Annotated in this window: 58 protein-coding genes, 30 tRNA genes and 1 other RNA gene (1 of these 89 cut by a window edge); 30 read left to right on the forward strand and 59 right to left on the reverse strand. The window is 55.4% G+C overall.

Going from position 1 to position 54,399, the window contains the following annotated elements; genetic code table 11:
• Positions 1-1,395: 1,395 nt before the first annotated feature.
• Entirely contained in the window at positions 1,396-2,718 is a 1,323-nt protein-coding gene (locus TBK1r_RS21130) for a hypothetical protein (protein WP_145215055.1), read from the reverse strand.
• A gap of 4 nt (positions 2,719-2,722) precedes the next feature.
• Here TBK1r_RS21130 and TBK1r_RS21135 point away from each other — a divergent pair, with 4 nt between their 5' ends.
• From TBK1r_RS21135 to TBK1r_RS21145, 3 genes are all read left to right on the forward strand, one after another.
• The gene (locus tag TBK1r_RS21135; RefSeq protein WP_419580235.1) at positions 2,723-3,598 is read left to right on the forward strand and encodes a ParA family protein; all 876 of its coding nucleotides are present in this window, start codon (positions 2,723-2,725) and stop codon (positions 3,596-3,598) included.
• Between the two features lie 98 nt (positions 3,599-3,696).
• Positions 3,697-4,491, forward strand: a complete 795-nt coding sequence (locus TBK1r_RS21140; RefSeq protein WP_419580236.1) for a ParB/RepB/Spo0J family partition protein — start codon at positions 3,697-3,699, stop codon at positions 4,489-4,491.
• 434 nt (positions 4,492-4,925) lie between these two features.
• Positions 4,926-5,912: a serine/threonine protein kinase gene (locus TBK1r_RS21145; protein ID WP_419580237.1), complete on the forward strand. Its 987-nt coding sequence runs from the start codon at positions 4,926-4,928 to the stop codon at positions 5,910-5,912.
• Here the strand turns inward: TBK1r_RS21145 and TBK1r_RS21150 are convergent, their stop codons facing one another.
• Both TBK1r_RS21150 and TBK1r_RS21155 read right to left on the reverse strand, forming a co-directional pair.
• Positions 5,913-6,908 carry a hypothetical protein gene (locus tag TBK1r_RS21150; RefSeq protein WP_145215067.1) on the reverse strand — a complete coding sequence of 332 codons (996 nt, stop codon included), beginning with the start codon at positions 6,906-6,908 and terminating at the stop codon, positions 5,913-5,915.
• 33 nt (positions 6,909-6,941) lie between these two features.
• Positions 6,942-7,982 (reverse strand): protein kinase domain-containing protein, encoded by a 1,041-nt coding sequence (locus TBK1r_RS21155; RefSeq protein WP_145215070.1) that lies wholly within the window; start codon positions 7,980-7,982, stop codon positions 6,942-6,944.
• 129 nt (positions 7,983-8,111) lie between these two features.
• On the opposite strand from TBK1r_RS21155, the gene TBK1r_RS21160 reads away from it, so the two are divergent.
• From TBK1r_RS21160 to TBK1r_RS21210, 11 genes are all read left to right on the forward strand, one after another.
• Positions 8,112-8,522, forward strand: a complete 411-nt coding sequence (locus TBK1r_RS21160) for a hypothetical protein (protein ID WP_145215073.1) — start codon at positions 8,112-8,114, stop codon at positions 8,520-8,522.
• Positions 8,523-8,923: 401 nt separating this feature from the next.
• Positions 8,924-9,160 carry a hypothetical protein gene (locus tag TBK1r_RS21165; protein ID WP_145215076.1) on the forward strand — a complete coding sequence of 79 codons (237 nt, stop codon included), beginning with the start codon at positions 8,924-8,926 and terminating at the stop codon, positions 9,158-9,160.
• A gap of 4 nt (positions 9,161-9,164) precedes the next feature.
• The gene (locus TBK1r_RS21170) at positions 9,165-9,824 is read left to right on the forward strand and encodes a hypothetical protein (RefSeq protein WP_145215079.1); all 660 of its coding nucleotides are present in this window, start codon (positions 9,165-9,167) and stop codon (positions 9,822-9,824) included.
• 145 nt (positions 9,825-9,969) lie between these two features.
• Positions 9,970-12,312 carry a type IV secretory system conjugative DNA transfer family protein gene (locus TBK1r_RS21175; RefSeq protein WP_419580238.1) on the forward strand — a complete coding sequence of 781 codons (2,343 nt, stop codon included), beginning with the start codon at positions 9,970-9,972 and terminating at the stop codon, positions 12,310-12,312.
• A gap of 306 nt (positions 12,313-12,618) precedes the next feature.
• Positions 12,619-12,951 carry a hypothetical protein gene (locus TBK1r_RS21180; protein ID WP_145215085.1) on the forward strand — a complete coding sequence of 111 codons (333 nt, stop codon included), beginning with the start codon at positions 12,619-12,621 and terminating at the stop codon, positions 12,949-12,951.
• A 3-nt stretch (positions 12,952-12,954) separates the two neighbouring features.
• Complete coding sequence (locus TBK1r_RS21185) at positions 12,955-13,581, forward strand: hypothetical protein (protein WP_145215088.1); 627 nt, start codon at positions 12,955-12,957, stop codon at positions 13,579-13,581.
• Between the two features lie 165 nt (positions 13,582-13,746).
• On the forward strand, positions 13,747-14,160 hold the full coding sequence (locus TBK1r_RS21190; RefSeq protein ID WP_145215091.1) for a hypothetical protein: 414 nt from the start codon (positions 13,747-13,749) through the stop codon (positions 14,158-14,160).
• The gene (locus TBK1r_RS21195) at positions 14,153-14,404 is read left to right on the forward strand and encodes a hypothetical protein (protein WP_145215094.1); all 252 of its coding nucleotides are present in this window, start codon (positions 14,153-14,155) and stop codon (positions 14,402-14,404) included. Before TBK1r_RS21190 ends, TBK1r_RS21195 begins: the two co-directional genes overlap by 8 nt.
• A gap of 65 nt (positions 14,405-14,469) precedes the next feature.
• Positions 14,470-14,754 (forward strand): hypothetical protein, encoded by a 285-nt coding sequence (locus TBK1r_RS21200; protein WP_145215098.1) that lies wholly within the window; start codon positions 14,470-14,472, stop codon positions 14,752-14,754.
• A 167-nt stretch (positions 14,755-14,921) separates the two neighbouring features.
• Positions 14,922-15,275 (forward strand): hypothetical protein, encoded by a 354-nt coding sequence (locus TBK1r_RS21205; RefSeq protein WP_145215101.1) that lies wholly within the window; start codon positions 14,922-14,924, stop codon positions 15,273-15,275.
• Positions 15,276-15,742: 467 nt separating this feature from the next.
• On the forward strand, positions 15,743-17,233 hold the full coding sequence (locus TBK1r_RS21210; protein ID WP_145215104.1) for a recombinase family protein: 1,491 nt from the start codon (positions 15,743-15,745) through the stop codon (positions 17,231-17,233).
• A gap of 269 nt (positions 17,234-17,502) precedes the next feature.
• Here the strand turns inward: TBK1r_RS21210 and TBK1r_RS21215 are convergent, their stop codons facing one another.
• From TBK1r_RS21215 to TBK1r_RS21365, 39 genes are all read right to left on the reverse strand, one after another.
• Positions 17,503-17,868, reverse strand: a complete 366-nt coding sequence (locus TBK1r_RS21215; protein ID WP_145215107.1) for a hypothetical protein — start codon at positions 17,866-17,868, stop codon at positions 17,503-17,505.
• Positions 17,869-18,550: 682 nt separating this feature from the next.
• A tRNA-Cys gene (locus tag TBK1r_RS21220) sits at positions 18,551-18,621 on the reverse strand.
• A gap of 85 nt (positions 18,622-18,706) precedes the next feature.
• Positions 18,707-18,874, reverse strand: coding sequence for an SEC-C metal-binding domain-containing protein (locus TBK1r_RS21225; RefSeq protein WP_145215110.1), 168 nt, complete (start codon positions 18,872-18,874; stop codon positions 18,707-18,709).
• A 178-nt stretch (positions 18,875-19,052) separates the two neighbouring features.
• Positions 19,053-19,124: transfer RNA gene (locus TBK1r_RS38875), tRNA-Arg, on the reverse strand.
• Positions 19,125-19,149: 25 nt separating this feature from the next.
• A tRNA-Thr gene (locus tag TBK1r_RS21230) sits at positions 19,150-19,223 on the reverse strand.
• Positions 19,224-19,240: 17 nt separating this feature from the next.
• Positions 19,241-19,312 (reverse strand) — tRNA-Arg (locus TBK1r_RS21235).
• A gap of 14 nt (positions 19,313-19,326) precedes the next feature.
• A tRNA-Ser gene (locus TBK1r_RS38880) sits at positions 19,327-19,412 on the reverse strand.
• A 12-nt stretch (positions 19,413-19,424) separates the two neighbouring features.
• Positions 19,425-19,497, reverse strand: a tRNA-Ala gene (locus tag TBK1r_RS38885).
• Positions 19,498-19,591: 94 nt separating this feature from the next.
• A tRNA-Val gene (locus tag TBK1r_RS21240) sits at positions 19,592-19,664 on the reverse strand.
• Positions 19,665-19,679: 15 nt separating this feature from the next.
• Positions 19,680-19,755, reverse strand: a tRNA-Leu gene (locus TBK1r_RS21245).
• A gap of 175 nt (positions 19,756-19,930) precedes the next feature.
• Positions 19,931-20,014: transfer RNA gene (locus TBK1r_RS21250), tRNA-Leu, on the reverse strand.
• 15 nt (positions 20,015-20,029) lie between these two features.
• Positions 20,030-20,103: transfer RNA gene (locus TBK1r_RS21255), tRNA-Leu, on the reverse strand.
• A gap of 12 nt (positions 20,104-20,115) precedes the next feature.
• Positions 20,116-20,187 (reverse strand) — tRNA-Leu (locus TBK1r_RS21260).
• 12 nt (positions 20,188-20,199) lie between these two features.
• Positions 20,200-20,270: transfer RNA gene (locus TBK1r_RS21265), tRNA-Ala, on the reverse strand.
• 26 nt (positions 20,271-20,296) lie between these two features.
• Positions 20,297-20,370 (reverse strand) — tRNA-Leu (locus tag TBK1r_RS21270).
• Between the two features lie 65 nt (positions 20,371-20,435).
• Positions 20,436-20,705 carry a hypothetical protein gene (locus tag TBK1r_RS21275; RefSeq protein ID WP_419580239.1) on the reverse strand — a complete coding sequence of 90 codons (270 nt, stop codon included), beginning with the start codon at positions 20,703-20,705 and terminating at the stop codon, positions 20,436-20,438.
• A 52-nt stretch (positions 20,706-20,757) separates the two neighbouring features.
• Positions 20,758-20,829 (reverse strand) — tRNA-Val (locus TBK1r_RS21280).
• A 19-nt stretch (positions 20,830-20,848) separates the two neighbouring features.
• Positions 20,849-20,919 (reverse strand) — tRNA-Trp (locus TBK1r_RS21285).
• Positions 20,920-21,038: 119 nt separating this feature from the next.
• Positions 21,039-21,122: transfer RNA gene (locus TBK1r_RS38890), tRNA-Ser, on the reverse strand.
• Between the two features lie 21 nt (positions 21,123-21,143).
• Positions 21,144-21,218 (reverse strand) — tRNA-Glu (locus TBK1r_RS21290).
• Positions 21,219-21,332: 114 nt separating this feature from the next.
• Positions 21,333-21,405: transfer RNA gene (locus tag TBK1r_RS38895), tRNA-Asp, on the reverse strand.
• Positions 21,406-21,419: 14 nt separating this feature from the next.
• Positions 21,420-21,495: transfer RNA gene (locus TBK1r_RS38900), tRNA-His, on the reverse strand.
• 84 nt (positions 21,496-21,579) lie between these two features.
• Positions 21,580-21,654 (reverse strand) — tRNA-Gln (locus TBK1r_RS21295).
• A gap of 109 nt (positions 21,655-21,763) precedes the next feature.
• Positions 21,764-21,835, reverse strand: a tRNA-Gly gene (locus tag TBK1r_RS21300).
• Positions 21,836-21,920: 85 nt separating this feature from the next.
• A tRNA-Asn gene (locus tag TBK1r_RS21305) sits at positions 21,921-21,992 on the reverse strand.
• A gap of 16 nt (positions 21,993-22,008) precedes the next feature.
• A tRNA-Pro gene (locus tag TBK1r_RS38905) sits at positions 22,009-22,082 on the reverse strand.
• Positions 22,083-22,089: 7 nt separating this feature from the next.
• A tRNA-Gly gene (locus TBK1r_RS21310) sits at positions 22,090-22,160 on the reverse strand.
• A gap of 50 nt (positions 22,161-22,210) precedes the next feature.
• Positions 22,211-22,281 (reverse strand) — tRNA-Thr (locus TBK1r_RS21315).
• 14 nt (positions 22,282-22,295) lie between these two features.
• A tRNA-Lys gene (locus TBK1r_RS21320) sits at positions 22,296-22,368 on the reverse strand.
• 18 nt (positions 22,369-22,386) lie between these two features.
• Positions 22,387-22,459 (reverse strand) — tRNA-Ile (locus TBK1r_RS21325).
• Positions 22,460-22,463: 4 nt separating this feature from the next.
• Positions 22,464-22,536: transfer RNA gene (locus tag TBK1r_RS21330), tRNA-Lys, on the reverse strand.
• 166 nt (positions 22,537-22,702) lie between these two features.
• Positions 22,703-22,803: transfer RNA gene (locus TBK1r_RS38910), tRNA-Pro, on the reverse strand.
• 58 nt (positions 22,804-22,861) lie between these two features.
• Positions 22,862-22,933, reverse strand: a tRNA-Phe gene (locus tag TBK1r_RS21335).
• Between the two features lie 433 nt (positions 22,934-23,366).
• The gene (locus tag TBK1r_RS21340; protein WP_145215113.1) at positions 23,367-23,594 is read right to left on the reverse strand and encodes a hypothetical protein; all 228 of its coding nucleotides are present in this window, start codon (positions 23,592-23,594) and stop codon (positions 23,367-23,369) included.
• 82 nt (positions 23,595-23,676) lie between these two features.
• The gene (locus TBK1r_RS21345) at positions 23,677-24,483 is read right to left on the reverse strand and encodes a radical SAM protein (RefSeq protein ID WP_419580240.1); all 807 of its coding nucleotides are present in this window, start codon (positions 24,481-24,483) and stop codon (positions 23,677-23,679) included.
• Positions 24,480-25,193, reverse strand: a complete 714-nt coding sequence (locus TBK1r_RS21350) for a glycosyltransferase (RefSeq protein ID WP_145215118.1) — start codon at positions 25,191-25,193, stop codon at positions 24,480-24,482. Before TBK1r_RS21350 ends, TBK1r_RS21345 begins: the two co-directional genes overlap by 4 nt.
• On the reverse strand, positions 25,186-25,941 hold the full coding sequence (locus TBK1r_RS21355; protein WP_145215121.1) for a glycosyltransferase family 2 protein: 756 nt from the start codon (positions 25,939-25,941) through the stop codon (positions 25,186-25,188). The genes TBK1r_RS21350 and TBK1r_RS21355 overlap by 8 nt, the downstream gene beginning before the upstream one ends.
• A 4-nt stretch (positions 25,942-25,945) precedes the next feature.
• Entirely contained in the window at positions 25,946-27,421 is a 1,476-nt protein-coding gene (locus TBK1r_RS21360; RefSeq protein ID WP_419580241.1) for a glycosyltransferase family 25 protein, read from the reverse strand.
• Positions 27,309-27,863, reverse strand: coding sequence for a hypothetical protein (locus TBK1r_RS21365; RefSeq protein WP_145215124.1), 555 nt, complete (start codon positions 27,861-27,863; stop codon positions 27,309-27,311). Before TBK1r_RS21365 ends, TBK1r_RS21360 begins: the two co-directional genes overlap by 113 nt.
• Between TBK1r_RS21365 and TBK1r_RS21370 the strand changes: the two genes are divergently transcribed.
• The 3 genes from TBK1r_RS21370 (at position 27,855) to TBK1r_RS21385 (ending at position 30,274) form a co-directional block, all read left to right on the forward strand.
• On the forward strand, positions 27,855-28,340 hold the full coding sequence (locus tag TBK1r_RS21370; RefSeq protein WP_145215127.1) for a hypothetical protein: 486 nt from the start codon (positions 27,855-27,857) through the stop codon (positions 28,338-28,340). The genes TBK1r_RS21365 and TBK1r_RS21370 overlap by 9 nt on opposite strands.
• Positions 28,341-28,865: 525 nt before the next feature.
• A complete protein-coding gene (locus tag TBK1r_RS21375; protein ID WP_145215130.1) occupies positions 28,866-29,180 on the forward strand; it encodes a hypothetical protein in 315 nt (104 codons plus the stop codon).
• Between the two features lie 764 nt (positions 29,181-29,944).
• Positions 29,945-30,274, forward strand: a complete 330-nt coding sequence (locus TBK1r_RS21385) for a hypothetical protein (RefSeq protein WP_145215133.1) — start codon at positions 29,945-29,947, stop codon at positions 30,272-30,274.
• Positions 30,275-30,714: 440 nt separating this feature from the next.
• Here the strand turns inward: TBK1r_RS21385 and TBK1r_RS21390 are convergent, their stop codons facing one another.
• The 14 genes from TBK1r_RS21390 to TBK1r_RS21455 form a co-directional block, all read right to left on the reverse strand.
• Entirely contained in the window at positions 30,715-31,506 is a 792-nt protein-coding gene (locus TBK1r_RS21390) for a hypothetical protein (protein ID WP_145215136.1), read from the reverse strand.
• A gap of 9 nt (positions 31,507-31,515) precedes the next feature.
• A complete protein-coding gene (locus TBK1r_RS21395) occupies positions 31,516-33,852 on the reverse strand; it encodes a phage tail tape measure protein (protein WP_145215139.1) in 2,337 nt (778 codons plus the stop codon).
• 541 nt (positions 33,853-34,393) lie between these two features.
• Positions 34,394-34,897: a hypothetical protein gene (locus TBK1r_RS21400; RefSeq protein ID WP_145215142.1), complete on the reverse strand. Its 504-nt coding sequence runs from the start codon at positions 34,895-34,897 to the stop codon at positions 34,394-34,396.
• A gap of 7 nt (positions 34,898-34,904) precedes the next feature.
• Entirely contained in the window at positions 34,905-35,309 is a 405-nt protein-coding gene (locus TBK1r_RS21405) for a hypothetical protein (RefSeq protein ID WP_145215145.1), read from the reverse strand.
• 27 nt (positions 35,310-35,336) lie between these two features.
• On the reverse strand, positions 35,337-35,894 hold the full coding sequence (locus tag TBK1r_RS21410; protein WP_145215148.1) for a hypothetical protein: 558 nt from the start codon (positions 35,892-35,894) through the stop codon (positions 35,337-35,339).
• Complete coding sequence (locus TBK1r_RS21415; RefSeq protein WP_145215151.1) at positions 35,891-36,319, reverse strand: hypothetical protein; 429 nt, start codon at positions 36,317-36,319, stop codon at positions 35,891-35,893. The genes TBK1r_RS21410 and TBK1r_RS21415 overlap by 4 nt, the downstream gene beginning before the upstream one ends.
• Positions 36,316-36,699, reverse strand: a complete 384-nt coding sequence (locus TBK1r_RS21420) for a hypothetical protein (RefSeq protein ID WP_145215154.1) — start codon at positions 36,697-36,699, stop codon at positions 36,316-36,318. Before TBK1r_RS21420 ends, TBK1r_RS21415 begins: the two co-directional genes overlap by 4 nt.
• On the reverse strand, positions 36,696-36,977 hold the full coding sequence (locus tag TBK1r_RS21425) for a hypothetical protein (RefSeq protein WP_145215157.1): 282 nt from the start codon (positions 36,975-36,977) through the stop codon (positions 36,696-36,698). The genes TBK1r_RS21420 and TBK1r_RS21425 overlap by 4 nt, the downstream gene beginning before the upstream one ends.
• Before the next feature lie 4 nt (positions 36,978-36,981).
• Positions 36,982-37,974: a hypothetical protein gene (locus TBK1r_RS21430; RefSeq protein WP_145215160.1), complete on the reverse strand. Its 993-nt coding sequence runs from the start codon at positions 37,972-37,974 to the stop codon at positions 36,982-36,984.
• Positions 37,971-38,576: a hypothetical protein gene (locus tag TBK1r_RS21435; RefSeq protein ID WP_145215163.1), complete on the reverse strand. Its 606-nt coding sequence runs from the start codon at positions 38,574-38,576 to the stop codon at positions 37,971-37,973. The genes TBK1r_RS21430 and TBK1r_RS21435 overlap by 4 nt, the downstream gene beginning before the upstream one ends.
• A 377-nt stretch (positions 38,577-38,953) precedes the next feature.
• A complete protein-coding gene (locus TBK1r_RS21440) occupies positions 38,954-39,283 on the reverse strand; it encodes a DUF2190 family protein (protein ID WP_145215166.1) in 330 nt (109 codons plus the stop codon).
• 52 nt (positions 39,284-39,335) lie between these two features.
• Entirely contained in the window at positions 39,336-41,354 is a 2,019-nt protein-coding gene (locus TBK1r_RS21445; RefSeq protein ID WP_145215169.1) for a phage major capsid protein, read from the reverse strand.
• Complete coding sequence (locus TBK1r_RS21450) at positions 41,326-42,705, reverse strand: phage portal protein (protein ID WP_419580242.1); 1,380 nt, start codon at positions 42,703-42,705, stop codon at positions 41,326-41,328. Before TBK1r_RS21450 ends, TBK1r_RS21445 begins: the two co-directional genes overlap by 29 nt.
• A 183-nt stretch (positions 42,706-42,888) precedes the next feature.
• Entirely contained in the window at positions 42,889-43,086 is a 198-nt protein-coding gene (locus TBK1r_RS21455) for a hypothetical protein (RefSeq protein WP_145215175.1), read from the reverse strand.
• A 273-nt stretch (positions 43,087-43,359) separates the two neighbouring features.
• Between TBK1r_RS21455 and TBK1r_RS21460 the strand changes: the two genes are divergently transcribed.
• The 3 genes from TBK1r_RS21460 to TBK1r_RS21470 all read left to right on the forward strand — a co-directional run bounded on the left by TBK1r_RS21460 (position 43,360) and on the right by TBK1r_RS21470 (position 46,511).
• Positions 43,360-43,773 carry a hypothetical protein gene (locus tag TBK1r_RS21460; RefSeq protein WP_145215179.1) on the forward strand — a complete coding sequence of 138 codons (414 nt, stop codon included), beginning with the start codon at positions 43,360-43,362 and terminating at the stop codon, positions 43,771-43,773.
• A 96-nt stretch (positions 43,774-43,869) separates the two neighbouring features.
• Positions 43,870-45,333, forward strand: coding sequence for an IS701 family transposase (locus TBK1r_RS21465; protein WP_145213181.1), 1,464 nt, complete (start codon positions 43,870-43,872; stop codon positions 45,331-45,333).
• On the forward strand, positions 45,330-46,511 hold the full coding sequence (locus TBK1r_RS21470; protein WP_145215182.1) for a hypothetical protein: 1,182 nt from the start codon (positions 45,330-45,332) through the stop codon (positions 46,509-46,511). The genes TBK1r_RS21465 and TBK1r_RS21470 overlap by 4 nt, the downstream gene beginning before the upstream one ends.
• Before the next feature lie 107 nt (positions 46,512-46,618).
• Here the strand turns inward: TBK1r_RS21470 and TBK1r_RS21475 are convergent, their stop codons facing one another.
• Positions 46,619-48,883 carry a terminase gpA endonuclease subunit gene (locus TBK1r_RS21475; RefSeq protein WP_419580243.1) on the reverse strand — a complete coding sequence of 755 codons (2,265 nt, stop codon included), beginning with the start codon at positions 48,881-48,883 and terminating at the stop codon, positions 46,619-46,621.
• Positions 48,873-49,079, reverse strand: coding sequence for a hypothetical protein (locus TBK1r_RS21480; protein ID WP_145215188.1), 207 nt, complete (start codon positions 49,077-49,079; stop codon positions 48,873-48,875). The genes TBK1r_RS21475 and TBK1r_RS21480 overlap by 11 nt, the downstream gene beginning before the upstream one ends.
• A gap of 274 nt (positions 49,080-49,353) precedes the next feature.
• Here TBK1r_RS21480 and TBK1r_RS21485 point away from each other — a divergent pair, with 274 nt between their 5' ends.
• The 10 genes from TBK1r_RS21485 (at position 49,354) to TBK1r_RS21530 (ending at position 53,337) form a co-directional block, all read left to right on the forward strand.
• On the forward strand, positions 49,354-50,211 hold the full coding sequence (locus tag TBK1r_RS21485; RefSeq protein ID WP_419580244.1) for an amidoligase family protein: 858 nt from the start codon (positions 49,354-49,356) through the stop codon (positions 50,209-50,211).
• 288 nt (positions 50,212-50,499) lie between these two features.
• Positions 50,500-50,775: a hypothetical protein gene (locus tag TBK1r_RS21490; protein WP_145215195.1), complete on the forward strand. Its 276-nt coding sequence runs from the start codon at positions 50,500-50,502 to the stop codon at positions 50,773-50,775.
• A 39-nt stretch (positions 50,776-50,814) separates the two neighbouring features.
• Positions 50,815-51,018 carry a hypothetical protein gene (locus TBK1r_RS21495; protein WP_145215198.1) on the forward strand — a complete coding sequence of 68 codons (204 nt, stop codon included), beginning with the start codon at positions 50,815-50,817 and terminating at the stop codon, positions 51,016-51,018.
• Positions 51,019-51,153: 135 nt separating this feature from the next.
• Positions 51,154-51,399 carry a hypothetical protein gene (locus TBK1r_RS21500; protein WP_145215201.1) on the forward strand — a complete coding sequence of 82 codons (246 nt, stop codon included), beginning with the start codon at positions 51,154-51,156 and terminating at the stop codon, positions 51,397-51,399.
• A 5-nt stretch (positions 51,400-51,404) separates the two neighbouring features.
• An RNA gene (locus TBK1r_RS21505) (hammerhead ribozyme type II) lies at positions 51,405-51,481 on the forward strand.
• A gap of 29 nt (positions 51,482-51,510) precedes the next feature.
• Positions 51,511-52,068, forward strand: a complete 558-nt coding sequence (locus tag TBK1r_RS21510; RefSeq protein ID WP_419580245.1) for a winged helix-turn-helix domain-containing protein — start codon at positions 51,511-51,513, stop codon at positions 52,066-52,068.
• 45 nt (positions 52,069-52,113) lie between these two features.
• A complete protein-coding gene (locus TBK1r_RS21515; protein ID WP_145215207.1) occupies positions 52,114-52,311 on the forward strand; it encodes a hypothetical protein in 198 nt (65 codons plus the stop codon).
• 243 nt (positions 52,312-52,554) lie between these two features.
• Positions 52,555-52,776 carry a hypothetical protein gene (locus tag TBK1r_RS21520; RefSeq protein ID WP_145215210.1) on the forward strand — a complete coding sequence of 74 codons (222 nt, stop codon included), beginning with the start codon at positions 52,555-52,557 and terminating at the stop codon, positions 52,774-52,776.
• 12 nt (positions 52,777-52,788) lie between these two features.
• On the forward strand, positions 52,789-53,007 hold the full coding sequence (locus TBK1r_RS21525; protein WP_145215213.1) for a DUF4314 domain-containing protein: 219 nt from the start codon (positions 52,789-52,791) through the stop codon (positions 53,005-53,007).
• Between the two features lie 12 nt (positions 53,008-53,019).
• Positions 53,020-53,337, forward strand: coding sequence for a hypothetical protein (locus tag TBK1r_RS21530; RefSeq protein WP_145215218.1), 318 nt, complete (start codon positions 53,020-53,022; stop codon positions 53,335-53,337).
• Here TBK1r_RS21530 and TBK1r_RS21535 read toward each other — a convergent pair whose 3' ends face one another.
• Positions 53,338-54,399: the 3' portion of a DNA modification methylase gene (locus tag TBK1r_RS21535; RefSeq protein WP_145215221.1), read on the reverse strand. 246 nt of this gene lie beyond the right edge of the window; only the last 1,062 of its 1,308 coding nucleotides appear in the window; its start codon lies off the right edge, out of view; it ends in the stop codon at positions 53,338-53,340.

Consider the following 54,399-nt stretch of genomic DNA (forward strand, 5'->3'; position numbering starts at 1 on the left):
GACATCACTCCCAAACACGGACGGGATGCGACTGCCTTGCCACACACGAAACCATCACCTTGGACGGGTGCGATTCGTGACCAGTCCTTCGACTGATTCACCGCACGTGCTTCCGCACGTTTCCTACTCAGACCACTCTCCCTCACTACGGCACACACGATACTGGCAAACAAAGCCAGACCGATGTCCAGTGACCAAACTGGACCGCCGAAGAGCCAAGCCTTCGGACGCCGCAGCGATTCCTGCGTTAGTATCGACCTTCGACTTCGAGTTCACGTTGCTAGGGCGTATTACCGCCCGGTCCGTTCAGGTGTTAGCCGCCTTCCGGCAGACCACACTTTCTCGGTGAATTGCCAATGGCAATCGCACCGAATTTCCCCCTACGAAAGCAGAAGCTTGGGGTATCGTCCCTGAACGGCTTTTCGCGATTCGGCACCGTCTCCTCGAAATCTCACTGGCAAGCCCTCTCGTTCGTAATTGATCGGGCCTTTCATGGTTGAGCTTTTCACCGCCGGGTGTTTAACCCAGTCGCCGAGATAGTCATCCCGGTGTTTGCTGTCGCCAACAAACAGCTCCCCACGCCAGCCGCGTTGAACGAACTCACATTGCTGCAAGCCCAGACCCCACGGACGGGATTCTCTGCGCCGAAGCACAGACCACCCGCTTTGACCTTTGACAAACAGTCAAAGGCGAAACCAGAAATTGGTTTCATCGACACGGCCTCATCGTGCAAGCACGATGAGGTATTTCCGCATCGCCCACTTTTTGCTCCAGCGGCCTGAGTCCAGCCGCGAGCCACGCATTGGATAGAACGGCGGGATTACTCCGGACAAACCTTACTTCCATACGAGGGAAGCAAGGCTGCTCGGGATTACTCCGACGAGCCTCCATTGAACTGGACAAGCCACTCTCATGGCATCCAGCTCGAAGGGTCAGCGCGAGGAAGGTTGGCAAACCTTCGGTCCTTATCCTCGGTTGATGAAACCAAGATTCCCGGACCCGCTGCACCCGTTTGGAGAGATCAGCTCAAATCGCCCTTATCCCCGGTTGGAATACCGGTCTTCGGGCGAATGCGTTTGCTTGAGCATGACGACCGGCAGATTTCTCTGCCTACATTATTTAGCGTAATGATTCCGACCGAGTTTGTCACGAACTTCTTTAAGTCACTTGAAGCGTGAGGGGACGTGTCGGCTGCGTCGGGTTTTCGGACGACAAATGCGTGTCGCTTGCGTCGGGTTTTCTGAAAATAACGTGTCGCTTGCGTCGGATTATTGTCGATCGCCTACGTCGATAAGTCCGTGAACTGACTGGAAAATCCGCGAGATTCGCAACCATTCAATTCACTGCCAAAGGTACTTGTACAAAGAATACATGTACAACAAAGGAAATTGCCTTTTAAGTTTCGACGAATTTTTTCAGGAGGTCTGCTGCGCGTTCGGGCTTGTCAGAAGATAGTGACGCTGATCGTTCGGGACCGAAGACTTCATGGAGTAGTTTCGATAGAACCTGTTTGCCAGCTTCGGTCGGTTGCTGAGTGCGTTGTTCTTTTCGTTTTGCATCCTGCCACCAGTCCGGTGGAGTCCGCACACCCTTCGACGCCTGCTTCAGTGAGTCCGTCAGGAACGCCATCGGGCTGACTCGAAAATGTTGCGGTCCAAATTGCTCAATCGCAGCCTGCGTAATGTCGGTCCATTGAGCGACCAACTTACTGGGGTAAAGCTTGATGAGTCGCACTGCCGCAGGGTTTTCAAACCCAACAGCAAGCAGACCTTCCAGCATTGGAGAATCTTGAACACTAATTCGATTTATTTGGTCCGGCAAACGATTCAGGTATTCGCCACGTTCAAAGGTAACCGAAAACCGACCGGGTTCCATTCTCTTGATCGACGAAGATGCAATCACTTCAGCGTCCTGCAACCTTTTCAGTGTACGGGCAACTTTGACCTTCATGTCATGTATAGCCAAACGGTTGGACAGTCCCAGCAAATCAACAGCCAGATGACGCAAATCCAAAACGGGTAGGCGACCTTTGCGGTAGCCGACCTTCAGGATGAACAACAGAAAACGTCGGGAAGCAGCGTCCAGCGAGCGGTACAGAGAAAGGTCGAACCGCATTCCGCCGCCAGTGGCATGGATAAGATCAAAGAACGTCGAGTCCCAGTTGATCGTCCATGAACGAGAGGACTTCGGATCAACCGGTAGTGAATAACTCAGGAATCCAAAGCTGACTTTGCGGTATTCACCGCGAGTTGCGTCGTAGCAGGCGTCGCTCAGGTAGTTCACTACCGATAATCGCTCCAAGGCTTGAGCGAACTGTTGATATTGCCGTCCACCACGACGTGAACCGGGATCAATGATTCCCATTTGCCTCAAGCACCAATGCGGCGTCGCGGTCAAAGAGCCGTCCACAGTTGGCTGAGCCAACGTCAGATTGAGCAATCCCCACAAGTAAAGTTCATCCACCGCCGACAGGCCCAGCGGTGCGAAGATTCGCACCTTGGCCGTTTTTCGCTGCCGCTTCGCATTGCTGTAATGGTATTCGACAGCGTGAACGAGGTTTTCGGTATTTGATGCCGCAAGAGGGCAGAGCGAATGCTCCACCAGAGATAGTTGGCCGACTCCGACCCTTCGTTTTGTTGCTTGCTTCAACACACTTAAAGCTATTAGCACGCCACGCCCGCATTTGGAAATGACGAATTTGCTTGACGGATTGAGCATTTCCGTGGCACGGTTTCTCAAGTATTCACAACAACTTGAGGGAGAATTGCCAATGGCAATCGGGAATCAACAAACGACATCAATCTGCCTGATCAATCAAAAGGGTGGCTGCGGAAAGAGTTCAACCTGTTTTCATTTAGCAGGAGCGTTCGCCGCTTTGGGGCAACGAGTCCTACTCGTTGACGCCGATCCGCAAGGTTCAATCAGCCAAGCGTTTTTCGGATCAGATGCCGTTGAACAGATGCCCGCGTGGGAAACGCTGGCCGCACTGTTCGATGACCGCTGCAATCACATCGATCCGTATTCGTTGATTCGCGAAACGCATGTTGACGGAATCTCAGTGCTACCGGCGAATCAACATCTAGCGGAATTTAACTCGCCATGCCCAGAGCGAGGCGGCGTGATGCAGTATGCACTGCGTGACTTCCTCGAACCGCTCTCATCGTTCGACGTCGTTCTCTTCGATTGTCCGCCTAACCTGTACCAATGCAGTTGGAACGCGATGATCGCGACGCAATATGTGTTGATACCGATTCCACCGGAAGATTTCGGCACTCAAGGAATCCCTGCCGTGCATCAGGCCGTCACCAACGCACGCATACTCAACCCATCATTGCGACGACTCGGCCATCTGATTACTCGTTCTGACCGCCGAATGCTGGTGCATCAAGAGTACGAATCGCGGTTGCGCGACCTCTACGGCGAACTCGTCTTGAATACAACGATTCCAGAACGCTCCGCGTTTAAAGTCGCCTTAGCCTGCCGACAGCCGGTGCAAATGCACGCCGTAAAATCGATGGCAGCCGCGAGAACACGGGAACTCGTTGATGAAATTATCGAAAGGATCAACAACAGAAAACTACACAAGGAGGCAGCATGAGCAGCACACGAAACTTATTAAAGAAAGCAGACGCGAATTTGAAAGAGTCGATCGGCCTGCGTCCTGCGGAGTCTCGCCCGCAACTTAGCCCAGTCGCAATGGCAAAAGATATTGGGCGTCGAGCGAATCGGTCGTTCGGTCGAATCGAAATTGATCGAGTGCAACCCGACCCTGACCAGCCGCGTGTCGAATTCAATGCAGAAGCTCTCCAGAATCTTGCCGACAGTATCCGCGAGAAAGGACAACTCGCACCGATTCGTGTTCGCTGGTCGGACCAACGGAACACATGGCTGATTATTTCAGGGGAACGACGTTGGCGAGCCTGCAAACAAGCTGGCCTGAAAATGATTGACTGCAACTTTCAGGAACAAGCATTGAGTGAGACTCAGATTCTCGAAGAACAACTCATCGAGAACTTGTTGCGAGTTGACCTGAAGCCGATCGAAGAAGCCGAATCGTTTCAAAAACTGATAAAGGTCAATCACTGGACCGGCAAAGAACTGGCAGCGGAACTTAGTATCAGTCCCACTCGTGTGTCGCGTGCATTGGCATTATTGAAACTACCGCACGAGATGCGAGTCCGGGTCGATGACGGAGAAATCTCGGCACGAGCCGGATATGAACTTTCCAAGCTGCCCGAACCGCAACTGCGAGAAGTCACTCAGCAGACCACATCCGTGACTATTCAGCAGGCATCCCAAGCAGTCAAAAAGAAGCGTGGCTGTGAGAGGAAGGTTCCCCGTGGATGCAACCAAACTTTCATTGCCGAAAACGGCTGGAAGATCGTCGCGAAGTCTGGTCGGAAAGGCAGCTACCACGACATCGAACAAGCATTGACCGAGGCACTGGAAGAAGTCCGACTTCGGATCGACAATCGCGTAAAACTGATGTAGCCCTCAGAGGCATTTACGGCTGATCGGCGGCGGCTCCGCTGGACGCTTCGCCTGCCCTGAACGGGCTGTTTCGCGATCAGGCTGGGGCCTGACCGCGACGGGCTGGACGCCCGCTGTCTCGCTTGGCCGCTCGCCAGAGGTTCGAGCCTGCTGGGGCAGGCTGCGAACCTATTCCGCCTTCGCTGAACGCTCCGGCAAACGGCGGCGGAGCCGCCTCTAGGATGCCGATCATCCTATTTCGACTGGCACCAGCGACGGCACCACGCATGAGCGCCTCAAGTTCCATCCTTCATGCCGCATGTTTGCGACTATTCCCCGAATGCCACGACACTTTCCAGCGGCACGTGTTTACCTACCGTTAGGTCGTGCGAACACGTTGACGCTTCGTTACCTTGTATGGTTTCGGATCGTCGTCCATCACGGAGAATTCGCCGTTGCCCAGAGATCACTTCTACTACAAACGAAAACGGTACGCGGTGATCGACCGAGTGATTCTTGGCCGGAAAGAGTTCCTGATTTCGAGTCAACTGTCGACTGGAGTCCGTCGCAGGTATCTGGCGTTCGATCGAATTTCTGGACCGTACGGCGAGCTTCGAGTTCTACAGTTTCTCCCCAACACACGCGAGACTTGGAAGCGTGTTCGTCTCTTGCAGGAGATCGCCAAACGCTGCCCCGAGTTACCACAGATCATCGAGTTTCATCGTCACAAGGATGAGATCATCATTGTACAGCCGTGGATTGAAGGCAACGACCTTGCGTGGTGGATTGAACGCATGAGACGAAAAGAGAGGCAACGCATCGGTACGCCCGAAGCCCTCCGCCTGTTTCGCGGGCTGGCTCATGCCTTGCGAGGGCTTCATCATCGCGCCAACTCGGTTCATGCCGACATCAAGCCAGCCAACATCATCGTTTCACCCAATTCACGACGCCTGATGCTGATCGACTACGGCAGTGCGTGGCAGGTGGAAGAAACCGTTTCACGAATGGAGGGCGATGGGCAGAGTGAACACTACGCCGCTCCAGAAATCATTGCCGGTTCAAAACGTGTTGATTTTCGAGCCGACTACTTTTCGTTGGCGGCAGTTTGTTTTGAAGTCATCACTCTTGAAGTCCCCTACAACGGACTCGGAGGAAATGCCGGATCCTTCGCCGCCACGAACGAGTCTGAATCACTTTACATTCCACCCAGCAATCTCAGTCGTGAATCAGACAAATTGCCACGATCAACTTGGAAAGCCCTCGACGCCTTTTTTGAACAAGCGTTGCTACTCGCCCCGGATGGACGCTTCGACAAACCCGCCGAATGGTTGGAAGCGTGGAATCAGCTTGCGTCTTTGGCAAGGCAACCGCCACGCCTCAACTTCATCAACCAGTGGATCGTCCGATGTTTGGGCTGGCTGAGTCGGGGTCAACAAGAGTGACTACCCCTTCTCGGTCAATCGAGCGTTGTCGGCGTGCGGTGGCTTCCAACAAAAACGATCTCCGCAATCGCAGTGACATCGTTCACGCCACTTTTGCAAAACGTGCGGCTTGAGTTCGTGCCCGTCCCGTGTGGTCGGCCTTCGCAGTGTCACCAAGCGAGGTTTTCCAAAAGGACAATCGCCACACTTTCGTTTTTCTGACGGCGGTGATGGATCAGAGCCTTGTCCTTTGACACGAGCGACCACTTTCCGAAGTTCCGACAAGGCGTTATGGAAGATGCGCGGAAAGGTTCCCCGGTTCGGCACCGCGAATCCGCGATAGCTGTCGCCCATCAACACAATGCCGTATGGACTGTCAAATCCTTCGCTGACTTCGAGCAAGTGACAGTAAGCCATGATTTTCGCAATGCTCTGTTGTGATGGCATCGCCGAGTTGCTCTTGGTACGAAAAGCAGGAATTCGCAGTGACCCGCGACGCAGCACACGCCAAGGTTTTCCGCTGACCATCCAGTCAGAATCCTGCATCGCCTGATTGGAGGCCACGGACTCGAACCCCAAATTTAGAAGGCCCCACCAAGTCACGTTTTGCATTTCAAGCGAGTTCACATCAGGTTCGACGCAGTGGGCTTTGTTGGCGAGATTCTTTTTCGCGAGTAACGACAACAGCGTTCCGAGCTCCGATACCAGAAAACTGAGCAGTCGAAGGCCAAAAGGAAGTGCAAGCAACCAAATCAGCCAGTAACCGCGATTCATCATCATCTTCGTGGCAACATATAGAGCAATGACACCGACGACACTTGCCACCACCAGCCAAAAGCTGCGAACGATTGCGGCTTCCAATACTCGCAGCTCGTAAATCGCCATCACATCGAAGGCTGGATCTTCGGTTCGTTCTTCCACTCGCGATTCAAGCGTCAGAATTGCGGCTCTGGGGCAGAATACGGACTCAGCCACGGCAGATGCACTCAACATCGTGTCACCTGTTCTGTCGACCATATCGGGCATTCCTTTTGTGTGGTCAAGCATGTCCTACTTCCATGAATCCAGCACTTTCAGAATCGCGTCGAAACTCTTTGGCCGCGAACGCCAATTCACCGAGACGCATTTGAGCAACATTGCCTCGACCTTCTTAGGCAATTTGACTGTAACCAGTTTCGCCTGTTCCGCTCCCTTCTGGGGCAACTCTCCCGCCAGCAGTTCCGTTGTAATTCGTCCCCACGAATAGATATCTGCTTGCCGACCAATTTCATCGGTCGTTGCTTCGGGCGCACGATACGGGTCGATCGGCCAGTCGGAACTGGACACAGTTGGGCTACCGTCCAGCAACTTCGCCAACTCGAACTCGGTCAAAACCACGTCGCCGTTGCCTTGCCGAATGAGGATCGTCTGAGGCGACAGTTCTCGACGCACGATGTTGTGCGAATGAAAAGCGTTCAGACCTTCGGCAATCTGGCGGATGAAGTTCTGCTTTTCCGACATCGAAAAACCCCCAGTGGCGAGTGCCTCAGCGAGTGTTGACCCTTCGATCCATTCGTCGATAACCCACCAGCGATCACGGCTGGGAGCTTCGCACGTCGTCAGGTTGTTGATGACGTGAACGCGGCTTCCGATCCGAGTGCAGACTTCCGCATGACGTAACAGTGAATCGCGACAGCGTTCTCGCTCTGCGGTTGCCATACCCTCCAAGTCGTAGCATTTGCCGCGTGCGAACTTACTCAGGTGTTCGTGCTTCAGCTTCCAGACGCGAAACTGAAGTTGGTTTGATGCGGTAACCCAATTTTTGGTCAGCGGCTGATCCAAAACCCATTCGTTAATCTGCGATTTGCTCTCCGTCTTTTTATCGCGTCGCTTTAGCAAGTCTTCAATGTTCTCGATTTTTAACGCGACCCGAATCTTGTGCCCTGTCTTCTGATTGCACGGACGAGTTCCGTTCAGCACTGACGAAATCGTGTTCGGCGACAGCACGGCTTTGGCTGCCAATGACTCGACCGTGAACCCCAAGCTATTCATCAAGCCGCCGACGGTTTCGCCATCGAGTTCAAACTCTCGGTTTAGTCGTTTTGCTGCCATAGATGCTCAATTCGAGATTACGCGAGATTGCTTGACATTGCGTGGAGGTTGAATTGGACACGGCGTCTAATTCTATCAGTCCGATTCAGGACACATTCCTCACTCAACTTACCAAAAGGAATCTCGCAGATGTTTCAGAAAAATGTTCAATGGTTCGTCGATCGGCTGGTCGAGCGATTCGTGCCGGCGGTCGGCAGCTTCATGAGTTCCGCTTTGCAACGGATGCTCATTCTAAATCATGCAGAGCATCACAACCAACTAGAGGAGCAGGCACTTCGCTACGAAGCCGCAGGGCGACAGGAAATCGCTGACTTGATCCGGCAGCAAGCAAAAACGCTCAGTCTCGATGACCCGATGCCAACGTCCGAAAAAGTGCTGGAAAACTTTGATGCTGACAATCCTGCGTTGTTCGAGGCTTCACAAGGCAGCACGCCGCTGGGATTGCCCGAGGGGAAACGCAAACCGAAGGCTCGCAAAAAGACTGATCCGGTTCAGCCGATTCAGAAGATCGAAGACGCACAGGAAGGCGGACGTTCGTAATGGACAGCGCATTGCGATTGAGACCACGCGACCTGACTTTGCTTGAAGCACTCGCGCTTCGAGTTCGGTTGATCAGCCAGCGACAAGCCGCCGATGCGTTCTGGCATGGTCACTGTGCGAATGCTCGTCGCAGGTTTTCCCAGCTAGCAACGAATGGAATGGTTACACGAAACGTCGTCAACGCCCAACCGCTTCCCGAAATAATCGAACCCATTGTTCGCTGGCAGCCGGGCCAAGCTTCACCGGATGCAAACAACGTTGCCTACCAAGTCCAAAGTCGTTGGAGGTTCCGTGCTTTACGGCCCACTGTCGTCTACTTCCCAACGACCAAAACAATCACGCAATTCGGTGGGTGCGAACGATCACAAACGAAACTCACGCAAGTCACTCATGACCTTGGCGTGACCGCTGTCTGGCTTCGCTATGCAAGCCAAGACAGCAACATGACGGCGATGTGGATTGGCGAGGACATTCTCGCACCGACACGCATCCACCAAAAACTGCCGGACGCTGCACTGGTTGATAAGCAAGGCGAACCGAAGCTGCTCATCGAATTTGGTGGTAGCTACGGCCCGGAGCGAATTGCCGATTTTCACGAAGACGCAGAAGCACGCGGACTCCCCTATCACTTGTGGTGAACTCATGACGGAACGTGACCAACAAATCATTCAACTTGTCGATCGCTATCGAATCGCAACGAACGCCGTGATTCGCTCGATGGTATTTGAACAACAGACGCTCAACGCGGTGACCAAAGTCACGGCGCGAATGTGTCGGCAAGGATGGCTTCAGCGGTATCCGCTGATTCCACCAGAAGACTATTTCACGCTTGGCCCATTGGCTGTCAGGCAGTTCGGCTATTCAGCACGTCGCACTGAACCACTGGGGCCACAAGCCTTGCCAATCGACTACGCCGTTTTGCTGTATGCGAGCCACGGCGAACGAACTCGCCTGCTACGAACGGAACTCAATGAAACAGTACCTTGGCTACCCGATGAGCATTGCCACGCTCCATTTTGTCGCACTGCCGCCGGGCTATTGGAGTTGGTGCGAGTTGATCTTGGTGGCTCGCCGTATCACGTCGCCAAGAAAGCTGCTCGCGATTGTTCGCGGCGAATTGATATCCCCGAGTTTCGGGATCTCATCGACAGAAAACATTTTCAATTGGTGGTGCTGACGACAACGACCGCAAAAGCACGACTGATTCGGAAAGCGATGGAAGGATTGTCTTGGGAAAGCAACCTTCGACTTCACATCGCAACCATTTCCCGGCTCACATTTCTCCACTTACGCAATCAATAGGAGCGTCCCGATGCCTCGTGATACTTATTACCAATCAACCGGAAATCCGACGCAGGCCGAACACCTGCCATCACAGGAACTGCAAATTCAGTTTGCCCATACGTCATCGGAAAAGCCCGAGGACGCTCGGTTCGCATGGGTGGTCATGCGAAACCTGATGCTTGTGTCGGCCACCTGCTTGGCAGCCGACTGGCTCGGAGGGGCGTTTCACATCACATTCCCTTTGAATTTTCTCGTTGTTGTCTTCGGCATTCGCGGGATGGTCAGTCTCTGGCAGCGGCCTTCCGTTTACAAGCCGCCTCTTGCACTAGTGATTGTGCCCTGCCTGATTCACTTCTTTATTCCGCCGATTCTTCTGCGAGCGATTGTGGTTTCCGTCGCAGCCGCCTACGTCGGTCGACAGTTTGCTAGGCACTATGTCTATCTCGCCACGAGCTTCCCATTCGATCGCACGAAGGCAGCGAAAGAACGCTTGGAATGGGATGAGCTAACGATCTTCTCGTCACTGCTTGTCATTCCGTTTGGAGCAGCATTCGTGTTCCCGCGATTCGCACCGCTTTTGTTTATCGTAGTGGCTGCTGGATGCGGTCTTACGGTCATCGCCGCTGGTCCGATCAATCTCACGCGACAGTTTTCCAGTGCTTGGTACTCGTGGTCTACCTACAACCGCCACGACAAGGAAGCACCGGGCGTGCTGAAAAGTCCCGCTGGTACAGCGAACGAACGATTGGGCATGGCGGTCTTTCTGGTCGCCAGCATGACGCTATTACTCGCTTCCGTCGGTCCACTCGCTGGAATCGTTTGGGGAAGTGCTTCCGAAATCTTCGACGCAGGGAACATCATCGTGGGAATTGTTTTGACTTTTGTTCTGGTCGGTTTGCCGATCGCAGTTTCAGCAGCCTTAGTTGCACTCGTGTCGTTACCAGCCGTCATTCGGTTTGCGAAAACCACAACTGCGACTCCGCGAGCAAGCGATTGGCAGGCTGTTACCGATTCAATTCGCTCGTCCAGTAACCCGATTGAACGTGACAGCATCTACATCGGGCGGGTTGCTCGCGACGGTGCCCCGTTGTTGGTTCCGCGTGCGGTATTTCACGAACACGCACACATCCTTGGCGATAGCGGATCAGGAAAAACCGCTCGCGGCCTGATTCCAATGGCAGAGCAACTACTGGGCGATCGCGAAAGCAGCCTGATGGTCATTGACCTCAAAGGCGACTCGCAGGAAATGCTTTCGTCGCTCAATGAATGTGCAAGACGCTTTGGTTCGCCTAGTCAGCCAATCCCGGTCCGGCACTTCAGCACTCGTGAAGACCACTCGACGTTCGCGTTCAACCCGTTTCAGTTGCCATGTTGGAAGCATCTCAATCTCTATCAAAGAACCGATGTTCTTTGTGGAGCATTAGGGCTGACGTACGGAACGGACTATGGCCGTGGATTCTTTAGTTCTGCAAACGCGGCAGTGCTGCACGCAACTTTGCGAGCCACGCCCGATGTTGGTTCGTTCGCTGAACTTTCAGACCGAATCGCGTTTGTCACTAAAAACTCAAAGACTCATGGTTTGAACGACGGTCAATCCGACGCAGGAAATCACTTGCGAATGATCTCCGACCGCTTGGCCTCGTTCAAACCGTTGAACGTCACGCCGGAGCATTGCCCGAATTTCTACACGTTCCAGCAAGCGATGGACCCGGCCCAACTCTTTCGCCGTCAGGAAATTTTCTACTTTCATCTTTCGTCAACGCTGGGTCCGGGATCGTCACCAGAGATTGCAAGGCTGGCAATGTTCATGCTGCTGACGACAGCAACACTGACTCAGAATCGTAGGCAGGTCTATCTGATGATCGACGAGTTCCAGCGAGTGGCTGCTCACAACGTCGACACAATTTTGCAACTCGCACGCAGCATGAACATCGGTGTGATTCTGGCGAATCAATCCATGCTGGATCTCAAACGAGACGATCTCGTGCATGTTGTCGAAGCCAACTGCCGCTATCGCCAGTGGTATGCAGTGTCATCGACAGAAGAACAACAACGATTGTCCAAGTCGAGCGGCGAGACGATCGACGTGCTGCACTCGGAATCTGTGTCGAAGCAACGCGACGGGTTTGAAACTCGCACGACCACAACGCATGGCACCAAGCAATTCATTGCTCCCCGACTTTCCGTCAACGACATCAAGCTGGCGAGTGACGACCCGCGAAAGAGCATCGCACTGATTACTCGCGGTGCTGGATACAGCCAGTTCGGCGGAATGCCTGTGATTGTGGAATCCGACTTCCACATCAGCGAGCAGGAGTTTCAAGCTCGCAAGAACGCACCTTGGCCCAAGGTTGGCACCGGCTCGTTCGTGCCAGCCGACTGGGAGGAGAGAAAGAAAACGAAGCCAAAAACCAAACCAAAGAAACACGGTCCCGTTGTCACTCAGGAAACGATTGGCGAGGAGCCAAGTTTGTTCGATGAGTTTCTTGCCGACCAACACAAATAATCTGGAGCAGTGATGAACTGGACTGAACTTGAAATCGAGATCATGACGGCACTCGCCTGCAAAGTGCGAGTCTTGTCTGAACAACAGATTGTTCGAGGTTGGCAACACCAGCATGCGCCGGAGACGCTTGCGTTCAGTGTGGGGAGGCTGAACGCGGCACGGCTGATTCGTACTGAGACATGGTCTGTTGTGTTGCCAGCAGTTGATTCTGTTCCAGCTTTTACTTGGAAACCGGGTCAAGCTGAACCTGATACGTGGCCGCTTTCAAAGCAATTTCGTTCGCGATGGAAACGATGTGAATCGAAGGTGCGTGTTTATCAAGCCACCGAATTGGCAGGTCGAATCTTTGGTTCTCGTTCGGGTCACAACACCCGATCGTTTGAACGTCGGCACGACTTGCTGCTGTCTGACGTGTTCGTCCTCTATCGCCTTCAACTGCCCAAACTGGCTGATTGTTGGGTCGGTGAGGATGCGCTGCCAATGGCGGAACGCGGAGTCAAGAATCCCGACGCATTCCTATTGGATGACGGGTACCGACCACGACGGGTCATCGAGTCCGCAGGTTCCTATTCGCAGAAGCAAGTGGACACGTTTCACGAGTATTGCCGTCAGCGCCGCCTCCCCTACGAGCTTTGGTAAATCATGAACAACTTCCAACTGACAAAACTGCTACGAAATCAAGTACGTCGGTATCGCATCGCCGCCACCGAACTCTTGCTGAACGAGTTACCGAAAGAACATCGCAGCCGAGCAATCGTGATTCTGAGAACGAACGCCGAGTTTCAAGTTTTTGACGACATCACAGGGACGGTCTGCGTCTGCCAACGATGCAAGCGCATTCCATCGTCAACTGCGGTTGCACGCTGTGTTGCCGCACAAGCATTTTGCAGAGCAAGCCAATCGAACCGAACTCTGCTGACGAAAAATGAAGTAACACGATTCTTTCCAACTCTTTTTCGACATGGCCTACCCGCTGGCTACTACGTCGATACGTCGACCAAAACGCCAAGGCTGGGGCTGCTTCGGGTTGATATTCACCTTTCACCTGTCAGTCGCATATGGCAACGGTCACTGGACATTATTGAAAAGCATCGCCAGCAATCCGAGTTTCGCAAACTCATTCTGGCAGATCAGTTTGAAATCACTTGGCTCGTTGTAACCGAATCAAAAGCCAACGCAATTCGACATCTCGTAGGCAAGCAACTACGCGAGCTTCCCGTAGACGCACAGTCCGTTCCGTCCCTGCTCAATCAACTCACACCCCTATGAAACGACATTCCCCGACGTTGCGGGTTTGTAAACGGCTCCCTGCTCAGGAGCGGCACAAAACAACGAGCAAGCGGATTCCTCATTTGACTGACTGACAGTGCTGACTGTCCGTGATTCAACTGCCGTTGGAATAGGCCAACGACAGCGAAGAAGGAGGAAATGCGTATGAAGCAGTCACCGTACTGGATGCGTAACCGTTTGGCGAGGTTGTTGGAGTTTTGTTTGGTTTCTTCCAACAGCCGGTCACGACGCTTGGCACCCTCGGGAAACTCCAAGGAGGTCAGGTTTTACGTTTGGGCGTTCGTCGTTTATGTGGCGGTGAATGGCACCATCAGTGCCTTGAGGAAGATTGACGTAGCACTTCGCGAAGCAATCGCCATGGGGCAAACCGACAGAGACTCAACTCGATTGAAGGGAGGTGAGGCACAACAAAAAGGTTCCGAAAGGAAAGGTTCTTTGGTTCGCCCCGGCGGGCCATTGAGTAGCGATGACTTACGTCGTCGTTTGTATGAACTGCGTGAGACGAAGCCGCAAGGAAAGGCAAATCTCACGCGCAACGAAGGAGGCCAAAATGGCTAATAACAAACCTGTACATCAAATCCGTCTGAGTGCCATTCGTGCGGCAATCTGGCTCAATCAGTCTCGAAAGACTGGCGAGTCATGGTTCACCGTCACGGTGACGCGAAGCTATCGGGACAAAGAGGAGCTGAAAGACACGACAACGTTTCGTCGTGACGATTTGCCGATCGTCTCGAAAGTTGTCGAGATGGCATACACGTGGATCTGGGAGCAATCTGCCCCCAAGTCCGACGCGGTCGAGTAGTCGTTTACCAACCCGCTGGCAGGACTACGGTCCTGCTGGCCTACTCGATTTAGGAGGCTATCACGATGACGGCTTTGAAGTCAAAGAGAGCGTTTTCTCTTGGCAAACTTAACATGACGCGAGGAGTGATGAACTGCGTGCCAGCAATGGATATCTGGCACGCGGTCAAGCGACACGCGGAATGTGATTGGGGTGATGTGTGTGAGGAAGATTGGGGATTAAACGCTGCGTCGTTGGAAGACGATTCTCGCTTGCTTTCGATCTACACAGCCAGCAACGCAAAGCGTTTCTGGATCATCACAGAATGGGACCGCTCGGTAACGACGGTCTTGTTGCCAGAAGAATACTGACGCTCAAGTTTTGTTGAAGGTTTTTCATTTTGGTTTTCGCCGGTCGGTTCGCTGACCGGCTCGCGCTTCAGCGATGAAGTGCAACACCGGTTGTGGAGGGCATTCGTGCCCTCCACGACTCTTTACAGAAGGCAGCACAGTAAACCAGCGAAACGGACAACGACCCCATGAATACAGATCAAGAACCAGAGCAGCCACAGAAGCAACCAGAATCAAAACCATACTGCATCGTCGGTGCGGGCAGTTTGACATCGAATGTTTGGAAACAATCGCAAGGCTCTGACGATTTTCGATACCGATTCAATCTCTTTCGCACCAAACGCAGCGGAAAAGTGACCAATCAGTTTCGCCCGCAGGATGTTCTTTCGCTTGCCAAGTTCGTTCGCGTTATTTCGCAAATGCTGGCGGACGATGGTTGCATCACCGCCGAACAACGAAGGCTCTTGGTGTTTCTCGACACCGCGATGGATGACGTTCTGGAGAGTCCCACCGTCAAAGAATTCGACACGGAGATTCACTGATGGCGTCGAAACCCGTGCACGTAGTTCGGCGTGGTCTGATCGTCGTGAGAGTGTGGCGAAAGCGGACACGCAAGCAACGCAGCTATTCGACTTCCGTCGTGCGGCTCTTTCGCAATGGCAACGCTTGGAAAGAGTCTGCAAGGTTCGATTCGCAGGACGTTCCCGTCATTCGGCTTGCTTTGGACGAAGCATTCGTCTGGATGCTTGCCAATCAGGAGCCTAACAAATCGTGAATCAGTCTCGGTCTCCCAATCGCATGAACTCAGCGAAGCCCGCGATAGACGGTGCGGGTGCGGTGCGGTACGTCGTTCCGGCAGGATCGCCGTCATGGGTGACCGAAGAACTAATTGAGTTGACGCTCAAAACTTGGCAGCCTTTTTATGCGAACCAGTTGATCGAAGCGGACGCATTGGAGATGATCATGGGGGTAGATCAACTGTTCGGAATCGTGTCAAGGGACAAGAGCCATGAAAAGATTCGTAGCACTCGCAAGAGTCAGCAGCCGTGAGCAGGAACGCGAAGGTTTTTCCCTTGAAGTCCAACACGACGCTTTGAAGCGGTACGCCGAGTGCAACGGCGGCACGATCGTCAAGATGTTCAAGATCGCAGAGACGGCAAGTAAGCGAGACGAACGCAAGACGTTCAAGGAAATGATCGCCTACGCCAAGAAGCACGCTCTCGAAATCGACGCCCTACTTTTCTACAAGGTCGACCGAGCCGCACGGAATCTGTTCGACTACGTCGAGTTGGAACGACTTGAATCCGACTATCAAGTTCCGTTCATTTCGATCTCGCAGCAGACCGACGATAATCCTGCTGGTCGCATGATGCGCCGCACTCTCGCAAACATGGCCAGCTTCTTCACCGAGCAGATGGCCGTCGATATCAGTCAGGGCATCGGTCGCCGCGTTCAGGAAGGATTGTTCCCAGGCAAGGCTCCCTATGGGTTCTCGCATATCCGGGTCAATGGTCGGCGACTCATTGAGACCAATGAAGCAGAGGCGACAAATGTTCGCCACATGTTCCAACTCTACGCCTACGGGAACTGCACTCTTGATGGCATCGTCAAGCGATTCAAGGACGAAGGAGTCATCTACCGTGCAGACAAGACAGATTGGAAACGCACGTCCGTTCACAACATGCTCAACGATCGAGCGTACATCGGCGAGATTCGGTACAAGGGAAACTGGTTTCCGGGCAATCACGACGTTTTGATCGACCGAGCCACTTGGGATCGCGTCCAGACGTTACTCGGCAATCGTCAGCAGGTCACTCACACACTCACGTTCGCTGGCGACCTGATCGACTGCGGCTTCTGCGACCACAAGATCACCGGTGAGATCAAGACCAAGCAGACGAAAAGCGGACCAAGCGAATACATCTACTACCGCTGTACGAAGTACAACAAGCCGGGTCATCCCCGCACGCGGATCAAGGAGGAAGATTTCGACGCTCAGGTGCTGGCCTTCTTCGGCAAAATTCGCATTGAGGACGACAGCGTCCGTGATTGGTTCCGGGCTGTACTCGCCTCAAAAACGAAAGACACCCAAGCCGAGACGCGAGCAATGCGTTCTGAACTTCAAAGGCAATCGACGCTACTTGCTGACCAGCAGGACCGGCTCTTGAATCTCCGCATCGACGGCCAGATTGACGACGACACATTCGCCAGCAAGAACACCGAACTACGCGACCGCCACGCTTCAATCGTCTTGCAACTCGAAGCATTGAACCGCACACGCGACGAGAACGCCGAGTTGGCTTCGAGGGTGTTTGAACTTTCTCAAACCCTTACCAGCAGGTGGCTTACAGCGGAATACGAGGAAAAACGTCAGATCCTTGAAATCGTCTGGTTGAACTGCCGACTCGATGACGTAACTCTAGTCCCCACAATAAGAAAGCCCTTCGACGTACTCGCCGAAGGGCTTCTTGTCCCCGATAGTGGACGGGGCGGGACTTGAACCCGCTAAACCTTGCGGTCGTCTGCCATGTACTCCAAACCGGCAGCCGAGTGTGGTTCGATGTCTTGTTTGTTGAAGTAGTGATGCACTGTGCTTGCCTGACAAAAAGCGCGATCGACGAAGTTGTGACCAGAGGGTTTTACGGCGCTCTACCACTGAGCTACGCCCCTATGTTTCTGAAAGAAAATTGGGGCGGTGGGACTCGAACCCACGACATCCGGCTCCTGAAGCATGTACTCCGAATCGGCAGTCGATCGTGTGCGTTGGTGCTATTTCTGTTTCTTCTTCAAAGTCTTCCGCATCTGCTTCCACACCGAGCGGCTGTGGTCCGGGTCGAGCCGGACCAATTGCTGCTGTCGTGTGTCGATGACGTTGACGCCTCCCCTGGGACGTTTGACGTAAACGAAGGGCAAGCAGACGGCGATGACTTTGTAGGGCTGACCCGCGTCACTTGGCTTGTACGGGATCCGAACCAGTTCGTCGGCCGGCAAAGCGGCGCCTGAGCAGCTCCATAAGTAGGAGGGCAGTTCGACGAGTTCGTTCAAGACGGTGACATAGTCTCCCTGGTTGATGTCTTCTCCGGCGATCCGTGCTGCGACGGTCGTTGTGGACGGAGTTTCAGTTGTAGCGTTCATGGTTTCACTATTGCTTTCCAAAGAATGAGTTGTGCGTAGGCAATGAATCTTCGTGCGACGAGCGGTTACTCGACGCCGGTGGGCGTAATCACGAAGAAATTGCATTGCACACGCACGGGTCACTCTCTGGGAACGATGTGAAAAACGGCTGACGAAGTTTGTGAATCAGAGATCTCTTTCGATGCTCTCCCAAATTGAGCTACGACGCGAGCTTGGCAAGCGTCGACGGGAATCGAACCCGCAACTTCCGAATTAACATGTACTCCGAATCGGCAGTCAGTCGTGTTTTGTAAAAGTCCAACGAAGTGTTGGTCAGATCACAGTCGTGTAGGAATCGAACCTACCGATCGTGTTGCCACGATCCCCAGACTCACTGGACGCATCAGCTTTGGTGGTGCATGTATTCCGAACCGGCAGTCGCCATGTTTTGTAAAAGTCCAACGAAGTTGTTGTTGAGAGGTCAAGAACGTCCGTTTCAGCAAATGCTGATCGTTGACCGGCCCCTTTGTCTGCAAGAGACTCCAGCGCCTTTCACTAGTCGGTCACCCGACATCGCTACCTTAGGCTCGTCATGTATTCCCAGCAGGCAGTTGAACTTTGTGTTGTGACTGATCGGCGAGGGAACAGCTCAGATGTTTCACATTTTCAAGATGTAATCCGAACCAGCAGTCGATCAGTCAAGAAACGCCGGTGGGAATCGAACCCACTTCGACCGGGTTGCAGCCGGTTGCCTGACCATCTGGCTCCAGCGTCTTGTTGCTCGCGATCCGGCATAGTGCAGGACCGCGAGCGGTGTTTCAGTCTTTCTCTCTAAAAGTATTCGTCGCGATTGGAGCCATCAAAGGCGTCCCGATCGCATACAGCACTTTTTGAATCGCAATCGACTGCCGCATGGACAGGGATCATTGCGTCCGAGCTTTTCTTCGAGTTGCTTGTCGCCGTGGACAACTCGCACGCCGCGTTTAACTTGCGTTTCCGATGGGAATCCGCGTCGTCGTTTACTCATCGGCTCGAAAGGAGTGGCTTTCGTCGTGGTTGTGTTCGTATCGCATTGGCCTGCTCCCTGTCGAAAGGCTCTATAAACAAGTGCTCTCGCCAGGAATCGAACCTGGTCTTCGACCTTCGCAGAGTCGCGTGCTGTCCGGCACACTCCGAGAACATGGATGGCTCATCAAAGAGCCGAGTAACCCGCCCAGGAATCGAACCTGGTCCGACAGTTTCGAAGACTGTCATGCTATCCAGCACACCCGCGAGTCATTTTGATAGTTAGTTAGTCACAAGAGCCGACGACTGGGTTCGCACCAGCATGAGCCGCTTTACAAGAGCGGTGCCTTTCTGCATCGAGCCACGTCGGCTTGGGTTGTCGCATCAGTAGCCCGACCAGGAATCGAACCCGGAACTTCTGGTTAGAAGCCAGAGATGATGTCCGTTTCACCATCGAGCCGTTTTGCAATCAAGCGGAAGGCGAGGGAGTCGAACCCTCATCACCCGAAGGTGGCACGCGTTAGCAGTGCGGCCCGGCAAACCGTATCCGGCTGCCTTCCGAAATCGTTGAGTGGACCGGAAGGGAATCGAACCCTTCTCACCGATCTTGCAAGGATCAGTCGCCCCCTTGGAACATGCCAGCCCATTTCACTCAGAGGTCCGTCCGGGAATTGAACCCGGTCTTCGTCCATACCACAGACGCGTGCTGCCGCAACACTTACAGACCGTTCTATTTCAGTGATCACGGATGGAGTCGAACCATCGGTCTCCTGCTTGTCACGCAGGCGTCTTAGCCGCTGGACCACGCGATCATGTTTGGATTGAAGTAGTCGAGACAGGAGTCGAACCTGCAAAATCACAAGCCTCTCATGCTTGCCGCTTTGCCTGTTTGCGTACTCGACCTTCGTAAGTAGCGGATCCGGGGGTCGCACCCGGCGGTCCTGGCTTATGAGGCCTGGCTGAGCACTGGCCCATCCGCGTTGTTGTTTGCATTGAAAGTTGCAGGTCTCGGTATCGAGCCGAGCACACCGACCTTATGACGGTCAGTTGGACACCTGTCGCACCTGCAATGTTGAAGTAGCCAAGGCGAGAGTTGAACTCGCACGCCGCTGTGGGCACGACATTCTGAGTGTCGCGTGTCTACCAGTTCCACCACTTGGCTGTATCTGAATCGAAGTACTGCGGGAGGGAGTCGAACCCTCAAACACGAACGTTTGAAATTCGCCGCTTTGCCGGTTTGCGTACCACAGCATGTTGATTGAGTACTGAGGGCGGGAGTCGAACCCGCAAGCACTTGTTCCTAAGACAAGCGGCTCGCCGTTGGCCTACCTCAGCGTTTGCGAAAAGTGGAGCACCGGGGAATCGAACCCCGATTTTCTGCGTGCAAAACAGACGTCTTCCCGTTGGACGAGCGCCCCATGTTGTTTCGTTAACGTTGCAAAAGTGCCCAGAGCAGGAATCGAACCTGCAAACATCCGGGTTTAAGCCGGACCGCTCTGCCGATTGGCGTATCTAGGCGTCGTGTATTGGCTGCCGTGGGAAGGACGCGATTTGTTCACGCCCTTCCTTTGGCTGCCAACGTGTTATGCTCGGAGTCGCGGCGTGCTGTCGCCCGTTGACTTGCGGTGGTTTCGGATTGCCTTGCGGTAGTCCGGAACACTGTCGCCTTCGACGATCACGTCGCCGACCGTTTCGACAACCCAGCCATCGACCCAGCGGTCATCACCATCTTTCAGCTTCAGTACTCGACCGACTTTCGCGAATTGCGTCGGGATATACGAAGTTGTGACGACACTAGCACCAGCGACGATGCGTCTCATCGCACATTGCGCGTACTTCACGTTTCTGGTCATCGTCGTCTCCTTGTCAGTTGGTAAGAACAATCATTGTTTGCGAAGGCCGAAGTAGTCCCGGATGGAATCGAACCATCGTTTCCTGCGTGTAAAACAGGTGTCGTAGCCGTTGGACCACAGGACCATGCTGTCGATCCGAAGAGCACGTCCCCAAGGATTTGAACCCTGACTAACTGGTTTGGAATCAGCAGTGCTACCGTTACACCAGAGACGTGTATGTGTTTTCAAAGTGGGAACGCAAGGAATCGCACCTCTCGCCGGCTACCACACAATTAAAGGCAGAAGGGTTACAACCTCCCGTGTGGAAACGCTCCCATGTATCAATCGAATAAGCGGAAGCCGTGGGACTCGAACCCACAACGGTGATTAGCCGCAGCTGTTTTCAAGACAGTGTCCTCATCCGGCCGGGTGACTTCCGTAACGCGTTCAATAACGCAGTGACGTGAGCGGGAATCGAACCCGCGGACTCCTGGATGAAAACCAGGCAATTCTGCCATCAGAATCTACCACGCCGTTTTTGTTGGCCAGCTTCGTCGCTGACCGAGTACCGCATAGGAGTTTCGATCTCCTTCCTGCTGCCTGAGAAGCAGCCGACCTAGCCAGTAGTCGAATGCGGCGTTTGCAAAGCGATGGCAACGGGAGTCGAACCCGCAGCGACTTGATAGACAATCAAGCTTCCTTCCCAGAGGAACTTGCCACCGAAAATGTTCGCGAGGTGACTAACCGGAATTGAACCGGCGACAAACTCATTCACAGTGAGTCTCTGGAAACCAACACCAGATCTAGCCACAGTCGGGTATCAGTGAGTCGCACACTGTCCATGCGTGGTCCCAAACCACACCGCTTACTCCAAGCTATACCCGAAAAAAAACAGCGCCGGAGACTGGAATCGAACCAATGAACTCCTCGTTCAGAGCGAGGTGCAGCGACCAGCAACTGCTACTCCGGCGTTTTAAATCAAATCATCAAAAGCACTCCGTCCGGGAATTGAACCCGATCTGCGGGCTTCAAAGGCCCACGTCGCGACTACGCGCCGGAGAGAGTTTTCCCGATGAAAGAGTGTCCTGCGGGAGTCGAACCCGCCTATCTGAGTTGGAAGCCCAGCACCTTTGCCGCTCGGCCAAGGACACGATTTGTGCGGAAGTTTGAAGGGCGAAGTGTGAAACGAAGCGAGCTATTCCACACTTCTCGCTTCACCCTTCAAACTTCGCGAAGCTCCGGCGGAAGGACTCGAACCTTCACTCGTCTCCTTAACAGGGAGCCGCCTTACCATTGGGCCACACCGGATTGTTATCTCATCAAGTCAGGATGGCTGGATTTGAACCAGCGATCTCGTGTTTCCGGAACACGCGGAGTGCCAGACTTTCCCACATCCTGATTTGCAAGCGCCCAGCGAGAATCGAACTCGCATTTTCTGCATGGCAAGCAGATGGGTTACCACTACACCATGGGCGCAAATGCATCACTACCAAATTGTCAAAGATCAAAGATGCCGAAGCATCAAGAGCACCGAGCCGGAATCGAACCCGCATCACCTCGTTACGACGGAGGAGTCTTGCCGTTAGACCATCAGTGCTTGTGTCGTTTCAGTGGGACCGGTGAGAATCGAACTCACATCGTTCGGTTTAAGAGACCGATGCATTACCTTGTCTGCCACAATCCCAAATTGTTCGTTGTTCGATCGGCGCGGAAGGAATTGAACCTTCAACCCTCGTCTTATAAGGACGCCGCTCTTACCACTGAGCCACGCGCCGCAAGTAGGGCCGGAGGGAATCGAACCCACACCGAGCGGATTAAAAGTCCGTCATGCTGCCTGTTACACCACAACCCCATGATTGGTCGGGCGTATGCGTTTCAATCGCAGTGCAAGAAGCATGTCGGTTTCTCTTTCGTGTCGTTGTCGTCAAGTGGTAGCCCCGAGGATCGAACTCAGCGCGACCCGCGTATCAGGCGGATTTGGGCGACCAGCCCTCGACTACCATGTTGTGATTCAAGAGTCGGACACCTCGGAGTCGAACCGCCCGTCGCGGAGCGACCCACAGATGAACGCAGTCTCCTGCTCCCAAAGCAGGCGTGCTTCCATCTGCACCTGTATCCGATGTTGTGTTGCTTCAATCGCCGAGGCGGTTGCTGTCGGCGCATATTTTCCTTGTCAGTGGGCCGGGAGGCGCTCGAATCCTCGTCTGCGGTTCTTCAGACCGCCGCTAGACCGTCTCAGCTACCAGCCCATGTTGGGTTTGTTTTTGGTGTCGCCCGTTCAATGTGGGCACGAAAAAAGGCCCGATGTCTGCGTGACATCGGGCCTTGATGAAAGGCGCTTCGAGAGAAGCAGACGTCACATGCGCAAACGATACGCGGGGGCATCATTATTCGACGGTGTCCCGCCGAAGAGATTGCCTTCGCATATTTGTTCGAGTCGACTGGATTGGAATTTCGATAACATGGAACTTTCTGCTCGCTTGTGAGGCGTTGAATTGTCGTGTTCAGAGGGTAAGACGCAAAACCTGCATGAGGGTTCGCGAAAAAACTCGCTCGAACATAACTACGATGCGCGAGCCCGCGATTCTATTCCCCTGAACGCACAGTTTTTTTCAAAGTACTCGCGAATTGCAGCTTGAGAACGCCTGTGTTGATTTTTCGCAACATCGCATTCGCCGCGGACTATCGGCGACGGCCGCCGGCGCGCTTCAGGCCTTTCGCAACGAAATCAAATGCATCGGCCGCTTTGTAGTCTTCGAGCACATCAAAGAAGCAGGCGAGAACTCGCTTGGTTTCGGCGACGTTGATCTTCACGCCTTGAGTATCCGCCTTACGCGAGACCTGGTCGTAGATGTCGTTAAGGGTTAATGCCTTCTTCTTCGTCGCTTTCTTTGCTTTCTTCTTTGCCATGACGTGTGCTCCTGCTCTTGGAAGTGGATATGTATGCCGAGCAGAAGTTTTGATTATCGACGAGCGTCATGCAAGTAGTGCGTCACTGCAGGACGCTCTGCTTCGTCGGATTAGGATGATTGAACGCAGTTCGTTTGCTTGGGCACAGGCTGCATTGCGGAATCGCTTTCGAGTCGACGAATGATTGGAGTTCGCCGTCGGTTGCATCCCATCGGCATGCCTTGTAGTCGCGGAACAGTTGCCATGCTGCGATGTCTTGCATATTCAACTTGGATTCGAGCTGTGCGAAGTAGGCCAGCGCTGGGCATTTCCAAAGCAGGCCTCGATAAAGCTGGGTGCAAGTCTTTTGCATGCAGACTTTATATGATGCGTTGGGATTTGAGTTGAACGGCGCCGGTTTTCCGTTCTCGATGCGGTATTGCCTCATCCAGCCGCGATGCGATTGTCGAATCTTGATCTGGATGCCGGTATAGTATTCTCGCCATTTCCAGACAGTTTGTTTCGCTTTTCGGAAACGTTCGAGGTAAGCCGGGTGCGTGCCGTGTTGGCTGACTTCGAGTCGGCAATCGGTGTCGATTAGCGTTTGCGGTAGCTCCGAATGCCGGTCAAAGAAGAATCCGTTGGTGACAAGCATCAAATTGGACGTCGGCCAGTACTCACGTGCGAGATGCAAGTGCTCGATAAGATTCGGATTGAGCAACGGCTCGCCACCGAGCAGTGCGAAACGACGGGGGCGGAGCCGATGCGCCCACGACTCGTATTCGCCGCGAGCCTCCGCGGGTGTGGGCATCGCGCCGGCGAGGCGGAAGTTGCTGTAGTGGCTGCACTGCTGACACGACAGATTACATCCGTGCGCGAGGTGATACTCCAAAGCCGGAATCTCGATCATCGCCATATCACCTTTTCCAATCCGTGTTTTTCGAGTCCCGCTTTCAGGAACTCGGGACGACGACGCTTGTAGCCCGGTGGATCGACGTGCTCATGCTTGAATGAGTGTTGCAAATCAACCGCGACGTTCATGCCGGCGATCTTGGCTCGCCAAAAGAAATCCCAGTGTTCTTCGACCTTGAGTGATTCGTCCCAGCGGATCGCTTGCAGGACGTCTCTGTAAGCCACGAAGCAATTGCCAACGTAATGGCACCAGCAAATCGATCCTCGCTTTTGGTAGTGGCCAAATGGAATATGAAGCTTGCGCCCTTTGACGCGCAGCAGTCTGGGACGCTCATCGTTGTTGCTCAGGCCGGCCAAGAGATCGAGGTCGTGATGCTTGTTGAGCTTGGCAACCAGTTCAGGGAGTCGTGTCTTATCAGTGACCAGATGGTCGTCGTCGGTGAAAACCACAATCGACGAGTCGCCAAACTCAAGCAGGCGATTTCGGCCAGCGGACAAGCCGATGTCGTATTCCGTCTCGATCAATCGATCGACCATCGCCGCTTCGCCGGGGCAGTTTGCCGAGAATCGAAGTTCCGGCTTGCCATCGTCGAGGACATGAATCGTTGGCCGCTGGTCGCCGTAGTGTTCGTGAATGCTGCGAACGAGCGCGGCGCAGCACTGCGGGCGGTGGATCGTTTTGATGCAGAAAGTTACTTGATCACGCATGGACGATCCCTCCTCCCGGATATCGCATTGAATGGAAGCCGTGTTTGCGCAGTCCCAACGCGCGGAATTTCGGGCGGCAGCGAAGATCGCCGTAGGGTTTCGCTCCAACGTGGGCGTGGACAACCATGCAATCTTCCGCAACCGCGATCGCCAAGTGCTCCAGATGACTGGCGCGGTAGAAAAACTCCCAATGCTCGTACGTCTTGATCGCGTCGTCCCATCGGACGCGAGCAATCGTGTCACGGCGAGCCAGGAACGCGTTGCTTGACATGTCGCACCAAGCCAGCGGACCGACACGTTGATGTTCACCGCGGTGCATCCAAATCCGTTTGCCATTCATCAAGGGGCTGAACAGCAGTGGCCGCCCGCCTCCGCCCTGGCGTACTCCGAGAATGTCGAGTTCATGTTCGTTGAACCGCTCAAGGACACGATCCAAATGCAGTTCGGAAGTAATGACGTGATCGTCGTCTAGCAAGAAGATCAATTCGGTCTCGGCCGCGTCGATGGCCGTATTGCGTCCGACGCCCACACCGACATCGTGTTTGTCGAGATCGATCACGTGGCAATGTGCGGCGGTCTTCGGATACTTCAATGAGAATCGGAGTTCGGTACGACCATCGTCAACAACGACGATTCGCGGGTTGTCGAAATGTTTACGCAACGATTCGACCAGCCGTTGGCATGCCCAGGGGCGATGAATCGTCTTGATGCAGAACGTGATGTCTGCAAGAGGGAACTGTTTTGTCATAGCATCACCCAAACTTCCGGAGGTCAGGATTGACATGATTGATTGCCGACTCGACCTCTTCCTCGGTCGGTTCAATTCCCAGAAAGTCGATCAGTTGCAAGATGACGTTCTCCGGCGCGGTCACGAGTTCGGCGAAGTCAACTCGCAGAACGGGCACGTCGGGGTGTTCTTCGAGAAACTGCTCGCGATGTGCGAGCAACGATCGCTGCAACTTTTCGCACTCGTCATCCGTTCCGGAGAACCATTGACCGCGGTGCCGGTTGCTGCGGTCTTGCAGCGACTTGATGGAGGCTTCGATGGGACGATCGACGGCGATGACTCGCAAGGAATTACCGATGCCGGCATACAGGTGCTCCGCGAATCGACACAGATGCGGGTACTTGCCGCCCGCCACCGTCTTGTCACGGTTGGCTTCGGCCTTTCTCGATACGATCCAGGACTTCAGTTGCTTGGTAAGCTGTGCGTCACCCATTGTTGGATCGACAGCGGGGAACTTCATCGCTTTCTCGCACAGCTGCGCGAGACCAACGGCTTCGCCGCCTCCAGTCGCCTCGTAGCCACCGAGTTCGTTTCCCATGTGCACACCCAGGTGATGCATTACCATCGCGACGCAGGAAGTGCCTGCGCGATGTGGGCCGAGGACTGCGAAAAATGGCGAGTCAGCGTGGTCGGCGTTCTTGGCGTCGTTAAAGAATCGTGTTTGACTCCACTTTCGTCCGCAGATATTTGATTTCGTTGGCAGTTGCCCGACCATCCAACGACCGGGCACGTAAACCGCAATGGATTCCTTTTCGACGTTCTTGCCTTGGACCAGTGCCTGGTAACGACGCTGAATCAACCGGCCGAGGTGATGGTCGATGTGATGCTTCTGATGCCAGTTGCTCCATGTCAGATGTCGGTACAGTGTTTTCATCGCCGGTCGCCCGCGTACCATGAAGGCGTGCGTTCGGTTGACGTTGTACGGACGGTAGACATGCTCATCGACTTTGGCCGGCGGATGTTTGCCCGCGTAAAGATGCTGGCCGCCGAGATAGGCGAGCCCCCAGTCTTCGGGGAGTTCACTGACGAACTGGTTGAATCGTTCGACAAAGCCTTCTCTGAATCCCGCGTCGTCTTCAAAGACAACGTACGAGTCGATTCCTTCGAGCAAGCACTTTTCAAGGATCAGCAAATGCGACCGATAGCATCCCCACGCTCCGTTGCCCGCTCGCCATTGCGGCGGCGTTGCCACGCGTCGGCCGTCGATCGCGGCGAATCGTTCGGGTTCGGGCAGCGGCCAGGGCTGCGGCAGTTGCTGCATCCATTCGCGCAGGCGGTCTTCGCGGCGATCGAGGTTGATGAGAAAGCATCGCTCGACCGGAAAGCGACTAACGATCTTCTTCGTCGTCTGGCTCGGGTGGACCGTCGGGGAATTTGCGTTCGTAGCGACGGATGGCGGTGGCGACGAGAGACTTGGCGACGACTCGGGTGAACTTGCCATGGGGCATTCCTCTTTGCTCGGCTTCTTCCATTAACCACTCGACGATCGTGTCGAGGTTTTGACGACAACCGTCGGCGCCCCAATCGTTCATCGTGTCGGCCCGGGTTTCGCAATTGCACGATTCGCTGGGGCGAGCGAACCAGGCGAGCATCTTCTTCAGCTCGCTTCCAGGGCCGGGACGATACGCGCTGATCTTGAACGTGGTGGCTGGCTCAATTTCGGGTAGGTAATTTTCGAGGACGCGTTGGAGCTGGCTGGTTGGTTTCTTAAGTCGTTTGCGATGGACGATTGCCATGCCGATCGTGACGACGTTGACTGCTTGCGGGTTGTCGTCGCTTTGGCAGGCCTCGCATGCGGCGGCGGACGCTCGCACGTTGCACTCGGCGATCTGCGTCGCGACTTCGCAGCGGTTGTTGTTCGTCAGGTGAGGGCAATGGATCATGCGACGCTCTCCATCACGGCACCGTCGAACGCTCCGGATCCACTCGGCGGGTCGCCAGGATCGCTACAGGTGCTGTCGAGCAGTTCCCAGCCGCATGACCAAATCCATGTGCTTGTGCAGTCGCTGCCAGAACTGCTGGGTGGCGGTTCGCTTGGTGGATTGGAGGTGCTGGAAATGGACGGACGGCTATCGCTGATGGAGTCGCTGTCGGATGTGCTGTCGCTCGCGGATCGCGAATCGCTAATGGAGTCGCTGGTCGATTCGCTTTCACTAACCGAGCCGCTCGGACTTCCGGAGTGGTCAGAGCTCGCACTCGGCTCACTGCTGACGCTGGGACGGCTGCCGCTAACGCTTTCGCTATCGGAGATGCTTTCCGATGCGCTCAGCGAGTCGCTTGTTGACTCGCTTGCGGAAGTGCTTTTTGAAGTGCTTTTTGAGGTACTCGTGGATTCACTATCGGAGTCGCTGTCTGATTGACTTTCCGATGCGCTTCCGGATTGCGAGCCTGACTCGCTTGTCGAACCTGAATCACTCGATTCGCTCTTGCTTGTACTTTTTGACTCGCTTGCCGAGCCACTGATCGACGTGCTTTGAGAATCACTACCGGAGTCGGAGCCAGAGCTTTCGGATTGTGAAACGCTGGAACCGCTGTCGCTCGCGCTGGAGTCACTTGTGTCGCTGGAACCAGAATCGCTGCTTGAAACGTCGGATCCACTGCTCTGCGACTGCGATGATCGCGACCCACTGGATAGAGAATCGCTTGAATCGGATCGGCTCGATTCCGAGTCAATGGACTCGGAGGATTGACTCGATTCGGATGCGCTCGAATCGCTGCTGCCCGACGCGCTGTGGCTATGCGATGACTCGGAACGATCGGAGCTTGACTCTGATTCGCTTGATTGAGATTCGCTGCTCGATCCGGATGAATCAGACGAATCGCTTTCGGAACTGGAGGAATCGCTCGCCGAAGCCGACACGACGCTTTGTGAACTTGACGATGAAATGGATACCGACCGACTTGACAATTCGGATCCGCTGGAACTGGATGGCGCCGACGAACTACCCGATGACGAACCGCTCGATTCCGAGCTGCTCGAGTCCGATTCGCTCGAAACGCTGACGCTAATGGAGCTCGAGACGCTTCGTGATTCGGAAGATTCACTTGAATCACTCGATCCACTGCTGTCACTGCTAGACGAATCGCTGCTCTGGCTGCTTGATGATGGACCTGAGGAACTTTCAACGGACGAGCTGCTGCTTATCGAGAGGCTTGTTGATGATTCGCTATCAGATGACGATGAATTAGATGAGGACTGAGAACTGCTGTCGGAGCTGGAGCTGGAGACGCTCGAGCTCACGCTCGATGAATCATGCGATGATGACTTCGATGATTCACTTTCTGAACTAGACGATGGTGAACTACTGACGGAACTCGAACTCGACTCGCTGCTGCTCGACGATGAACCACTACTTGATGACGGCGAAGAAGAGCTGCTCTGGCTGGAACTCGATGATGACGAAGAACTCGAACTGCCCGAAGAGCTGCTCGATGAGCTATCCGATGAACTGCTTGAGCTCGACGAGCTACTGCTGGGTGAACTACTGCTAACGCTGATAGAACTGCTGCTAGACGACGAGATCGAAGACGAGGAACTGCTGGACGACGAAGATGAATCTGATGAGCTGGAGCTGCTGCTCGAGTCGGAACTCGAACTCGATCCGCTGCTGCTGGATGATGACGAATCGGAGCTGCTACTTGAATCCGAACTGCTGCTGGACCCACTACTGCTAGAGCTGGAACTACTACTGGAGCTTGATGAAGAGCTGGAGCTGCTGCCATCGCAACAACGGCATCCGATTGTCAGGTACGCGCTGGTGTCCTCGTGAAAGTGACAAACGATCTGCTGGGTCGGCAAGAGCGCGTAGTCGCAAACGTTGTAAACCGAGACGATCGTACCCACCGGAAGCCAGCTGCCATCGACGAACCGAAGTTCCCTGGCCGATCCCCACGACTTGGATTTGATTCGTCGGCCAGGTTTGCAAAGTAACGTCTGTTTCGGCGGTTCGAGAATCCAAGACTCGTGCCCGTCGAACGCAACGCCCAGGAACTGCGGTTCTTCCGGATCGATGGGCCGGCGGATTGGTTGCAGAGAGTGATGTCGCACGGTGATGAGTACCGTTTCGCCACCGGGCCGAAGCACCGATTCGATGTCACCATTCTCGTCGATCGTGTGCAATTCACACTCGGCCTCGCCGGTCCGTGTGCCGGATCGAGCGGGGATGCCATGAGCGGGAACCTTGGCCAAGTAGTGCGTGCGATGCGCATTCGACAAACGAATTACCGCCCACTTCAGCCCGAGACCTGGCTCTCGCCAAATGATTTGGGCGCCGCCGGCCGGTTTCGTCTTTAGTGAAGTCGTATCGCCTTCATCGATGTCCGCATAAGTGTGCCAGTCTTCGTCGACATTGATCCTGGCGGGACAGGCACCGCTGACCCAACTGCGACCGATGCGATCTTTACGAAGCGGATCGAGCAGAACGCAGAACTGACCAGCGTGATCCTCGGATGGCGTCACACCATTCAGTGCGACCTGGTTTTTGAATTCGCGAAGTTTGACAGCGGGATCAATGATCGGTGTGCTGAGTCCGAGCACACCAAACTGATTCAGGTCTTTGCCGCTCTGATTGCGGACTTTGACAATGTCCCCCTGGCGAAACGGGATGTCGCTGTCGGATTCCTGGTCGTGCTGGTGCTGGGAATGCGCTCGAGCCGCATCGACCATGGCGTTCCAGGTCGGCGCAGGAATCTCCAGCGGGCGACCGGGTTGTGTTTTGGCAAACTTATCTCCGCTCACGCTGGCGCCTCGTCAAGTCCGAGGAGCGAGAAGTTGCCATACGGATAGACCAGCTCGACGTACGCAGCAACCGGCTTTTTGATCAGTGTATGCGCAGCCGTGTCTTCATCGTCGGCGAATCGCACCCACAGATAATGCCAGCCCTCTTTGTTGATTCCGGTAATGCTGCCGAGCGACAGGTTCTGGATGTTCGGGCTGGCAGCGAACCGAAACGTGATTTCCCAGTCGTCCTTGCCTCGCTTGGTCCCGCTAGCGCCAAGAAACAGCACTTCGCCCTTTGCGAATCCCTTGAAGGCGTCGCCATTCACACGACCCGTAAGCAGAAACAGGTTCGCCTTGTAAGCCGGCGTAACGAGATCATCATCGATGAAATGCGTTTCAGTGAAGTTGTAAACGGGGATCGTGACGTCGGTGCCGGCCACTTGGTCATCGTTGACACCGATTGCACCTTGGAATGTCGGGGCGATTTCACCTGGGGCAGGATAGATGCCGACGGTCGATCGGCTTTGAGTGATGTGTTGAGTACCGCCGCCGGTATCGAACGTGAATTGCGGCTCTTCTTTCTCTGCGTAGTGAACACTGCAGTCCCAAACGTCACCACCGAGTGGCTCGAAGGCATATTCCGTGCGGCGCAGGCCCAGGTAAACCGAAGGTGATGACGCCTCCAACAAACCCCGCACGACGAGGTCATCGTTCGTGCCTTGGATAACAAACCGCAGCTCGGCCGTCGGGTTGTCACCCTCCGTCCCTTCTCGGCTTCGATACGTTTCGTCAATTGTGATTGGCATCGTGACCGCTTACTCCGTGAAGACGAGTCGGCCACGCTTAGCCTGTTCGACGAGAACTTTTGTGTTGGCGACGACCTGTTCGGTCGCTTTGGCGGTGCGTTGAGAAAGGCTGTCGGCACCAAGTCCCGCCAATGCAAACGCATTGAACCCACCCTTGGTTTCAACGTTCGTTTGAAGATCGCCCAGTGCCTTCCCGCTTGATGCCAATGCCGCCTTGATTTCGGGCAGTGAGTAGTCAGACGTTGGCGACGATTGCGATTCGTCCTTTTGCTCATCGGGTTGGTTCACCGCAGCAATGGCGTCTTGCCATTCGCTTCGTGCCTGTTGCAGATCGGCTTGGGCCTGTGACAAGTCGCGATTGAACTGTGTCGTCCGCTGATCTTCCTCGGCGGCCTGCATCTGATCGAGCGCGTCGCCGCGACCTTGACGATTCTGTTCGATCTCCGCGCGGCGGGCTTTTCGTTCACGATCACGATCGCCAATCGATTCGAGCATCTGCTTCGTTGCAGACTTGTTTTTGGCGTCCGTATCGTTATCGATCCGCTTGACCTCCGCATCAACATCGATGTCATCGGAGAATAATCCCTTGAGTCGGACCCACGCTTTCTTGATGAATCCAACCGTACTGTGCCAAGTCTTTGTCAGCGTACCTGTGAATAGCGACCAGGCATCGGCAAGAAAGCCGATGGTCTCCGTCCATGCGACTTCAATCGAAGCCCAGCCATCGCTGATGATTGCTGCGGTTCCGTAGATCATGGCATTGGCCGTCGATAGCATCGAATCTTTGAATCCGATCCAGTAGGCTTTCAGCGTGCGCGTCCCTTTGAGCCATTCCATCTTGAGGGTCAGCCAGAGTATTTTGGCTGCAGCGCCGATATCGCCCGCGGCGAGTGCCTTCCCGATCGCTCCGAAGGCTTTGGTTGCGGTGCTTTTGAGCGCCGCGAACTTCTGGCCGAGCCAGCTGAGAGCTTGGGATCCGATGTCGGTTGAGTACACCAAGTAGGCGCCGAGTCCCACGATGCCGGCTAAGACAAGGCCCAACGGTGAAAGAAGTGCACTCAATAAACTTCCGACCACGGTGATCGCGCCGGTAACCACACTGAACAAGGTTGCCAAACCTCCCACCGCGATCCCCGCAGCACTCAGGGCCGCGCCGATTCCGAATAACGCCGCGCCGGCCGCCATCACAGCAAGGGCGACTTTGGCCGCAACCCGCACCAGTTCCTGGTTTTGCTCGATCCACTTGATCAGTCCCGATAACGCTCCCGAAGCCGCTTGCGTCATCTTTTTCAGTGGTTCATTGATCGACTCTCCAATCGCGATTGCTACGCCTTCAAGCGAACTCTTCAGAATGCGAAACGAACCGCCGATCCCCGACTCCATTTGGGTAGCGGTCTCTTCCGCGACACCGCCCGCTGCTTGCAGTTCCTTGTAGAGTGTCCTTGTGTCGGCGACTGATTTGCCGATCGCGCTGGCCGCCGTGATTCCCAGCAAGCCGAACACTTCATTAAACTTCGCTGCTTTTTCGCCAGAACCGAGGTTGCTCGTCGCCGCGGCAACTTCGCCTAGCACGTCGACCAACGAGCGGGCGTTACCTTTGATATCATTCGTCGCCACGCCGAAGACCTGCTGGAACTTTTCAGACTCGGCCGCACTGAGCGTCAGTAACCGACGCAGTGCGGAACCAGCGGAGCTCCCCTGGATGCCCATATTGCCGAGCGAGCCGAGGATCGCCAGTGTTTCTTCCAGACTCATGTTGGCGTCCGCTGCGACCGGGCCGGCGTACTTGAGTGCTTCACCCAGTGATTCGACGCTGTTAAAGCTCTTGTTGGCTGCAGCGGTCAAACCGTCAGCGACTCGCGCGGCTTCACCGGCTTCCATTCCAAATTGCCGAATCGTTGCCGCCATGATGCCCGAGGCGAGCGTTGCATCGGTACCGGTCGCGCGGGCCAGATTCATCACCGCAGCGGTCATATCAATGATCTGGTCGGGCTTGAAACCGGCGCGACCAAGCTCAGTCATCAACGATGCAACCTGCGTCGCGGAAAAACTGGTGGTAGCGCCCAGTTGTTTCGCCTTGTCGCGTAGCTTCTCGAATTCGGCGGTGGATGCTTGCGTGATCGCTTGCACGCCGCGCATGGCATCGTCGAACGACGTGAAGACCGTCATGCTGGCGGCAATCGGTGCCGTAGCGGCAGCGCCGACCGCGAACATCTGTCGCCCAAGCATTCGTGTGGATGCGCCGAAGTCCTGCAGTCGCTTCTTTGCTGCAGCCAAGCCTTTGAGGAACTTTGAATTCCTCGTCGTCAATTCGACGTAGGCGGCTCCTGCTTTAACTTGTGACATGGGCTAGGTTTCACTGGCGCTGAGTGATGATCGACCAATTTTTGCCGTTGGTCGTTGTGAACCAGAACTTTCGTTTCTTTCCGTCGCGGATCCTTGTGAAACCAATCGTCCGGACACCCAACTTCGATGCGGCATCACGAATCGCGTGGCACATCGCTTTGGTAACCGGTTTATCAACGCCAATGACTTCTATCGTCTCGCGGTCTATCCACCGGCAGGTTGCGGACCAGTCGTAAGGATCGCCGTATCCCGAGTTGCTGCTGCACCAGACTCGCAAACAAGCGGCGATAGGTTCGATGTCAACTTTCACTATTGCTGCTGCGTTTCAGTGGTCTCCCGAGAATGCTTGCGACTTGGCTCACCGTCGCTGGAATGGGCCTCGAAGTCCTTTGCCTTAGCGGATTGAATTCAGCGGGCGCGAACGGTCGGCGTCTCCGCCGACGATCACGATGAATTTCAGCCAGCATCGCCATCTGGCTGCTGGCGATACTCCAATCGTGTTCGCGCCGGGCTTCCGCCATCCGCACCAACTGTCGAAGTGTCAGTGGTCCGGGGTCGACTCCAACGACTCCGGCGAGACGGTCGATGAGCCGTTCGATGTCACCTGATCCAACTCGCTTCGCAACTTGTCGAGAATCTCTTCCTCCAGGTCCGGACTGTTCAGCTTCATCTGCACCAGCTCCATCGCCTTGGTTTGAACGCTTTGATATTTCGCCGCCGCTGTTTGCAGCAGACGGCGTCGGGGCTCCGGGAAGAACGCGACCAATCCTTCCAACAACGCCGCTGTTGCATCGGAGATCACATCGCCGGCCAGCCCTTGCCCGAACTCCTCGTCGCTGATCCCTTGCTGGTCGGCTTGTGGCTTACAGACCGCATAGAGAATGTCTCCCAGTAACAGGAAGTCATGACTCAGTCGTTCGACCAAATCACCTTCAACAAACTCCAGCAGATTCACACCTGCGATCGCCTTCACACGTCGCAAGGTTGTCGAGTCGATATCAACGACCCAAACATTAGACTTGCGGTCAACGAATTTTTGCATCATTGATTACCTATGGGCCTGGCACGTTCAATCCGGTGCCGCTCGCTGATTGTGTAGGCTTGAGCGTCACGTCGGCGGAGATCACTTCTTCAAGGTTCTGATTCACGTTGAACTGCATGACTTCGCACGAAAGTGCCAATGATCCACCGGCATCACTGATGCTGACGTTGCATGGATCGCCTGACATGAACAGTCCTTGCAGCAGCGCGAACGACGTGTCACCGTCCTTGTTGAGTACGGTGAACTCGATGGACGCGTCTTTCAGTGTGCCTACCGTCGCTCGCCAGCCGTTGTTATCGCGCGTCGATGCATCGGCTTCCGCTTTCTCGAGCGTGACCGTCAAGTCCTTGCAGTTCTTGATCTCCGCGCCGTCGATCGTCAGCGTCGCATCGAGCCCAAGTTTGACTTCTGGCATGATTCAAGAATCCCTTCGTGTGGAACGTCACCTCACCGAGTCTCGCCAGAACTTCGGCAGCCTCGATCGGTTGGCATCGAGAGCAGGTCGCATGAATGGTCGTTTTGGGTAGCGGGGTGGCCGGATCGCGCCGCGACGCTGGTTTTCTTGTTCGATCAGTCGTGTGGCTCGGTTTGCTTGAGCGGCGGTTTGCAGTTGGGCACGTGCGAACTTGCCGGGCTGTTTGACTCGCACCGGTCCAAACTCGCCGGCGCGGAAACGATGCCGCTTCAGCCGCTTTCGTTTTTTCGCGATGCCACCGTGCTCGTGCAAATGCCAAAGCCGGCCAGCGATCTCGTTGACCGGACCGATGACCACATCAGGTATCGACTTATTGGCTTCGTAGCGGATCGATCGTTTGAGTCGGCCAGTTTGTGTGTGGGGTGGTGATCCAGGGCGTGACGGTTTCTTGCGTCGGCGGATACTGCGGCGGGCGGTCAGTCGGACCGCTGCGCCGGCATGCCCGAGAGATCGAAAGCTGGCTTGGTCGGTTTTGCGTTTGAGGGTGGATGTGTTGAATCGGGTGGTGGTCTTGATGCCGATCACTTGGCCAACTCGAAAGTCAATGTCAGAAGGCTGGTGAATTGCCGGAGTTGTTCCCAATGTTCGTTGCAATACAACACGCTGTTCTCCACATGGATACAACGGGCGGCGACGAGCGAACCGAGTCGCTTCATGCGGAACACATCTGCGATCTCCTCGACCAGGCCGACTAGCGGATCGATCTCAGCGTTGTCACCGTCTTTGAACTTCTTCTGGACGGCGATGTCGATCTTGCCGTGGTAACGATTCTGCGAACGATCCATCGGTAGGAACTCAACCTCGCGCGGCACGACACTGACGCGGAGTTCTTTCATGTCCTCCAAATCGAAGTTGGGGACATAGAGCCGCTCAGCATCGATCGTTTGCGATAGCTCCGCGGCGTTCAACTCGGCGGTCACGCTATCGGCAATCTGCAGAATCGTCGTCATGCTGGGATCGTATCAATCTGTTTGGTGTGAATCCGAATTTTCAAACGGAAGGGGTCGCTGTAACGCCAGGGCGGATCACCACCGAGTGACATCACTTCAAAGATGAACGTGGTGTCTCCGTCGGTCTCCGAGATGCGATCGCCACGACGTGGTAGCGATCCTATCGCGGACAACAAAAGGTCGCTGGTGTCGATCAGGAAGTCGCGAACTTGGCTGCGGGTGATGACGCCCTCGCCGTCATCCTGTTCGTAAGTCGATCTGCCGATGGTTGCCGGTAGTTCTGCTTCAACATCGTTTCGCTGGTACACCACCAATCGCGAGGCATGCGTTTTCAGCTTTTGCGCGAGCCACGATTGGCCGTTCCGCAACATATCGGTCATGCTTTTCGCGTCGCCTTGGCCGGTGATTTCAGTAACGCCGATGCTTTCACGCTCAGCTCTTCCAGCCACGCTTCGTCCGCGCGGCGTTGATATTCACTCGCGATCGCTTCCGCTTCTTCTTGCACCTGCTGCTCGCGGAGATTCTGCGATCGTTCGGGAGACTGAAACGGGAGAATCGTGTTGCTGGTTTGTTTAGTGTCCGCGTCACGCTTCTTCGATGGCAGCACGAGGACAGCCAGCAGAACCAATACGACGACGGTTGCGATTCCTAGGAACATATTTTCAGAATCCTCTCTTGATCATGATGAAACCGAGTAAGAACACGGCAACGCCGATCATCGCAATCGTTGCCAGTTCGCCGGCCGAAGCCCAAAGGAGCGCGTTGCGGTTGTCGCGAACCTCGTCGAACAACAGATCGCGGACCCGATCACCAGGTCGCCAGGTGTCGTTCGGTTCGACAGGACAGTAACCGTCAGGGCAGTCTTCGGGGGCCAGATACATCGTTGGCGAGATTGCCTCGTCCCACGAATAACCGCGAGCTTTCAAGGCACCAGTCTTTTGAGCCTGCCGAGTTTGTTGATAGAGCTCGTAGCCGTGTTTCAGATCGGCATACAGCTCATCGGGCGTTGTCGGAATCATCGTTCGACCAGCGGCATGAACATGACCCCCGGTGCTATCTTGAAATAGCACAACTGGGAACTGATCGGCCGGTACGATTTGGGCAAAGCGTGTTCGATACAGTGCGTTGCTTTCCGTATAAACCTGGAACTCGCACGCATCGCGAAGCTTTCGCAATTGCCGGTCGCGGTTGAACCAATCCAGCAACTGTTGACTCTTCGCATCTCTACCAACGAATAGCGCGATCTGGTACTTCTTCTTGGGAGGTTGCGGTTTCGGCGCAGCCAGCGGCACGCTGTTGGATGGAATGATTACGGGAACGGACGGAGTCGTGACCGCCGGCACTACGCGAGACGGAGACACGACCGTTGGCCGCACAATACGATTGGGTAGACATACGGGAGGGCAGATCGTGGTGCCTTGCTGTTTCAGCTCCCCCTGCGCCTGCAAATTCACATCCTGAGGTTCGCTGAGTTTTTCAATTCGCGAGACGGAAGGAACGCCAGGATCGTAATTCGGCGGATTCCACGTCGGGTTCCTTGCCGGAGGATGAATCGGCGTATGGACCGTCTCAAACAGCACGACCAGCAACACGGCATGAATGACCGCTGCGGCCAGTAACCCAATACTAAATCGAATGCGCACGTTCTCGTTCATTGAATTACCTCATAACTGCGATAGGGCAGTGAACTGGCCGGGTCGTTAAAAACCGACAACGCGAAACCTCCGTAGCCGGCCCACAAGCGAACGAACTGTTCACGAGGCGTCAGCTCAAAGCGGCCTGGGTAGTTGTTGTCCAGGATCGCGGCGTACTGTCGACCATCGCGATTGACCCAGCCGACGAACGTGCAGCAGTGAGCTGGTTTCCACCAAAGGATCGCGCCTCGACGTGTTGCGGTGGCCCAATCGAGAAAACGCGGATCCGCCTTGACCGTGTAGCTGTAGTCGATACCGGCGGCATCGAGCCGGTTCCGTAATCGCGAGTCCCATTCGCCGTCGCTGTAGGTCTCTCGCCAACGCTCGCCAAGTTCGTATTCGTTGAGCCAACGCAAGTGGTTGACCAACGATGCGTGGACACAACTGCCCTGATTGAGCCGCCCCGTCCAATTGCGCTGATGCAATCGCACTGGCAAGTTGGCGGCCGGTTGCTCGGACGGCGGCGACGGTAATCGCCGCGCACGCTCGGGTTGCGGTGTGCAACCAACCAGCGAAATCGAAATTAAGCAAACGGCCAACCCCGCTCGCAATCTCACATTCATGTCCTGGCGAATCCTAACTTTTGAAAACGACCCAAATCGAAGGATCAGGTTGAGGGACGGACGATATAAATCGGATCGGGAGTCCACACATCACATTCTTGGTGATGTATCGCGGTGTGCCAGTCTTAAAGACTCGGCTGCCGCTTGATGTTCTACGGTAGTGGGAGAGCGTTACGACTTGCTGGTCTGGTAGGAGCCCTTCGATCTTCCACGAGGCGTGTTCACTTCGGACGGCGATGCAGAAACATGTCTCGAAGGTTGCGGCGTGCAGCCACTGGCTTGTTGTGCCATCTTCGAGCACAAGCTTTTCGATTGCTTTGGCCCGATCGGCAGTGACTTGGCTGATCGAAGCCACCATTCATCACACCTTCGATACGTCATTGGCTTAGTCGCGCGCGAACGGTCGTGGTATTGGCTCCCGCCGCTGCGACTGCTTTGCCAAGCAACTTGTTGCCGGTAGCCGTCGTGACGGCCTGTGAGTTGGTCGCGTCCCAGTAGACCTTTGCGCCCGAGGAGATCGACGCGGCCGGATCTTTGACGACGTCGAAGACCCCCTCGACCGCAATCGAACCAAGCTTGTTCGCTTTGATGTCGTGCTTCGTGATCCCAACCAGGTCGCCTTGAACGACCACCGAACCGGCAACCAAGTCTTCGGTCGGCGTGTAGTCGATGGCGGCGCCTTCTTGAATGAAATCTGCGGAGGACATGTGTGGTTCCGTTTTCAGGTAAACAAATTGGACGGATCAGCGGCGAACAAGATTACACTTCGCCAGTTACTTTCACTGCCGCGCGGTGATCCTGAGAGTTGACGCCGAAGTCGATGTAGCTGCGGAAACCCATCCCCAGCATGTTCGGCGGCATTTCGACTCGCTCGATCACCGGTGTCCGGCGACCGTTGAGGAATACGATTTCAAATGCCGGCAGTACGTTCGGATTCGCAAACAGATACCACGCCTTGCCACTCGATCCGGTGTAATACGAATCCGATAGGTGCGGCGTGCTGATGATGCGGTACTTGTTGCGGTGCGGATTGTCGACCGGAATCTTGGTCGGTGAACCCTGAGCGTCGATCATCAACTGAGCGCTGCCCATCAACAGTTCGGCCTCGGTTTCCAGTTCCACTGGCACGACCAGGTACTCGGGCCGGATGTTGATTGGCTTCTGGTCCTTCGGTTTGCCGCCGGGGCCGGCTTTCTGCTTGCGGAAGGTCGTCTTGGCCTCGGTCAGGCTGTCCGGACCGAAGGCGGTATCGGCTCCAGTCAACAGGTTGCTGTTACCGGCGCTGAAGAAGGCTGGCGTGTTTTTCAATAGCAGCGTGAAGAACAGGTCGTCGATCGACTCCGCACCTGAGCGGCCCATCTGACGTGGGATGTCCATGAACGCCGACAAGTCATCGTTGATGATGTCGTGACGCGTCAGCATCAGAATCTGACCGTAGGTATCAGCCTTGTTGCTGTACTTCTGCTCGGACAACTTACCGTGCTTCAGTTCACCGTCGGGAGCGACTTGCTCGAACCCGCCGGTACCAAGCAGTCGGTACCGCGACACTTCCTTGAAGTCCGACACCGTCCCTACGCTACACAGATCAAACGCGGCGATTGGCGTGTTCGCATAAGCCGCCAACAACGTCTTATTCATGACGTTTTCGAGAATGCCAGGCAAACTCATCGATGAGAAACCGGCTCGGATCGTTGCCGTGCCATCACCAAAGACTCGTGGCACATCGATGCCTTCAAGTCGTGCGCACTCGGCGACCAGTTCACGCAAGCCGATATGCCGAATCGGATCGGCGGCCTCTAGGGTTCGCTCTCCGTAGCTGGCCAGCAGCGTCTTTTCTTCGATGCCGACGGACAGGCAGGCCGCTGCTTCTAGGATGTCGCGAGTGTAAGTAGGCCTATTTCCGGACTGCTCCGGAGCCTTTGGTCGTTCGCTTCGTAACACGGCAAGCTCCGTCTTGGTGACACTCCATCCCTGTTCGATCGCGTCGGCTTCGATTCCAGCGTGCTTGTTGTCACAAACCTTGCGAATTCCGGCGATCCGCCGTGACTCCGCTGCGGCATCAGCACGCATGTCGTCGACCGGTGTACGTTTGGGTTTCAGCTTGGGTTTCGGTGCGGTGCTCATGTTCAAACTGGCGTTTACCGGTTCGAGGACTTCGGTATCGTCTAGATCGTCATCTGGATCGTCCGTATCATCGGTCCGGCCGGCGGCAACGCGAGCTTCGGTGTCGTCGTCGGCACCCAAGGCAACGAAGCTGACTTCACCGAGCGTCGATTTCCGAGCAACGTAAACGGGGCCCTGGAACTCGCGGCCGTTGGCTTTGGCGAATTTGCCGTCCGGGATGAACACGACCTTGTCGGCACTCGCCCCCAGCGACGCTTGCCATGGAAATCCGTTCTCGCTCGTGGCGATCACTTCCTGCGCGGTTGCACCGACACCCGAAATCACACCGGCGACCTCAAGGGATTTGTCGGTGATCGCGATGTCATCGGTGTGACCGACGATGCTGCAGCGATCATGGTCTTTCAAGATCGGTCTTGATTTGCGAGTCACTCGCATGCCAGCGAGATCAACCACCACGGGATGGGGCCAACCGCCAAGTCGCATAGCACCGCCGGTGTACGCAGTCATCGAAAACTTGCGCAACGTCGGCTTGCCTTCTTCCGGCGTCTCCGTCGCGGCCAGTCGAATCGTTGCAGCGTCATCACAGACGATACGCAAGCTGCTTGGTACCCATTCGGCTTCCGCTTCAAGCGGCTTGTTGGACGTCTTCGTCATCCGTGACCTCGGTGTCAGTTGAGGAGTGAGCATCAGAATCAGCCGGTAAGCCCAGCTCTCGCATCAAAGCCAATTCCTTGGCTCGTTGTTTTAGTTCCGCCTCCCAGTCACGACCCTGCCGAGCAAATTCATTGGCCAGGGTAGTCGTATGATTGGCGAGGCGGATCTTCTGGGCGTTGGCTTCCTTGGCTGGGTCGACATGTTCGTGCCCATCCCAAAACCACTGGTGCTCAAAAGTTGAATCGAGTGCGCGAAGCGAGTTGGGCAGATAGCCTTCGATCAGAATCGCTTCGCGTAGCCAGGCGTGCAGAATGCGATCCAGAACAACGCGGCCAAGTTGCGATTGCTCGACGCGGATCGATTTGAAGTAGGTTTGATGATCGAGCCGACCCGACGCGTAGTTGTAGCCCGATGAATTCCCGGCGGCGACGTTGAACGGCATGTTCAAGCAACGAGCAATCTCATTGAGAATCTCTTTTTTGAATTCGGCATACGTTGTCGAAGGTTGCTCGCTTCGCATTTGAGCCATCTTCCAGCCACCCGGCATGGTCAACAGCATTCGTTTTTCAAGTTCAATCGGCTCGAAAGGTTCGGCGGCGTCCGCTTCGCCGTTGGCCGGAGCGTCGGTGTAGAGGATGCCAGCGAAGTCAGCGGCAGTCTCGGCCGCAGCAAGCACCGCCAAGGTGAATCGACGAAGCTGTGCGAAAAGCGGGAGTGCCGGCGTGATGTCAGGAATGCCCCGAATCTGTCCCGGCCGATCGCAACGGAAGTAGTGCAGAACGGCACTCGCCGGAATAGTGTCGTGTTCGTCATCGCGCAAAAACGCCACATCCCCAGGATGCTCACGAAGCACGTCGTAACTAACCGGATTGCCATCTGGATCGAATTGAATTCCGTCGATGTATCGCTGCCGATCGAGGGCGAGTGTTGGCGAGGCGACCTGATCGGCCTCAACAAGTCTCACATCGAGTTGAACTCTCGCTTCGATTTTTTCATTGCTGGTCAGCAACCCGAACGATTCGCCGTCAGCAACGCGTGCGAGTCGCATCGTTCGTAACTTTTCCGCCAGGCCAACCGATTCGGCCCAATAGAAAAATTCCTGTTCAACAAACCGATTCGCATTTGGGTCGGCCGTCAACATTTGCAATCGTGGCCCGGTCCCCACGACATCATTCGCAAGCGTCAGCGTGATTCCGCGAGCGTAACTGTTGTTGGCGACCTCGTACCGCGATCGATTCCGGAGCGTTTTGCGAACGTCGGGGCTGTTGGCCGCCGCCGCCGACAGCCCATCGGCACGCGACCAATGTTTGATGTTATCGAGCGTCGTGTTGGCCGCATCGTAACGCCCCATCAAGCGACGAAATTGAAAGGGCTGCCGGGGCGAGCGTCCTCGCGTAAGCGAACGGTCAGACCGTCCGCCTCGCCATCGTTGCTCCATGATCCCTGACAAAAGCTTTTCCAAAAACATCCGTGTAGGATTCCTGATTGCCGTCCCCGGCAGCCCTGCAGTCGTGAAGAAGTTCGCAGTCTGTGACTAGCCAGTCGCGGGTGGCACGATCTTGTTGAAACGGAGACCTCGGTGCGGTTTCCCGACACCGTCTTTGGACGCCAGATGCTTATCGGCGGCGATCTGTTCGCTCAGCTTGTGCTGCTCGACACTCCCAGCGTCACCAGAAGCTTTTGCTGGCCCGGAAGCGTTGTCGCGAATCTCGTCTTTCAGATCGTCAGCCATGCGTTCCGATTCAAGTAAGTTATGAGGTTTCCCTCTCTACCCCTTGAACTACCCGCAACAGAAGCAAACTGACGGCGAATCGCAGAAAATTTTCAGATGTTTGTTGATTTGAGGGCACATTTGCAATTAGCCACATCCCTGTTTCAAATATCTTCCGGCCGATATTGATCTTTCAACCTGCGCTTCTCAATAACGCAAATCCCGAATCTTTACGACGCCTCTAGGCGTTACGTGAAACCATCTCCTCGAATCTGTTAATCCATACTTCTCATAATGAAAAGCATTGAAGCATCCGTCAGCGAACTGATCCAGCGATCTCGGCGAACAAGCGAAAGCCACGATCGGGATACAAAACTGATTTTGGACTATTACGGATTTCTGAGCGACACCCTTGCGACACAAGAACAATTGGGCAACCAATATTCTGCGGGAACTCGGCAAAACGTAAACCAAATCATTGACAAAACGTTTCGCACGCACGTAGCGGCGAAGCGAATAACTGGGATTGTTGGAGCAAGTGAGCTGATCGCTGCGAAACAGATTTCGACTTGGTCTGACATCAGACACGCATTAACACGAACGGAACTCATCAGTGACAGTTATCATCCTGCTAGTCTCATGCGACTACTAAATGAGTTGGGATATTGTGAGGATTTCGAGCTGCTCACTCCCATAGCTGCACTTTAGGCGAAAAGTTATCGCAGACCGATTGATATTGCCACGAAAAAGGCCCTCAGAGAAAATGGAGGTTACCACACCAATCCACATCTCAAAGGGCCAAGGATGGCTAAGCGTAAACGCTCCGGCAGACCACCGCAAGCTCAACATTCTCGCAAATCCACGCCTTCCCAGCACGACAAGCGGCGAAGGCTTGACACACCGAATCCGAGTCGCAGACGAACCAAAACGGCAAGCATTCCGCTCAGCGGGACGATCGCAACTTTGGTCGCTTCGATGAGTGACTTGCTTGACAAACGAATCGGCTTTCGGTTGCCGATCGTTATCGCCGGGGCGATGCTCGCCGGTGGTCGCCGCACTGCCGCCAGTTGGTTTCGCTGCGGCGGCGTTAACGATGATTGGGACCGGTTCTACGAGATGCTTCAATCGATCGGGAGAAACACTGTCTCGTTGATGCTGCCGTTGGTTATGTTCATCTTCAAGAAGTTCGATCCCGGCGAGAACGGTCACTGGACGTTTGCCATCGATGATTCGCCCACCAAGCGATTTGGGCCGTACGTTGAAGCGGCTAACATTCACCACAATCCGACACCCGGCCCTGGCGACGGAGATTGGCTTTATGGTCATAACTGGGTTTGCTTGGCAATGGTCCTGAGCCATCCGCTGTTCGGAGTCATGGCGTTGCCGTTGCTCTCGCGACTGTACGTTCGGCAGGTTGACATCAACAAGCTGAAACAACGATATGACTGGGACTTTCGTACCAAACACCAACTCGCCATGGAGTTGCTTCGGCAAGTCTTTGGCACGCTTCGTGCGCTCGGCAGCAAAGCGAGATTCATTGTTGTGTTCGATGGCGCGTATGCGGCCAGGGACCTTGTGCGCCCGTTGATCGCTGAAGGTGCCACAGTAGTCACACGGCTTCGTCGCGATGCGAAGCTGTTCGATCTGCCGGCGAACAAACCGGGGCAGCGCGGTAGGCCTCGCAAGTATGGCAAGAATCGAATCAGCTTGGCCAAGCGAGCTGGACGCCGAGATGGCTGGAAAGCGATTACCTACTGTTGTCGAGGCGTACAGACGGAGGGACGTTACAAAACGTTCGTCGCGACCAGCAAGGTCGTGGGCGGTCAGGTTCGAGTCGTTTTGTTGGAGCATGCCAGTGGGAATTGGGCAGCGTACATCAGCACCGATCCGACGATGAGCGTGGAGGCAATCTTGCAAACGGTCTCTGACCGTTGGTCGATCGAAGAGCACTTTCACGACGTGAAGGAGATTTGGGGTGCCGGCGAGCAGCAGGTCCGAAACGTTTGGTCTAGCATTGCCTGCTGGAACTTGTGCGGGTGGATGTACAGCCTGGTTGAATTGGAGTGTTGGGACCTGTCGGCCGAACAGCTGGTTGATCGCAGTGACCGACCGTGGGACAATCCATCGCGTCGTCCCTCACACACAGATCGCCGTCGCCGAATCACCCGTGAAATGCTGCGTTCTGAATTTTTGAACGATCTGCATCTGGCTCCTGACGAAACAAAAATTCGCGACCGATTCGAACGCTTGCTCGCGTTTGCGGCGTGACGATCGACGACGCTACAGTCAATCACCTAAAGTGCAGTCCCATAGGTGAATCAGTTTCAAAATCGAATGCCGCAATCAATGAAGAATTCCTGTTTATTCACAGGGACGAACTAACGAAGGCTAAATCCGCGATCATCCAAATTCGCCGCATGCCCGCAAGCGTCGGCATGGCAAAGCTGGAGGAAGCGAACGTAGAGCCATTCGATCAAAGTCAACTAAGAACGATCGTGGCGAACACACCAGGTTCTTGGACGTGGAGGTTTCAAGGGAATGTTTGGTTTCTATTTGAGGACAGGGAAAACGCCCTGGTCAACCAGTTAGCAAAGGCATTTTCCACCGGACAATATTGCGAGATCGAAAGGCTGTCGGCAACGATGGTAAACGCATTCCGTAGTCGGGCCAAAGGCAAACTCCCATTCCCGCCTCTGGAGGTTGTGCGCGAGTACATACGAAACTCGAAGTTAACCGAAGTCAAAAACGAGGTCGTTTCATTCAACGGCGATCTTGCCGCACTCAATCCGATAGAGCAGGACGTGGTTTCATTCCTATCCCAAGTTGAATTCACGGACTCACGTACACTTCGAGACTATCTGCGCACGAAGAACTATGGGGAAGCGCACATAATTAAGGCCGTCTATAATTCACCATTGGTTCATGTCGACAAGTCTATGGGACGAAAGCAATACCGCTACTCGCTGGTTTGCCAATCTGAACCTCCGGTCTTAGAACCGCGAGATCGTGATCGCCACGAGGAGTATGTGAGCAAACTTAAGGACGTGGCCAGACTTGGAACCGACTCGGAAGTCGAAACGACTCGTCGACGAGAACAGGCGTTGTTACGAGAATGGCTATTCGGAGAAAACGAAACTGAATGCTGTGCGATTTGTGGCCGAGAGTTTGAAGTTCGAGCGTTGCACGCGGCCCATAAAAAGAAACGGACACTGTGTTCCGAGGCGGAGCGAACGGATCCCAATATTGTGATGCCAATTTGTGTTTTTGGCTGCGATTTTCTATACGAAAATCGTTGCATCCGAATCACGAATGGCGAGATCATTGAAGGTGATCAAGAGCCTTGCTCTCCGACCAGCGCCGGGGTGGTCGCGGATCTTTTGGGTAGGAGTATTAACGAGCGATGGATGGCTGGACATGAATCCTACTTCGATGCCGAAACCGACTAACGGTTAGTGACGGGAATCTCTTCCAATGGACATGGACGTGAATCCTCACGCCACCTAATCACTCAGTCGCTGAACCGGGTGTGCTGTAGATTGTTCGTTGATGGAATCTACGCCTTTCGCTTTCGCTGCAGGTCCTTAAAACTTATTCGCTCGCGTCGCTGCGTTCCGAATCCGCCATCCGTGCCGAACAATACCGCCCCTTGGATTGACGCAGCGACGGCACATCCGACAAGACAATCGAGCCAGTGGTTGTCGGGTTGTTCGGGTCTCGCTTTCCATTCGTCGACGGTTCGGCCTCGGCCTTCGGTTTTGATGTAATACTCGGCGGTGACTTGCTCGGCGAACATGCGATGCATGTCGGGGCGATCGCCGAAGATGGAGAGGCAGCCACGATCGCCCATCGCGACGGCGAGTCGCGCGTGTGTGAAGGACTTCCACCAGTTGGTGTCGTAGATGATGTGACGGATCGCCCGCTTGCCGTGGATGCTGGGGATACGCCAGTTGAGTCCGACTCGATCACCGGGCCGGCGTTTGTATTCGCTGAATGGATTCGACGATGCGCCGACGAACCGACCGTGAGATGGCAACAAGATCGAGGCGTGTGGACTTTGTCGGCAGAATTGGTAGACAACGTTGGTGGAGTGACCCCAGTTCGCGTCGATCAGACATCGACCGATCTTCATCGCTGCGCCGTCATCTCGCTGCCACTCGCGACCAAGAAGGTCGGTGGTGAGAGATTCGAGACCGGCGTAGATGGAGCCCTCCAAACCGGTGCCTTCCGTCGCGAGCGTGAGTCGCGCGTCGCGGAGCGTGAAGTAGGGACGTTTTTGATCTGGGTATGTTCCGTAATCGACAACGTAACCGGTGAAGTCATCCTCCCAAGCGGCGACAACGTAGAACAGGAGTTTTTGCTGGACGTCGATGAACGCGGTGAGGTGATTGGCTGCGATCGAGATCGAACGTCGATCCATGCCGTTGATTTTCGCAGCGACCTGCTCGGCGGTCAGTTGATCGGCGTCAACTCGTTCTTCTGGCAGCGGTTCGTTCTGGTATTCGGCAAAGAAGGCTGCTTCGTCTTGAAGCTTGAGGTTCATCGCGTGCTGGATCGCGGACAATTCATCGTGGTTGAACCGCTCAGTCCAAGCGACGTCGGCACCTTCGTCCATTGCGGCGCGGTTGTCACGATAGAACTTGGTGCCGGCCTTGCCGCCGTCGCCGTTTCGCAATCCCTCGGCGCGAATCTCGGCGTAGCGTTGCCAGAGGGTCTCATTGGTAGGAAACGAGTTGACCATCCGAGTTCGCTCGCCGTTCCACTCCGGATGTTTGTCGCGGTCGAGAATGCTGTCGGCCATGTCGCCAGGTCGGATGACGGTGCAGGGCATGATGCCGGAAATCTTTTTGCCGGGGCCGGCCAGTCCCAGTACCGCGCCAGCGAGGATGGCTTCGCGGTTCGCGCATTGCGAAAGTGACCGGGCGGATTCGTCGGTTTGCGGGTCATCGAGAACCACGAGCGACGGGCGGACCGTTTTTCCGTCCGGCCGTTTGAATTTCATGCCGCGAATGCGTCCGGTCAGACCCGCGACCTTGATGATCGCGCCGCTGGCGCTACTGCCGGCAATCGTTGGCAGCACGATCTCTTTCGCTGTCCAACCGATCTGCGTGCGTTTGCCCTGAAAGAGTTGGCCGTTAGCGCGATTGGCGATTCCGTCGAGAGCTTGGATCGGGAAACAGACTTCGGGATAGTCGGCCAGCAGTAGATCGTTGCCGTCGAGTTCGGTCTTGATCGAATCGAGCATGTCGCATGCGTGGCCTTCATCGCTGCCGATCAGACACACGAAGTCTCGATACCCGTTGAGGACCGCCCAGATACATGCGACTTCGGCGATTGAACTCTTGCCGCTGCCTCGCGCCATCGCCAGTGAAAACAGCCCACCTCTGGTCACAGCCTCCTCGATCTTCGTGATTACTTTCAGGTGATCCGGCGACCAAGCGAGGTGGAACGTCAGCGAAAAATAGGCTTCGCAGAAGTATTGAAAGCTGCGGGAGGCTTTGGCTTTGCGATCGGGATCGGCGACGGGCGGCAGCTCGCCAATGTCGCGACCAGCCAACGCGATCGCAGCGTTTCGCTCGCGGGCTTTGTCTTTGAGCCTTGCATACGGGTCTCCTTCTTCGACCGGACGCGGTCGATGACGTTCTTCAACAAGCCAAGCTGTGTAGCGAAGCAGATCGACGTGCTTACCATCACCGATTCGATTGCCGGCTCGCGTTCGGTGCCGATGAAGTTGTCGTTCATTGATCACTTCGCCGAGCGGCGTGCTGTTGAGTAACCGGCAGCATTCGCTGGGTCGCAATCGTCGTGGGTCAATCGCCACGTTGCATCTCCTGGAGTAACCACGCGGCATAGTGCAACACGTTGACGGTTCCGTCCGTGTTGGACGGTGCGCCGGCCGCAATGTCGTCGGCAATTTGCGACGCGGGAATCTGTCGGCGTGCGGCCGATGAGAGCAACTTCGCGGCTTGATCGACCGACATCGCGTTTGGGTTCACGTTTTCTTTGTTTCCGTCCATAGATGCTCCGTTATTGGGCGGTTGCCAAACGTGCCGCACACGGCGGTGACTGTCGCAAATGTGTGCATGTTTGGCGTCCTCGGCCGCATGTTTTGGCGGGCGAGTGTGGGCCGAAACTGGCCGCCTGTGGGCAAGGAAAGAAAGCTGCAGATTCCTGAAACATTACTGCGAGACTTCGCTTGAGGACCTCCGAAACGCATGGCTCATGTGCGTTACGCGAACGCAAACCGCGACGCGAAACACAACGAACCAACCGCCCTTCGGAGACCCAACCATGCACGCCAACAACATCGCCTTCGGGATCGAAATCGAAACCACCATGCCCGGCCAAGACACCACGCCGATCGGCGGCTACCACCGAGGATTGCCGGTCGCCTGGCTGCCGACGGGATGGAAGGCCGAACGGGACAGCAGCATCCGTACGCCGGCCGGACGCAAACCCTGCGAGTTTGTTTCGCCTATCCTGCGCGGATACGAAGGGCTGCAAAACGTCGAAGCGGCGGTCGACGCGATCAAAGAACGCGGGGCGCGGGTCAACGAATCTTGCGGATTGCACATCACGGTTTCTTGGGACGGCGACGCAGCCGCCTTGGCTCGACTGATCTCGCTGATCGGCAACCACGAAAAAGCCATCTACGCAGCGACCGGCACACGACGCCGCGAACGAAACCGCTGGGCGAAGCAAATCAAAACGTACGGCAACAAAGACGCCGCGAAAGACCGCTGCGAACGAGACCGCTACCACCTTTTGAATCTGACACACCTCGCCGCCGGCAAGAACCGAATTGAGATTCGGGCCTTCGCCGGCACGCTCAACAAAACCAAACTGCTCGGCTACATCCAAATGGTTCTGGGCTTGGTAGAGATCGCCTTGAATACGCGACGCTGCAGCGGCTGGGACTACGCGAAGAAACCCGGCACGAAGAGTTGCTGGGACCGACCCGACGCTGGCCACGGCGAAACGGAACTCAACCGCCTCTTCTACCGACTCGGTTGGACGAAGGGTTGGTACAAGGGCGAACTTCGCAACAAACGTTTCGGCGAACTTTCGGCCGACGCGCAAACTTGCGATTGGAAGCCGGTCAAAAAGAAGCTTTTGGAAATGGCCCGCAAATACGACCGGGCCGCATAACGGCCGACGACCTTCGCACATTCGAGCGCCGCGATTCCCCTCGCGGCGTTTCTTCGTTTTCTGCCCGCGACGTTCGCCAAACGTGGCCCAAACCGGGTAGGTCAACGGTAGAGGGCGGCTTCTCTCATGTCGGCCACACGCGGCGTTTGTCGGCGACGTCGGCGATCTCAAGAAACCTTGCAAAAGACTGTGAATTGCTGGCGTGATTCGCTTGCTGTGCCCGCGAACGCATGGCTCATGTGTGTCATCGCAAGACGGTTTCTGATTCCCAACCACGGAGACGAAGAGATGACGATTGACACGCTGATCGACCTGCTGGCCGAGTACCGCGACCAGCACGGTCCGGACGCCGAAGTGCGTTTGATGACGCAACAGAACTGGCCGTTTGAAAACCGGGTTGCCGGTGTGACCAGCGGGTCGGAGATGAACGAAGCCAGCGAAGACGACCCCAGCGAATTCTTCGATGACCAAGACGTCGCCGAAGACGCGATCGTCTACATCGTCGAAGGCGGACAGATTTGCTACGGCAGCAAACGGGCTTGGGAAACCTGCCGCGATTGCTAACCACGAACTACCAACACCACTCGATTCGGAAACGAAACCATGAACGACCCCAAACGCCAACGACTGGAAGACGCCTACGTCGCCGCCCACATCGCGGCGCTGACATTGCTGGAAGACCTGCACCAAATCGTTGAAGACTTGCCGGCGCCGGGCAACGACGAACATCCCATCGATTGGGGACACGTCGGATCGCTGAACCACCTTTGCGAACAACTGGCCGAACTGAAGCGGCATTTTTCGTAGGTGTACCGGCGAATTCCGGAAGTCTGCCGAAAGACTGAAGATTCCTTCCGGACTTCGCTTGCTGCGTCCGCGAACGCATGGCTCATGTGTATTAACGCCAGCCGGCAAACCATTCTTTTCACCGGAGACACAGAGATGACCAAGAACGAAACCGAGACGACCCTCCGCACGATTTTCCGAAACATGGACGCCCACGAGGCACAAGAGATTCGCGAAGCCTACTACAAGGCGGTCGAAGGCCTGCGAACTTTGGCCGACGCACTTGAGATCGCCGACACGAAGGCGGGCGAATACGCCGGCGGCATTCTGCTGACCGAACACTTTCACGCGGTCGAGGCGATCGACGCGATGCACAAGAGTGAACTTGGAAGGGTGCTGTAAACGAAAGCCGAAACGCCCCGGCAAGATCGGACACATGGCGTTGTCGCGGGTGGTTCCCGCGGCCTGACGATGGCAGCCAACCACGGAATATTCCCTTTCGGAGAACGAACGATGAAGAAGGCAGACGTAAAGATCGGAGGCGAGTACTACGCCAAAGTGACCAACAAGAAGGTCGTTGTGCGGATTGACGCGGAGAATCGCAGCGGCGGTTGGGACGCGACCAACCTTTCCACCAACAAGAAAATTCGCATCAAGACAGCTCAACGATTGCAAGGCGTGGCGAGGAAGCGATCGGACACGACCAAGACCACGACCGAGGGAAACGTCACCGTGGTGGAATCGCCGCGGGCAACGACCGAGACGTTCACCAACAAGCGAGCTCGCAAGCGTGTCGACAAAACGGCGGCCGTTGCGAAAGACAAGAAAGCGGAATCGGCGGAGAAGAAGCTGTCCTGCGTTGCCGCGGCGCTGAAGGTGCTCGGCGAGAGCAGCGAACCGCTGAACACCAAGGAAATGATCGAAGAGATGGTCGCGGCCGGGTACTGGGAAAGCCCCGGAGGAAAGACGCCGCACGCAACATTGTATTCGGCGATCCTCCGCGAGATGAAGAAGGGCGACGAAAGCCGCTTCGTCAAAACCGATCGCGGTCGCTTCACGGTTCGAGCATAGGAGGACCGCACCATGTTCATTTGCGACGTACGTGAGGTCACGGACTTGGCCGACGAAGAGATCGCGCAGCCGGAGCCCGACGTGGCTTACGAATTGCGACGAATTGACGGCAGCGGTATCGAGGCCGGATTTGTTGAATTTGTTGTCCGGCGCGGCGATGTGATTTTCGCGCGGACCACGGTCGGCGAAGAGTTCGCGGTCACGGGCCAGAACGCCCACATCCTGGTGCCGCTCGGCTTCTAAACCGAACGCGCCCGACAACGCCCGACGTTTGAAACGTGCGGGCGTTTGCTCGTGACTGCCGCAACAGCGCGGCAGCTGCGAACGACGCGACACGGGCCAACGTCGCCAGCCGTTTTCTGGTGCTGCGAAACATGTAGAAGTTCCCGGAGGTTTACCGGACTTCGCTTGCTGTGTTGGCAAACCCATGGCTCATGTGTGGTTGTACGAACGGTTTTAAACAACGAACGCGAACGGAGAAACGAGATGGCGAACGAGAAACAATCGCTGCGACCAACGGCGGCTTACGAACATGCCCACTTGATCGCCCGCGACTTGGTGGCCGACATCGCCGGCCAACTGGACGAGGCGATGCGGCCAGACGATCGAAACTTGCGTTGGCGTCACGCCCACGCACTGAACCGCATCAATGCCTTGCTTTCGCAGGCGGCCGAAGCGGTCGACGAACTGAACAACCGCAACCGCTAAGGAGTCGAACGAATGAAGAACAACTTGAAGACGGGTGATCGGGTTCGCTTGATTTCGATGACCGACGATCCCGACCCGATCGCGGCCGGGCAACTGGGAACGGTTGTCGGCGTTTATCCGCAAAGCGATTGGACGCAGGTCGACGTCGATTGGGACAACGGTCGATCGCTGATGCTTTCCATTCCACCGGACCGCGTCGAAAGACTTTCGCCGGCTGACAACAAGAACTGAGGAGAACCAACCATGTCCACACGCGCGACCATTGCCGTCCGCCGCGTCGACCAAACGTACGACGCCGTCTATCTGCATTTCGACGGCTACCCCCAATACACAGGAGAACAATTGATGAAACACCACCAATCACCTGAAGCCGCGGAGGCCTTGATCGCCGGAGGCGACGTTCGTTGCCTGGAAACCGATGGCACCGTTGATCGGTTCGCCGATGGTAAGCCCGCGGAAACGCAATCCAATCACGATGAACTGCTGCGTTTTGCCCGTCGCTGCGGTGCGAATTACATCTACGTGTTTGATGGAAGATCATGGAATTGCACGAAACTCTGATCACCGCATGTTCTCCTCTCGCTTGCCAATCGGAATTGGCGAATCGCCGGTCCGTTCCAGCACCGCCGACTTCCCAGTGAATCGTTGGTAACGATCGACGATCACGTCGCAGTACGGTGGATCAAGTTCCATCAGGAAGGTCTTTCGTCCGGTTTGTTCGGCGCCGATCAATGTCGAGCCGCTGCCGCCAAACAAATCCAGCACGTTGTCTCCTTTGCGGCTGGAGTACTGCATTGCCATCACGGCGAGTTCCGCAGGCTTGCCGGTGAGATGTTCCAGCTGTTGCGGCGGAATCTTTTTGACGTGCCACAGATCGGTTGCGTTATTCGGACCGAAGAACTTGTGGCCGGCACCTTCACGCCATCCGTAGAACGCCCACTCGTGCGCCCCCATGAAGTCTTTTCGCGTCATCACCGGATGCTGCTTGTCCCAGATGATGGCCTGCGAAAAGTACAATCCGTTGGCAGCCAGGACAGGCGGGTAGTTCCCGCAGTTGGAAAAGCCGCCCCAGATATAGAAGCAGCGACCCGGTTCCAACACGCGGGCGATGTTGCCGAACCACGCGGCCAATAGCCGGCCGAACTCCTCGTCCGAGACAAAATCATTGGCGAGCGGCCGGTCCTTGGCCCGCATCTTTTTCGGGCCTTCCTTGGTCTTGCCGCTGCCGGCGAAGGAACTATTCCCGGCGGCGATCGCATTCTTGCTACGCGGTTCGACTTTGACGTTGTACGGCGGGTCGGTATTAACCAACTGAATCTTCGCACCGGCGAGTAGAAGGTCCACATCGTCCGCTTTCGATGAGTCGCCGCACAGCAGCCGGTGTTCGCCGAGTATCCAAACGTCGCCGAGTTGAGTTACCGCTTCGTCCGGTGGCTCGGGAACTTCGTCAGGATCGGTCAATCCTTGCGTGACTCCGGGATCGAGCAACTCTGCAAGTTCATCCGAGCTGAAGCCAAGCAATTCGCAATCAAAACCGCTGTTCTTCAATTCACCGATCTCGATCGGCAGCAGGTCGAAGTCCCACTCGGCATTCTCGCCGGTGCGGTTGTCAGCGATCCGGTA

Origin of the sequence: Stieleria magnilauensis (assembly GCA_007753675.1) — a bacterium.
Lineage (GTDB): Bacteria > Planctomycetota > Planctomycetia > Pirellulales > Pirellulaceae > Stieleria > Stieleria magnilauensis.

Excerpts from the sequence above, each read along its gene's own strand:
- TBK1r_RS21130 (WP_145215055.1), bottom strand. The coding sequence starts at position 2,718 with ATGCTCAATCCGTCAAGCAAATTCGTCATTTCCAAATGCGGGCGTGGC.
- TBK1r_RS21140 (WP_419580236.1), top strand. The coding sequence starts at position 3,697 with ATGGCAAAAGATATTGGGCGTCGAGCGAATCGGTCGTTCGGTCGAATC.
- TBK1r_RS21150 (WP_145215067.1), bottom strand. The coding sequence starts at position 6,908 with ATGGTCGACAGAACAGGTGACACGATGTTGAGTGCATCTGCCGTGGCT.
- TBK1r_RS21155 (WP_145215070.1), bottom strand. The coding sequence starts at position 7,982 with ATGGCAGCAAAACGACTAAACCGAGAGTTTGAACTCGATGGCGAAACC.
- TBK1r_RS21160 (WP_145215073.1), top strand. The coding sequence starts at position 8,112 with ATGTTTCAGAAAAATGTTCAATGGTTCGTCGATCGGCTGGTCGAGCGA.
- TBK1r_RS21170 (WP_145215079.1), top strand. The coding sequence starts at position 9,165 with ATGACGGAACGTGACCAACAAATCATTCAACTTGTCGATCGCTATCGA.
- TBK1r_RS21175 (WP_419580238.1), top strand. The coding sequence starts at position 9,970 with ATGCGAAACCTGATGCTTGTGTCGGCCACCTGCTTGGCAGCCGACTGG.
- TBK1r_RS21185 (WP_145215088.1), top strand. The coding sequence starts at position 12,955 with ATGAACAACTTCCAACTGACAAAACTGCTACGAAATCAAGTACGTCGG.
- TBK1r_RS21190 (WP_145215091.1), top strand. The coding sequence starts at position 13,747 with ATGAAGCAGTCACCGTACTGGATGCGTAACCGTTTGGCGAGGTTGTTG.
- TBK1r_RS21195 (WP_145215094.1), top strand. The coding sequence starts at position 14,153 with ATGGCTAATAACAAACCTGTACATCAAATCCGTCTGAGTGCCATTCGT.
- TBK1r_RS21200 (WP_145215098.1), top strand. The coding sequence starts at position 14,470 with ATGACGGCTTTGAAGTCAAAGAGAGCGTTTTCTCTTGGCAAACTTAAC.
- TBK1r_RS21205 (WP_145215101.1), top strand. The coding sequence starts at position 14,922 with ATGAATACAGATCAAGAACCAGAGCAGCCACAGAAGCAACCAGAATCA.
- TBK1r_RS21210 (WP_145215104.1), top strand. The coding sequence starts at position 15,743 with ATGAAAAGATTCGTAGCACTCGCAAGAGTCAGCAGCCGTGAGCAGGAA.
- TBK1r_RS21215 (WP_145215107.1), bottom strand. The coding sequence starts at position 17,868 with ATGAACGCTACAACTGAAACTCCGTCCACAACGACCGTCGCAGCACGG.
- TBK1r_RS21225 (WP_145215110.1), bottom strand. The coding sequence starts at position 18,874 with ATGAGTAAACGACGACGCGGATTCCCATCGGAAACGCAAGTTAAACGC.
- TBK1r_RS21275 (WP_419580239.1), bottom strand. The coding sequence starts at position 20,705 with ATGACCAGAAACGTGAAGTACGCGCAATGTGCGATGAGACGCATCGTC.
- TBK1r_RS21340 (WP_145215113.1), bottom strand. The coding sequence starts at position 23,594 with ATGGCAAAGAAGAAAGCAAAGAAAGCGACGAAGAAGAAGGCATTAACC.
- TBK1r_RS21345 (WP_419580240.1), bottom strand. The coding sequence starts at position 24,483 with ATGATCGAGATTCCGGCTTTGGAGTATCACCTCGCGCACGGATGTAAT.
- TBK1r_RS21350 (WP_145215118.1), bottom strand. The coding sequence starts at position 25,193 with ATGCGTGATCAAGTAACTTTCTGCATCAAAACGATCCACCGCCCGCAG.
- TBK1r_RS21355 (WP_145215121.1), bottom strand. The coding sequence starts at position 25,941 with ATGACAAAACAGTTCCCTCTTGCAGACATCACGTTCTGCATCAAGACG.
- TBK1r_RS21360 (WP_419580241.1), bottom strand. The coding sequence starts at position 27,421 with ATGGCAAGTTCACCCGAGTCGTCGCCAAGTCTCTCGTCGCCACCGCCA.
- TBK1r_RS21370 (WP_145215127.1), top strand. The coding sequence starts at position 27,855 with ATGGATCATGCGACGCTCTCCATCACGGCACCGTCGAACGCTCCGGAT.
- TBK1r_RS21365 (WP_145215124.1), bottom strand. The coding sequence starts at position 27,863 with ATGATCCATTGCCCTCACCTGACGAACAACAACCGCTGCGAAGTCGCG.
- TBK1r_RS21375 (WP_145215130.1), top strand. The coding sequence starts at position 28,866 with ATGGATACCGACCGACTTGACAATTCGGATCCGCTGGAACTGGATGGC.
- TBK1r_RS21390 (WP_145215136.1), bottom strand. The coding sequence starts at position 31,506 with ATGCCAATCACAATTGACGAAACGTATCGAAGCCGAGAAGGGACGGAG.
- TBK1r_RS21395 (WP_145215139.1), bottom strand. The coding sequence starts at position 33,852 with ATGTCACAAGTTAAAGCAGGAGCCGCCTACGTCGAATTGACGACGAGG.
- TBK1r_RS21400 (WP_145215142.1), bottom strand. The coding sequence starts at position 34,897 with ATGATGCAAAAATTCGTTGACCGCAAGTCTAATGTTTGGGTCGTTGAT.
- TBK1r_RS21405 (WP_145215145.1), bottom strand. The coding sequence starts at position 35,309 with ATGCCAGAAGTCAAACTTGGGCTCGATGCGACGCTGACGATCGACGGC.
- TBK1r_RS21415 (WP_145215151.1), bottom strand. The coding sequence starts at position 36,319 with ATGACGACGATTCTGCAGATTGCCGATAGCGTGACCGCCGAGTTGAAC.
- TBK1r_RS21420 (WP_145215154.1), bottom strand. The coding sequence starts at position 36,699 with ATGACCGATATGTTGCGGAACGGCCAATCGTGGCTCGCGCAAAAGCTG.
- TBK1r_RS21425 (WP_145215157.1), bottom strand. The coding sequence starts at position 36,977 with ATGTTCCTAGGAATCGCAACCGTCGTCGTATTGGTTCTGCTGGCTGTC.
- TBK1r_RS21430 (WP_145215160.1), bottom strand. The coding sequence starts at position 37,974 with ATGAACGAGAACGTGCGCATTCGATTTAGTATTGGGTTACTGGCCGCA.
- TBK1r_RS21435 (WP_145215163.1), bottom strand. The coding sequence starts at position 38,576 with ATGAATGTGAGATTGCGAGCGGGGTTGGCCGTTTGCTTAATTTCGATT.
- TBK1r_RS21440 (WP_145215166.1), bottom strand. The coding sequence starts at position 39,283 with ATGTCCTCCGCAGATTTCATTCAAGAAGGCGCCGCCATCGACTACACG.
- TBK1r_RS21445 (WP_145215169.1), bottom strand. The coding sequence starts at position 41,354 with ATGACGAAGACGTCCAACAAGCCGCTTGAAGCGGAAGCCGAATGGGTA.
- TBK1r_RS21450 (WP_419580242.1), bottom strand. The coding sequence starts at position 42,705 with ATGGGGCGTTACGATGCGGCCAACACGACGCTCGATAACATCAAACAT.
- TBK1r_RS21455 (WP_145215175.1), bottom strand. The coding sequence starts at position 43,086 with ATGGCTGACGATCTGAAAGACGAGATTCGCGACAACGCTTCCGGGCCA.
- TBK1r_RS21460 (WP_145215179.1), top strand. The coding sequence starts at position 43,360 with ATGAAAAGCATTGAAGCATCCGTCAGCGAACTGATCCAGCGATCTCGG.
- TBK1r_RS21465 (WP_145213181.1), top strand. The coding sequence starts at position 43,870 with ATGGCTAAGCGTAAACGCTCCGGCAGACCACCGCAAGCTCAACATTCT.
- TBK1r_RS21480 (WP_145215188.1), bottom strand. The coding sequence starts at position 49,079 with ATGGACGGAAACAAAGAAAACGTGAACCCAAACGCGATGTCGGTCGAT.
- TBK1r_RS21485 (WP_419580244.1), top strand. The coding sequence starts at position 49,354 with ATGCACGCCAACAACATCGCCTTCGGGATCGAAATCGAAACCACCATG.
- TBK1r_RS21490 (WP_145215195.1), top strand. The coding sequence starts at position 50,500 with ATGACGATTGACACGCTGATCGACCTGCTGGCCGAGTACCGCGACCAG.
- TBK1r_RS21495 (WP_145215198.1), top strand. The coding sequence starts at position 50,815 with ATGAACGACCCCAAACGCCAACGACTGGAAGACGCCTACGTCGCCGCC.
- TBK1r_RS21500 (WP_145215201.1), top strand. The coding sequence starts at position 51,154 with ATGACCAAGAACGAAACCGAGACGACCCTCCGCACGATTTTCCGAAAC.
- TBK1r_RS21510 (WP_419580245.1), top strand. The coding sequence starts at position 51,511 with ATGAAGAAGGCAGACGTAAAGATCGGAGGCGAGTACTACGCCAAAGTG.
- TBK1r_RS21520 (WP_145215210.1), top strand. The coding sequence starts at position 52,555 with ATGGCGAACGAGAAACAATCGCTGCGACCAACGGCGGCTTACGAACAT.
- TBK1r_RS21525 (WP_145215213.1), top strand. The coding sequence starts at position 52,789 with ATGAAGAACAACTTGAAGACGGGTGATCGGGTTCGCTTGATTTCGATG.
- TBK1r_RS21530 (WP_145215218.1), top strand. The coding sequence starts at position 53,020 with ATGTCCACACGCGCGACCATTGCCGTCCGCCGCGTCGACCAAACGTAC.